We start from the raw sequence: 55,815 nt of genomic DNA on the forward strand, positions 1-55,815 counted from the left end.
GGACCTGCCGCTCGAGACGGCTCTGGCCGCAGCAGTGCACTGCTGGACCACCGGGGGCACCTTGATCGTCGTCGACCCGGGTGTCGAACTGACCGAGAAACTGCTGGCTAGCGAGCGCGTTACTGATCGCGTGGGAGGGTAGGGTCCCCCGACGGGCTGTCCAGCGAATCGACAATCCTGGGTCCCGCCGGAGCGCCGCTTGTCTCGCTCACTTGCCCATCAGTGCTTCTCTCGTCGGGGTGACCGAAGAGTTCACGGTCGTGGCTGAAGGCGGGGTCCTCGTCGAGTTCGACGTTGAACACCCAGAACCGGTAGGCGACGAAGCGCAGGATCGTGGCGAGCACCGTGCCGACGATCCCGGCAAAGAACAGGGTGGGTCGGTCAGTGATGTCGAGCGGATACTTGGCGATCCAGACACAGCCCGCCGCGATTCCCATCCCGATGACGTTGATGAACACGAACATGGTCAGTTCGCGCATCGGGTTGGCCTGCCTGCGGCGCCTGAAGGTCCAGTAACGGTTGGCGATCCAGGAGAAAACGGTAGCGACTGACGCGGAGACGAAACGCGCCTTGACCTCGCTGTCGGCCATGGGGCCGTGGATCAGGTACCAGAACAGTCCGTTGTCGATCACAAACGCCACACCGCCAACAGCACCAAACTTGGCGACCTCTCGCCAGAACAGGGAGGCTAGGCCCCTGATACGCTCTGCCACTCTGGAAAACATGACCCTCCGCGGTCCGGTTGCATGACTGGTTCACCTTGATCGCGGACATGCAATCGTGAATGAAGTACCACCATGCTCCATGCATAACGGCCAGTGAGTTATTTTAGCCGTCAAGCATGGGAGATTCCTAGAAACCCTCCCGGCGCAGGCTTCGCATACCAGCGCACCGCCGAGCAGTGGGTACCCTGAATACGTGACTTTCCCAGTAATAGGCGTAGTTGGCGGCGGCCAGTTAGCCCGAATGATGGCCCCCGCCGCTGTTCAGCTCGGCTTCACCCTCCGTGTCCTTGCCGAAGGCCCTGACGTCTCGGCGGTAGCCGCTGTCGCCTCCTCGACCATTGGTGACTACCGCAACCTCGACGATCTCCGGGACTTTGCCAGCGGTGTGGATGTGCTGACCTTCGACCACGAACACGTCCCCGGCGACCTGCTCAGGGCGCTGCAGTCCGACGGCGTCAACGTGCAACCGCAGCCCGAGGCCCTCGCCCACGCACAGGACAAAATTGTGATGCGCCGCGCCATCGACCGGATGGGGCTCCCGAATCCTGAGTGGGCTGAGGTCTCTTCGGTCGAGGAACTGTGCGCTTTCGGGGACCGGATTGGGTGGCCTGTGGTCCTGAAGACCCCCCGCGGTGGGTACGACGGTAAGGGCGTCATGGTGCTCGACACACCGGCCGACGCCGGCCGCGCCGCCGCGTGGTTCCAGGGCAGCCCGCTGCTCGCCGAAGCCAAGGTCGAGTTCAGCCGTGAGCTGTCGGCCCTGGTGGCCCGCACCCCGTCAGGGGCCTCCCGGGCCTGGCCGGTCGTTCACTCGATCCAGGTGGACGGGGTCTGCGATGAAGTAATCGCGCCCGCTGCCGACCTCCCCGCGGACCTTGCGGCGTCGATCGGTGCGGCCGCGCTCAGAATCGCCGATGAGTTGGGGGTGACCGGAGTAATGGCGGTCGAACTTTTCCAGACCCCGGGCACCGATACCGGCTTTATGGTGAATGAGCTGGCCATGCGCCCGCACAACTCCGGCCACTGGACCATGGACGGCTCAGTCACCGGACAATTCGAGCAGCATCTTCGCGCGGTCCTTGACCTGCCCCTGGGCGACACCCGAACGCTGGGTACCGTGACAGTGATGAAGAACTATCTCGGTGGCGACAACGTTGATCTCTTTAGCGCCTATCCCGCGGCCCTGGCGGCTGAACCAGCTGCGAAGATTCATTCCTACGGCAAGGATGTGAGGCCCGGCCGCAAGATCGGCCACGTCAATGCAGTGGCTCTGGCAGGCGAAAGCCTCGAAACCGTCCGGAACCGGGCGGAGCGAACTGCGGCTATTCTCCGGAATGGGCCCGCCAGTTCAAAGACCCGGAAGGAAAACGCGTGAATAATCCGTTGGTAGGGCTCGTCATGGGGTCGGATTCGGACTGGCCGGTCATGGAGGCGGCGGCGCAGGCCCTGACCGAATTCGGGGTCGCCTTCGAGGCCGACGTCGTCTCAGCCCACCGGATGCCCACCGAAATGATCGCGTACGGGCAACAGGCACAGGAACGGGGCCTGCGGGTCATCATCGCCGGCGCGGGCGGCGCCGCGCACCTGCCCGGAATGCTGGCCTCGGTGACCGTGCTGCCGGTGATTGGCGTGCCGGTACCGCTGAAGTACCTCGACGGAATGGATTCCCTCCTGTCGATCGTTCAGATGCCTGCCGGAGTGCCAGTTGCCGCCGTCTCAATTGGTGGTGCCCGCAACGCTGGGCTGCTCGCCGTGCGGATGCTTGCGGCCGGCGAGGACAGCCTGGCGCAACGCCTCCGGGGCGAGCTCGTCGATTTTGCGGCCGGCTTGCGGGAGACCGCCGTTCAAAAGGGTGCGGCCCTTCGGGCGCGAGCGACCCTGCCCGAGGAGAGCGGCGTATGAGCCAGGCTTCCGACCCGGAGGGGCAATGGTTGCTCACCGACCCGGTTCGCTACCCGGAGTCAGCGACACCCAGGGTCCGCACCAAACGCGCCTTCGTCCTGCTGTTGCTGACCCTGGTTCTTCCTGGCTCGGCGCAGATTGTCGCCGGCGATCGGGGCTTGGGCCGGCGGGCGCTTCTGGTGACCTTCGCGGTCTGGCTGGCGGTGTTGGCCGCTATCGTTATCGCGGTCACCAACCGGACGGCACTGGTGAGCGCGGTGACCCACCAGTGGTGGTCACTCGCCCTGATTATCGTGTTGCTGGTACTTGCCGTGTCCTGGGCCATTCTCTTCCTGAATACCCTGCGGATTATCAGGCCCCCTCTGCTGGAGCGATCCATGCGTCCGGTTGTCGCCGGATCATTGGTGGCACTGATGGTGGTTACCAGCGGATCCCTTGCCTACGGCGCGTATCTGCTCAATGTGAGCCGTGGCACCTTCGGCTCCATCTTTCAGGCCGGGCCCGCATTCGATCCGGTTGATGGGCGGTACAACTTCCTGCTGATGGGCGGCGACGCCGGTGAGGACCGGACCGGACGCCGGCCCGACAGCATTTCGGTGATCAGCGTCGATGCGTCTTCCGGGGCCACAGTGACCTTCAGCATCCCCCGCAACTTCCAGAATGCCCCGTTCACCGAGGATTCCCCCCTGTGGCAGATCTACCCGGACGGGTACAACTGCGGCGATGAATGCATTATTAACAGCCTTTACCCGATAGTCGCCCAGGACCATGCCGACCTCTACCCGGAGTCCGACGATCCGGGAGCGGAAGCGATGATGGATGCCGCCGGCGGCATCCTGGGGATCGAGGTACAGGCCTACATCCTGGTCGACATGGAAGGCTTCTCCCAGGTCATCGACGCCATGGGCGGAATCACCATCGACGCTGGCGGGTGGGTTCCGATCACCGCCGCAGAGATCCCCGGCACCAACCCGATCCGGCACTATCCGCCCTCCGGGTGGATTGCCCCCGGCGTGCAGACCCTCGATGGGTACCACGCGCTCTGGTACGCACGATCCCGGGAGTTCGTCACCGATTATCACCGCATCGCCCGCCAGCAGTGCGTCCAGCAGGCCATGATCGCCCAACTGGATCCGGCGACCGTCCTTACCCGGTTCGAGGATCTGGCCAGTGCCGGCGCTGACATCGTCGAAACCGACATCCCCCTGGACCAGTTGGGGAGCTTCGTCGACCTTGCCCTGAAAGCGAAGAACCACGAAACCCGTCGCCTGACTATCGGCCCACCCGACTTCGGCACGGCCGCAGACAACTTCGTCACCTATCCGGTGTTCGAGGAAATCCATCAGCGGGTGCAGCAGACCCTGGCGGAAACCACCGGGGCCGAACCGGCAGCAGACGCACCCGTCCCAGCTGAACTGCAGGCAGCCACAGCGGTGTCGGTCTTCAAACCGGCGGAACCAACCATCGTCCCCGCGCAGGTTACCGCACCGGAAATCACTGAAGAGTACCTGCAGCAGCTGGCCACCATCGGGGATGTTGCAACCCTCAGCACCCTGTTGGACAACAACGGGGAATGCAGTCCCGCCTAAGGAAACGAGTCAGCCATGTACCTGCTGGAGAACACGCTGCGGCCCTACGCCTGGGGCTCCGAGACGGCTATCGCTGAGCTGCTCGGCCGGGTCCCCTCGGGGGGTCCCGAAGCTGAACTCTGGGTGGGAGCCCACCCAGACTCACCCTCCCAGGTGGTGCTGGAGGACGGTACCCGCCAGCACCTGGACCAGTTGATCGCCTCCGACCCGGAGCGGGCGCTTGGCAACGAAGCCGTGCAGCGTTTCGGTGACCGGCTGCCATTCCTGCTGAAGGTCCTCGCCGCCGCGGCGCCGCTGTCCCTCCAGGTCCACCCGAGCAGCACCCAAGCTGCGGCCGGGTTTGCGGCTGAGAACGCTGCCGGCATACCCGCCGACGCTCCGCACCGCAATTACCGGGATGGGTTCCACAAACCCGAGATGATTTTCGCGCTCACCCCGTTTGAGGCTCTGTGCGGGTTCCGGCCCGTGTCCGAAGCCGCTGACGTGTTCGAGCGGTTGATCTCAGCTGTCGAGGCAACCGGGGCCAGCGCGCCCGCGCTACTCGCCGACGTCGTCAGCGACCTCAGGGGAGCGGATCAGCGGGAGGCCCTCCGTGGCGCCTTCACCCGTCTGCTGAGCGCGGCCGATGCAACCCAGGCCGCCGAGTCAGTCGCGACGGCGCTGGCATCGGTACCCGGCCGGGACGCCGCGACCGTGCGCGAACTCACCGACCATTATCCAGGCGACCCCGGCGTCCTCGTCGCCCTGCTGTTGAACCGGGTGTCGTTGGATCCCGGTCAGGCCATCTACCTTCCGGCGGGGAACGTCCACGCCTACCTCAGCGGCCTGGGGATTGAGGTGATGGCTGCCTCGGATAACGTGCTGCGGGGTGGGCTGACCCCGAAACACGTTGACGTTCCCGAGTTGCTGAAGACGGTGCGCTTCGAATCGGTCAGCGTGCCGGCCGTCGAGGTCCGGCACACGGGGCTTGGCCAGGAACTGTACTGCCCGCCGTTCGATGAATTTGCCCTGCAACGCCTTGAGCTCCGCGCCGGGTCGGATTCAATGGCTTCCGCTGATGTACCCCTGGCCCAGAACGGTCCGGTGTTGGTGCTGGCCGTCTCGGGCAGCATCGTCCTTGACTCCCCTCGCGGCGACCTGCTCGTGCCTCGCGGTTCCAGTGCCTTCGTCCCGGCCAACGAGGCTCCCGTCATGGTCAAGCTCGCCGCCGGTACCGGGCCCGACACCGATCAGGACGACGACGGCGCCCTCGCCTTCGCGGTGACTCTCGCCGGCTGAGCTCCACCACCTGGGACCTTGCACCGGCTCCGGGGCGCAGAAAAGCGGCCTCCCCGCATCTGAGTGGTCGGCCCACCACTTATCTGCAGCCCAGCCACTTATCTGCGGGCCGGAGTGCACCCCAGCCACTTTTCTGGGGTCCGGGGGCGGCCGGGCCTGCTGGGCAGGAGTGCAGCGCAGCCCCTTGCAGCCCGAGTCTCTAAGATAGATGGGTGACTGCTTCCCTCGTGGCGAAGGACCTCTCCGGAGGCCACGCCCACCGCACTCTTTTCTCCGGCCTGAATCTGACGGTGGCACCGGGTGACGTCGTCGGCGTCGTCGGCGCCAATGGTGCGGGCAAGTCGACGCTGCTCCGGCTCCTCGCCGGCGCCGACGACCCGCTCGGCGGCACCGTGACCACCACCCCCACTGATGCGTTTGTCGGATGGTTACCGCAGGAGCAGGAACGACTTCCGGGCGAGACCATCGGGGGCTACCTCGGTCGGCGGACGGGAACGACGGCGGCCACCGCGGCGATGGAAGCCGCCGCCGACGAACTGGCCTCCGGAACCCAGGCAGCCAATGACACTTATGGGGCCGTCCTCGACCATTGGATGGCGTGTGGGGCCACCGATCTCGCCGAGCGCGTCCCCCAGGTACTGGCTGAGCTTGGCCTGACGCTCGGACCTGACACCCCGATGACCGGTCTCTCAGGCGGGCAGGCTGCCCGGGTGGCGCTGGCGGCGCTGCTGCTCAGCCGCTTCGACATCGTGCTCCTCGACGAGCCCACCAATGACCTGGATCTGGCTGGCCTTGCGCGCCTGGAGGAGTTTGTACGGGGCCTGCGGGGCGGCGTTGTCCTGGTCTCGCACGACCGCGAGTTCCTGGCCCGCTGCATCACCACGGTGGTGGAACTTGACCTGGCCCAGGGCAGTGTTGCCGTCTACGACGGCGGGTACGACGCGTATCTTGAGGAACGCGCCGTCGCGAAACGTCATGCGCGGGAAGCCTACGAGGAGTTCGCCGACAAGAAGTCCGACCTTGTCTCCCGCGCCCGCACCCAGCGGGAGTGGAGTTCCCAGGGCGTCCGCAACGCGATGAAGAAGAGCCCGGACAATGACAAGATTCGCCGGCGCGCGAGCATGGAATCCTCGGAGAAGCAGGCGCAAAAGGTCCGGCAGATGGAATCGCGGATTTCCCGCCTCGACGAGGTGGCCGAACCGCGCAAGGAATGGCAGCTGCAGTTCAGCATCGGCTCCGCCCCGCGCTCCAGCTCGGTGGTGGCAACCCTCAACCGCGCGGTCGTCAGCCGCGGCGGGTTCACTCTAGGGCCGGTCACGCTGCAGGTCAATGCCGGGGACCGGATTGGGATTACCGGGCCGAACGGTGCGGGGAAATCCACCCTGCTGGCCCTGCTGCTGGGTCAGTTGGTGCCCGACGACGGCGGCGCCGGGCTGGGCGCGAGCGTCGCAGTGGGAGAGATTGATCAAGCCCGCGGCGTGTTTGCGGAGTCCGAACCGTTGGGTGATGCGTTTGAAGCGCTGGTCCCGAGCCTCAACCGGGCTGAGGTCCGCACCTTGCTGGCCAAGTTCGGGCTCAAGGCCGACCAGGTCAGCGGTACCGTGGGCAGCCTCTCCCCCGGGGAGCGCACCCGTGCTGCGCTGGCCCTCCTGCAGTCCCGCGGAGTGAACCTGCTGGTGCTTGACGAGCCCACCAACCATCTCGACCTGCCGGCCATTGAACAGCTGGAGGGAGCACTCGAGAACTACGATGGTGCGCTGCTCCTGGTCTCCCATGACCGCCGCCTGCTCGAGAATGTCAGGCTGGACTCCCGCTGGGCCGTGGCCGACGGTCAGGTCACCGCCAACTAGCCTAGGAGCGTCCGGGCAGCTTCGCCTTCAGCTTCGCTGCAGTGGCCTGAGCGAGGCGCACTCCGTCCCGGGCCAACGGCATTGCCCGGGAATACAGGGGGTAGAGGGGCGAGAGCGGCTTGTCCCAGGTTCCGGCCAGCTGGTTCTCGTGCTTGGCCCAGCCCATCTTGAACTTGGATACTCCGTCGTTGAGCAGCCCGTTGAAGTCGTAGCGCACCGCGCCGCGCTCCTTCATGGACTGGATTGCCAACCACTTCAGGGCATAGTTGGCGCGCAACTGTTCCCCCTCGGGAGTCATCCCCCCATAGAGTTCGAAGACCGTGTGATCGCTGGCGGACAGCCAGAGGAACGCGACGACGTCGTCGCCCTGGAAGGCGGCGATCACCGGCGACGCGCTGCCAAGGTTGTCGTAGATGTCCAGATAGTAGGGATCCTCGTGGATGCCGAACCCCGCCCGCTCGGCAGTCTGGCGATAGACGGCAAGGCACCGGGGCAACTCCGCGCGGGTCACCTCCCGGTACTCGAGGTCCTCCCGGCCGGACTTCCTGATGTACTGTCGGTGCTTTTTACTCATCCCGGCGAGCAGCTCATCCTCGCTGAGGGTGAGGTCGAGGATGAGGGTACGGCCGATCAGGATGGTGTTCGCGGTGCTGCGCCACCCGGCTGCCGGCAGTGCCATGGCGGGAGCCGCATCGGCATCCCAGTCGGGTTCGATGCTCAACGCCACTGGCCGGTGCGCCTGGCGGACATAGACTTCCAGCGCGCCCAGCACGTCGGCCTCGCGCCCCGGCACTGTCTGTGGCCCGCGCGGGCAGTACGCCAGGGACCTGAACGGCACGGGAAGCTTGCGGAGCAGCACCTGTGCGCAGCCCACCAGTACGCCGTCGTCCTGCATCAGCACCCGGTCAACGGTCCACCCGTGGGCGGCCTTGGTCTTGCCCCAGCCCCAGAGCTGCTGGGGGTGCCCCAGCAGCTCATTCACAGCGGAGTCCCACCGGGACTCGTCGACGCATTGCACAACAGTAAGGGTCATGCCCTCAACCCTAGCGCTGATCGAGAACCCGCCGGGCGTCCTACTTCAGACGCGCGTAGCTTTCCCACTTGTGGGCCTGGTGCTCGCCGTCGACCACGCGGATGGTTCCCGACTTGGACCGCATCACGATGGACTGGGTCAGGACTTTACCCTTGTTGTAACGGACACCGCGCACCAGATCGCCGTCGGTGATGCCGGTGGCAGCGAAGTAGCAGTTGTCACTGGTTACCAGGTCTGAGGTGGACATCACCCGATCAAGGTCGTGACCGGCGTCGATGGCCTTCTGTTTTTCCTCATCGCTGGTGGGCCACAACCGGCCCTGGATCACTCCGCCCAGCGATTTGATGGCGCAGGCAGCGACGATGCCCTCGGGGGTGCCGCCGATACCCATCAGGGCGTCGACGTCGGTGCCCTCACGGGCTGCCGCAATGGCTCCGGCCACGTCGCCGTCCATGATGAACTTGGTGCGCGCACCGGCGGCACGGATTTCGTCGACCAGGGGACGGTGGCGGTCGCGGTCCAGAATCATCACTGTCACCTGGTTGACCGACTTGCCCTTGGCTTTGGCGATCAGGTGCAGGTTCTGCTTGACGGGGAGGCGCAGATCAACCATGTCGGCGGCCTCCGGGCCAGTAACCAGCTTCTCCATGTAGAACACGGCGGAAGGGTCAAACATGGTGCCGCGCTCGGCGACCGCAAGCACCGCAATCGCATTGTTGATGCCGAGCGCGGTGAGGCGGGTGCCATCGATCGGGTCGACAGCGACGTCGCACTCGGGGCCGCTACCGTCCCCGACCCGCTCGCCGTTGAACAACATGGGGGCTTCGTCCTTCTCCCCCTCGCCGATGACCACGACGCCGTTGAAGTGGACCGTTGACAGGAGGGAGCGCATGGCGTCGACTGCTGCACCATCCGCTTTGAGCTTGTCGCCGTACCCAACCCAATGGCCACCGGCGATGGCCGCAGCTTCGGTCACACGGACCAGTTCCAGGGCGAGGTTGCGGTCCGGCTCGTCGTCGCCGACCGCCAGCGAGCGGGAGAGCGTTGAATACTGGGCTGATTTGGCGTTGTTGGACACGTCAATCCTCATCGTCGAAGCGGTGCTGTGCCATTGCTGGCGAAAGCTGCGGGACTTATCCCCTGCCGCAATCATAGTGGCCGCTGGTCTGCCTGCACTATGCGTGACGACGATACGAGACGGCGGGGCCCGAATAGGTGCGCACCCGCAAGTGGTGGAAAATAGATGTGTGAGCACCCCCCAGCCCGGATCGACAGAGCACCCCACCGACGGCGACGCGCGCCCCGACACTGGACCGCCAGTCACGCCGGTATTGACGCCGAAGCAGGCGAAGCGCGCCAACTCGACAGTCGTCGGCATGCTGATCGCAATTGCGGCGACCTTCGGTTTGGTGCTGCCGGTGTTGCTGTTCAATCCCACCCACACGGCCGAGACCTATGCCCGGGATATTGATGTACCGAACGTGTCGTCCGAGGCAGCGGATATTGCCGGCTATGTTCCACTGGCACCCGACCTGCCGGCAGGGTGGACCTCGAACTTCGCCCGCTGGAACACCGGCGGCAGCGACGGCGTCCCCTTCTGGGAGGTGGGCTACCTCACCCCCGAGCGGCAGTTCATCCAGCTCACCCAGACCGACAACGCCAACCCCACCTGGACGGCGCAGCGGCTCGACGGCGCCCAGGTGTCGGGCCAACGCACCATCGACACCCTCGACTGGGAACTGCTGGACAGTTCGTCGGGTGACACCTTCCTCACCGCAGAGACCGGTGAGTACACCCTGATTCTGAACGGTACCGCCGATCTCGCTGAATTCGACGTACTCGGCGCTGCAATCCTCGACGATCTAGCCGCGTCTTAGAGTCCAATCGTGGGCTGGAACCGGCGTAAGGTTGTGCCGTGGATAACGAACTGACCCCCGTTGATGCCTGGTCCCGCCTCCGTGACGGAAACCTGCGTTTTGTTTCGGGCAGCTCCTCGCACCCGAATCAGGACGCGCTGCATCGTGCCTCTTTGGTTGACACCCAGCACCCCTTTGCAGTCATCTTCGGCTGTTCGGATTCCCGGCTGGCCGCCGAGATCATTTTCGACCTCGGTCTCGGCGACATCTTCGTGGTGCGCACCGCGGGGCAGGTCATCGACGACGCGGTGCTGGGATCCCTGGAGTTCAGTGTGAGCGTGCTGAATGTTCCGCTGATCGTGGTCCTTGGGCATGACCGCTGCGGAGCCGTCTCGGCGACCATTGACGCAATCGACTCCGGGGAGATGCCCGCCGGTTTCCTGCGCGAACTGGTGGAACGGATCACTCCCTCCGTCCTCACGTCCCGACGCAACGGGGTTACGGACATCAACGCGACGGTCGTTGAGCACATCAAACAGACCTCCAAACGCATGGTCGATTCCTCGCGGGTCATCGCCGACGCCGTCGAGAACGACACCACAGCCGTGATAGGTGTCACCTACCGGCTTGAGGACGGCAAGGCTGAGATCGTTTCCGGATTTGGTGCCTTGTAGGATTTGGTGCCTTGTAGCCCCACCGGCGAGAATTGGCGCATGACTCAATCGCCTGGATCCGACGCCGAATTCCGTATTGAACACGACACGATGGGCGAGGTCCGGGTTCCGGTCAACGCGCTCTACCGCGCCCAGACCCAACGCGCGGTGGAAAACTTCCCCATCTCCGGCACCCGCCTCGAGCGCGCGCACATCGAAGCGCTGGCCCGCATCAAGAAGGCTGCGGCGACCGCCAACGCCGAGCTGGGAGTGCTCGACGACGAGCGCGCCCGTGCCATCGAGGCCGCAGCTGAAGAGGTGGCTCAGGGACTCTACGACGGCGACTTCCCCGTCGACATTTACCAGACTGGTTCCGGCACGTCGTCGAACATGAACATCAACGAGGTCATTGCCACCCTGGCGAGCCGCGCCCTTGCCGCCGCGGGCAGCGAAACCTCGGTGCACCCCAACGACCACGTCAACGCCTCACAGTCGTCCAACGATGTGTTCCCAACGTCCGTCCATGTGGCCGCGGCGTCGGCACTGACCAAGGACCTGGTCCCGGCACTGGAACACCTCGCAGCATCGCTGGAACGGAAAGCCGACGAGTTCAAGACCGTGGTCAAGTCCGGTCGCACCCACCTGATGGATGCGACGCCGGTAACCCTGGGCCAGGAGTTTGGCGGCTACGCCGCCCAGGTGCGGTACGGCGTCGAGCGCATCCAGGCTTCCCTCCCCCGGGTGGCCGAGGTACCGCTGGGTGGCACGGCCGTCGGCACCGGCATCAACACGCCGGCCGGTTTCCCTGCACGGGTCATCGAACTGCTGGCCAGCGACACCGGCCTCCCCCTCACCGAGGCACGCGATCACTTCGAGGCCCAGGCCAACCGTGACGGGCTCGTTGAGGTCTCGGGGATGCTGCGTACCATCGCCGTGTCACTGACCAAGATCAATAACGACCTGCGCTGGCTGGGATCGGGGCCCAACACCGGCCTCGGCGAGATCGCGCTGCCCGACCTGCAGCCGGGATCGTCAATTATGCCCGGCAAGGTCAACCCGGTGATCTGTGAGGCAGTCATCATGGTGTGCGCCCAGGTGATGGGCAATGACGCAACGGTGGCCATCTCCGGCACCAACGGAGCGTTCGAGCTCAACGTCGGCATCCCGGTCATCGCCCGCAACGTGCTGGAATCGGTGCGGCTGCTGAGCACCTCCACCCGTGTGATGGCCGACAAGATGATCGACGGCATCACCGCCAATGAGGAGCGGGCTCGATTCCTGGCCGAGGCATCGCCGTCGATCGTGACCCCGCTGAACAAATACATCGGCTACGAGAACGCAGCCAAGATCGCCAAGAAGGCCGTCGCCGAGGGCCTCACGGTCCGGGAGGCCGTCGTCGCCCTCGGGTTTGTGGAACGCGGGGAGCTCACCGAGCAGCAGCTCGACGACTCCCTCGACGTGCTCTCCATGACCCGCCCTCCGCAGTAGCCCAGCACCACCCCCGAACGCCAGAAACTGCCCTGAGGGTCAGGTTCGCCGATTGCAGTCGGCGGATCTAACCCTTAGGGCAGTTTCTGTTGCGCCGGTTGGCCGCCCTAGCGTATGAAGTGGGGGACGCCGTCGGCGGTCAGTGCCGCCTCGACGAGCTGACGGTGGCGTTCGTTCAGTTCCGGGAGCTGATCGAGGGGAAACCAGCCGACGTCGGTGGACTCGTCGTCGTTCACCAGGGCCTCTCCCGACACGTACCGGCAGCTGAAATCGGTGGTCAGGAAGGTGCAGATGTCCCCGTTGGGGAAGGTCACGGGCCCCACCACCTCCACCCGGATCAGGTGCTCCACCCGGGCTCGCACGCCGGTCTCTTCGAAGATCTCCCGGACGATGCCGGCCGCCGGTTCCTCACCTGGCTCAAGCATCCCGGTGATGACCGTCCACTGTCCGTTGTCGGAACGCTTCCCGAGCAGCACCCGCCCGTCGTCGTCGAACACCACGCCGCCGACGCCGGGCAGCCAGAGGGGCTCATGCCCGACCTTCTCGCGGAGGGACAGGACATAGTCAGGGGTAGGCATGAGATCAGCCTAGCGAGGGGACGGCCAGGACCAACGCAGCTCCGGCAATCATGAACGGCCCGAACGGGATTGCCGACTTGAGTGTGCCCCGGCGGCTGACGATCAGGACCAGCCCCCAGAGCGCTCCGAGCCCAAACGCTGCGAAGGTCGCCCACAGCAGTTGGCCCCAGCCCACAAAACCCAGGTAGAGCCCCAGCCAACCGGAGAGCTTCACGTCCCCGAATCCCATTCCCGCCGGGTACACCACGCGCAACAGGAAGTACGCCAGCCAGAGCACGGCGGCCCCGCCAACCATGGTGAGCGTCCGCCCTGCGTCGCTGGCCAGCAGGGCCGCGGACCCGAGCAACACACCAGTGAGGGGGTAAGCCGGAAAGACAATCCGGTTTGGCAGCAGATGGCTACGGAAATCGACAACGCTGAGCCGGACTCCGACCACGCCAAAAACAACCAGCCCCAGTCCAAGGAGGAGCCCGGCAACGGGTCGGTCCTGGAAGTACCCGGCAAGGATGTCGGTCATGGGATCCAAGCTACTGGACCCCTGCGAACCGGCCAATGGCGGCGGTTAGACTGTGGACATGTCAGCAACTCACAGTGAAACACCAGCAGCCACCTTCCGGTCGCTCTGCAGGTCATCCCCCTGGAAGTGGGAGACCCTGCGCTTCACTGTGGCGTGGCGACTACCCGAGGGAGAGACCCGGCCACTCAAGGCCTGGCTGCGTCGGCCGGCGGCGCTCCGGGTTGAGGACAACGACGGCGTCCTCCTCCACAGCACCACTGGCACTGCCGGCTCACGGGACGCCCTCTACGTCAGCGCCACCAGGAAATCCTGGCTCCTTGCCCCGCGGCTGATCACCCCCGTCTACAACGACGCCGGCTTCGTGCTGCGCCGCCCGGACGCCGCGTACGGTGAACCCGCCTTCGGCGATCCGCGGTGGGCCGCGATGCTGGACCCGGTCGAATTTGCTGGGGACGCGCCGGTGGCCTTCGAGTCCCCCTTCGCCAACCGGGTGGAGCTGGAGAACATCGTCGAAGAGGAGTTTGAGGGCCGGCCAGTCCTCAGCGCCGTTGCCACCCCCAACCTCACCTACAAACCCCACACTGACGGCTACCCGCTGATCGGTCGTGGTCGAACCAAGGTGAAAGTTGACCTCGGAACAGGAATCTGTGTGTCGACCCTCGCCCTGGACGGGGCGTTCGCTGGGGGTGGGCACTGGCTGCGGATCCTCGGTGTGGACGAGTACATGGTTGATGATCTCTTCGTTGACTCCGATAACCAGCTCACCGATGTCAGCGCCCACATCCCATGGAACGTGTCCTGACCGGCTGCTGCCTGACGCCTGCCCCCAGCGGGAACTGACTAGATTTCGGCGCCCTCAAGCAACTCGGTGACGAGAGCCGCGATCGGCGAGCGCTCGGACCTGGTCAGGGTGATGTGGCCGAACAGCGGGTGACCTTTGAGGGTTTCCACCACTGCTGCGATCCCGTCATGGCGCCCCACCCGCAGATTGTCACGCTGCGCGACGTCGTGAGTCAGGACAATGCGCGAGTTCTGCCCAATCCTGCTCATCACCGTCAGCAGCACGTTCTTTTCCAGCGACTGGGCTTCGTCGACGATGACGAACGAATCGTGAAGACTTCGCCCTCGAATATGGGTTAGCGGAAGCACCTCAAGCATTCCGCGATCCATCACTTCCTCCACCACCTCCTGCGACACCAGCGCGCCCAGCGTATCGAAGACCGCCTGCGCCCACGGGTTCATCTTTTCGCTCTCGCTGCCGGGCAGATAGCCCAGTTCCTGGCCGCCGACGGCGTACAACGGCCTGAACACCACCACCTTGCGGTGTTCGCGGCGTTCCAGGACCGCCTCCAACCCGGCGCACAGGGCCAGAGCCGATTTGCCGGTGCCGGCTCGCCCGCCCATCGAAACAATCCCCACCTCGGGATCCATCAGGAGGTCGATGGCCAACCGTTGTTCGGCGGACCGCCCATGGAGTCCAAACACATCACGATCACCACGCACCAGTCGCACCTGTTTGTCCGCCCCCACCCTGCCCAGCGCCGACCCCCTGACCGAGTGCATGACCAGACCGGTGTTGGCAGGCATTTCAGCGGCTTCGGGAAGGAACACGGGCTGATGGTCGTAGAGCGTGTTGACGTCAGCTTCAGCGACGTCCAGCTCAGCTACCCCGGTCCAGCCCGAGTCCTTCACCAACTCATTGCGGTACTCGTCCGCTTTCAGACCCATCGCCGATGCCTTGACACGCATCGGCAGGTCCTTCGACACCACTGTGACGTTCCTGCCCTCATCGGAGAGGTTCTTCGCCACCGCGAGGATCCGCGAGTCGTTGTCCCCGCTCCTGAATCCTGCTGGTAACACCTCCGGCGAGATGTGGTTCAGCTCCACCCGCAGCGTTCCGCCCTCTTCCCCGAGAGGGATCGCCTGGTTGAGGCCGTGATGCTGGACGCGCAGATCATCAAGCAACCGCAACGCCTTGCGCGCAAAATAGCCAAGCTCGGGGTCGTTACGCTTGGCCTCCAGTTCGCTGATCACCACGATCGGCAGGATCACCTCATGTTCGGCGAACCGCATAATGGCGCGCGGGTCCGAGAGCAGCACCGACGTGTCGACGACGTAGCTTCGGCTACCAAGGCTTTCAACAGACGAAAGGCCCGCCTCAGCAAGGATCAATTCTTCATCCGTGCTACTGCGAGCCTTGGTGGCGTGTGCTGGGGGGAGGGTCTGGCCTGAATCGAATGAACTCTGTGTTGGGTCAGATATGGCCACGTGGACTCCACTCCGGGGCGTGCAATCCCCGACTTGTTAAGGGGTGGGTGAGACAGTGAGGCCGCGAGGCCTGGCACGGCCTCCCCTGACGTCGCGCTGTGCTGGTGAGCACTGTTCGCTGCATCGGTAGCCTCCCGATCAGAAGGCCCTGGTGCCTCCTGATGGTGTCGAGAATACGCCCGGCATCGGGCCCACGAGAGTTTGGCGCGGCGTGTCGAAGAATAATTCGCGGTGAACTTCCGCTTGAATCGTCAGCCGCCGAATCGCCGCTGGCGCCGCCCATAATCCCGGAGCGCACGCAGGAAATCCACCCGGCGGAAGTCGGGCCAGAGCGCTTCGCAGAAGTAGAACTCGCTGTAGGCGCTCTGCCACATCAGAAACCCTGACAACCGCTGCTCTCCCGAGGTCCTAATCACCAGGTCGGGGTCAGGTTGTCCGCGGGTGTACAGGAAAGAGGAAATTTGCTGGTCGGTGAGACCGGTGGCAACGTCTTCCAACGACTGCCCCTGCGCTGCCGAGGCGAGCAGTAGTTCTTTGACGGCGTCGACAATTTCCCGGCGTCCCCCATAGCCCACCGCGACATTCACGTGCAGACCGTCAATTTCCCTGGTCTGTGTGGCCAGCGAGCACAACTTGTCCGAGAGGTTGTCGGGCAGCAGTTCAAGCGCCCCCACGGGTTGCACCCGTACCCGGTTGCCCTCCCCCAGCCGATCGAGGGTATTGGCGATGATGTCCAATAGCTGCGCTATCTCCTCGGGGGAACGGCTCATGTTGTCGGTGGAAAGCATGTAAAGCGTCACCACCTCGACGCCAAGCTCCTCGCACCAGCCCAGAAACTCGTGGATCTTGTCGGCACCGGCCTGATGTCCATCCCGGGTCGGAGCGCCCGCCAACTTGGCCCACCGCCGGTTGCCGTCGACCATTACACCGATGTGATGCGGAATCCTTTCGGGATCCAGCGACCGCTGGAGCTTGCGTTCGTAAAAGTTATAGGCGAATCCTGGAAACTTCACTGGGTGGTTCACCTATCCTTCTTCCGTTGGTCGCCAATCTGATGCTCTACTCCTAAGGTACCGCCACGGACCAGCTCCACCGATAACAGCCTCGGGGTGGTTTACGAGATCCCTCACCGCAGCCTGGTTACCGTCGAGTAACATAGCGAGTCGACAGCTAGGATTATGCAATGACCTCGAGCTTCCCAGGCACCCTCAAACCGAAGTTGCGCGGCTGGCTGCATGCGGGGGCCACCCCCCTGGCACTGGCCGCCGGCATCGTGCTCGTTGCCATCGCCCCGACGGCGGGCGGCAAGATCACGTCAGCCATCTATGCTCTGACCGGGGTGCTGCTCTTCGGCGTCAGCGCCGTCTATCACACCGGCACCTGGACCGACCGAACCAGGGTGGTCCTGAAGCGGCTTGACCACACGAACATCATGCTGGTGATCGCCGGCAGTTACACCCCGCTGGCCTGGGCCTTACTGGAGCCCGACAAGGCCGCTGTCCTGCTGTGGGTGATCTGGTCCGGCGCCATTGCTGGGGTCCTGTTTCGGGTGCTCTGGGTGAACGCACCACGCTGGCTCTATGTGCCCGTCTATGTGGCGCTGGGACTGGGCGCCCTCTTCTACCTGCCGGATTTCCTGGCCGCGAGCGTTCCTGCGACAGTACTCATCATCATTGGCGGCGCCCTATATATTGCCGGCGCGGTCTTTTATGCGCTCAAGCGCCCCAACTTCAGTGTCAGATGGTTTGGTTTTCATGAACTGTTTCATGCCTTCACCATTGCCGCCTTCACCGTTCATTTCATCGCGATCGTCATCGCAGTCCTGAATCCACTCCAGGGGCCTTGACCGGTTTATCCGGCCGGACGACGGCGGGTCGGCTCCCAAGTACCCAGGCCGGCAGGGTCTAGCGGTTTCCCGGCGTCGTCTCTGGTCGCGAGTCGGAGTCATTGGCGCGACGTTCCCCGGGGACACGGTCGTCGTTGGGACCGGTTTCGGGGCTGCCTGAACCGGCGGCTTCGTCCATCATCCCCTGGTACCGAACCCTCCGGATCCGTTTGGACATGTCGCGGATGAGGAAGATGACAGCTATCACCATCAACAGGGTGAAAACGAAGCCCAGCAGACCGGGCGTCACCTGGCTGGGATCCAGCCCCGGCCTGAGCCCATCCTCCTGATCGGGGACAGGGCTCACGGTTGACACCAGGTTAAGCAGGTAATTCACAATGCACCACTTTCGAAAGGAACGGTGGGCCGCAAGGCCCACATCCTTATTCTACGCCAGCGAAGAAGTCAGCTTCGGGCAGTTTGGCTTCCACCCGGGAGTGGATCAATGAGTAGTCTTCCCACGGCCAGACTTCGCGCTGCAGGTCTGCTGACACGGCGAAGAAGAACCCATCCGGATCAACCTGTGTCCGGTGCGAGAGCAACGCCCGATCACGGTGCTCAAAAAAATCTCCACACTCGATCTGGGTAGTGGTCTTGTGCGTGGGTGCCGGGGCCTGATGGCCTTCCGAGTCGGCTTCAAGCCACGCCGCGATCCGGGCGGCATAGGGTGACTGCAGGCCGGCAGCTTCGAGGGCGTTGTGCAGTGCATGGAATCGTTCAGGATTGAACGCGCGGTCGTAATACAGTTTCGACGGCGCCCAGGCGGCCCCCGTGCCGGGATACCGATCGGCGTCGGCGGCTGCATGATAAGCCTCGACGGCCACCTTGTGGGCCATGATGTGGTCCGGGTGTGGGTACCCACCATTCTCGTCGTAGCTCAGGATGACGTGGGGGCGGAAATCACGGATCAGTTTGACCAGTGGTGCCGCCGCACGCTCCAGTGGCTGCACTGCGAAGCACCCGAACGGCAACGGAGGCAAGGGGTCGCCCTCGGGCAGACCGGAGTCCGTGAAGCCCAGCCAGCGCTGGCGGATTCCCAGCGCTCGCGCCGCGTCGGCCATCTCCACCCGCCGCAGGCCAGCCAGGTCCCGCAGCGCTTGGGGATCGCCAGCGACTTTCTCGTTGAGGATGTCCCCGCGTTCCCCTCCGGTGCAGGTGGCAACCAGCACGTCGACGCCGGCGGCGGCGTACCGGGCCATGGTGGCTGCGCCTTTGCTTGACTCATCGTCCGGATGGGCGTGGACTGCCAGTAGCCGGAATCCCTCGCCAGGAGCCGACGCGCTGAATGATGGACGGTTTTCCGGGCTGGGCAACTACTGCTCCTGTGGGTTCGGCTATCGCTTTAGGCAATAGATTCCGGCGGGGATAAAATGGTTTCCGATGAACACCAACCAACCGCCAGTATCAAGAGTAGCCAATCGCTACGGCACCCCCAAGCCGGGATTACCAGGGCGGACGAAGAAGCGGATCATCTGGGGCGCCCTCGCCGTAGCAGTGGTCACCATCGGTGTGTTCACCGTACAGACTTCCGTCCCGGAGGTAACCAGCAAGGACGTCGGGTTCAACATTCAGGACGCCGGGAACGCCAACGTTGACTTCGATGTCACCAAAGCCCCCGACGCAACGGTGCAGTGCGCCGTGCAGGTCTTGAACGAAACCTACGCGGTGGTGGGCTGGGAAATCGTGGAGATCGGTCCCAATAGCGCCGATGAAGGGACCGACGGCGGTCGCACCACAGCGCATCGTGCCCAGATCCGCACCGAATCCGTGGGTGTCTCAGGCGGGGTCAACGCTTGCTGGGTCATCGAGGAAAACGGTTCCGCATAGGCCTGCCGGAGATTCCGAACGTCTCGATTTCACTACATTTCGGCCTTTACCCCCGTGCCCTACCTTGGGATTACCGAGGCAGGGCGTCTACACTGGGGACAATACGTTCGGCTCTCCCCAACCGGTGATCAACTGTGTATGTGGTCACCAAGGGTGGAGCCTTTATTTGTTGCTAAGCCTGCTTACATCTCGTTGTGCAGGCTGTCACCATGCCGAAACCGCTCGATCAACGGGTTTCGGACATAGCTAAGGAGATGCCCGTGTCCACCAACAGTGCACCTGTCGCATGGCTTACCCAGGAGTCCTATGACCGCCTCAAGGCCGAGCTGGAGCATTTGTCCGGTCCCGGCCGGACCGAAGTTGTTGCCCGGATTGAACAGGCACGGTCCGAGGGTGACCTCAAGGAGAACGGTGGCTACCACGCCGCCAAGGAAGAACAGGGCAAGTCAGAGGCCCGGATCCGTCAGCTCACTGCGCTGCTGGAGAACGCCCACGTTGGCGAAGCCCCGGAAGACAACGGAATTGTGGAACCCGGCATGCTGGTTCACGCCAGGATCGCCGGCGACGACGCCACGTTCCTGCTCGGCAGCCGCGAAGTTGCCGGTGACACCGACATTGACGTCTACAGCGAGAAGTCTCCGCTGGGAGCTGCCATCCAGGGTAAGAAGGCCGGTGACAAAGTCACCTACACGGCGCCGAATGGCAAGGAGATTGAGGTTGAGGTCCTGTCGGCCAAGCCGTACGTAGGGTAAGACCTTTCTGACGCCCTTAACGGGCTTTTGACTGCCGACGGCGGTCCGTCCCACCAGGGGCGGGNGCCGTTTCAGTATCACGGCAGCAAGCACCCCGCCGAGCGCCCCGAACAGGTGAGCCTGCCAGGAGATGTTGGAGCCCGCGCTGGGCAGGATTCCCCACAGGATCGAGCCATACATCAGGAAGACCACGAGCGCGAGCAGGATCTGTCGCAGGCTGCGGTTATAGAAGCCCCTGACCATCAGGTAGGCAAACAGGCCGAAAACCACGCCGGAGGCGCCGATGGTAAGTCCGCCGCCGAAAATCCACACCCCGATCCCGGATCCCAACCAGCTAGCCGCCACGGCAATGGCGAACCGACGTGTTCCCTCAAGGAATGTGAGGAAACCGAGCACCAGCAGCGGCAGCGTGTTGCTCAGGAGGTGTCCCACCCCGGCGTGCAGCAGCGGCGCGAACAGGACGCCGTCGAGGCCCGACACCTCCCGCGGGTCAATCCCCAGCCAGCCAACCAGTCGGGTGCCCGTGAGCACATTGACCAGGTGGATGGCCCAGAGCAGCGCCGCGAACACACCGACCGTGAGTAGTCCTTTGCGGGCGCGTTCGGCGAGCATTGCTCAGCCTTCGATAACCATGGGCTGGAATCCTTCGGCCCGCAGGTTACCGAGGATGAGATCGCAGTGTTCATCACCCTTGGTCTCCATATTGATGGTGATCGCAACATCTCCCATGCTGATGGATCCGCCCACCCGGGTGTGATCGACACCGGTCACGTTGGCGTCGGATTCGGCGATGATCCGGGAAATCGTGGCCAGTGAGCCTGGCCGGTCATCGAGGAGCATCCGCACCACCAGGTACCTGCCCGCGGCGGCGAGTCCTCGCTGAATGACCTTGAGCATCAGCATCGGGTCGATGTTCCCGCCCGACAGGATGACCGCCGTATTTCCCGGGGAAGCGCCGTTCTCGGTGAGCTTGCCGTCGAGCAGGGCCGCCACCCCCACCGCGCCCGCGGGCTCCACCACCATCTTTGACCGTTCGAGCAAGAAGATCAGCGCCCGTGCCAGTGAATCCTCGGTGACCGTGACGACGTCGTCGACCAGTTCCTTGATGATCGAGAAAGGCAGCTGACCGGGGCGGCCCACGGCAATGCCATCGGCGATGGTCGATACCTTGGTTAGCGGTACCAGCGCATCAGCCGCCAACGACGGCGGGTAGGCCGCAGCGTTTTCGGCCTGCACCCCGATGATCCGGATCTCCCGGCCCAGCTCCCTCGCCCTGGCCTTGACAGCGACGGCGACCCCAGCCAGCAGACCACCGCCGCCCACCCCCATCAGGATGGTGTCGACGTCGGGCACTTGTTCGAGGATTTCCAGCCCGATGGTCCCCTGACCGGCGACCACATCGACGTTGTCGAAGGGGTGGACGAATACGGTGTCGGTCTCCTCGGCGTACCGTTTGGCTTCCGCGAGCGCTTCATCGACGTTGTGCCCGTGAAGGACCACTTCGGCGCCGTGGCCGCGGGTGGCAGCGAGCTTGGGGAGCGCGACACCCAATGGCATGTAGATGCGCGCCTTGATGCCGAGCCGGGCGGCAGCAACCGCCACCCCCTGGGCGTGGTTGCCTGCCGACGCGGCCACCACTCCCCTGGCCTTCTCGGCGTCGGAGAGCCGTGCCATCCGCACGTAAGCGCCGCGGATCTTGAAGGATCCCGCCCGCTGCAGATTCTCGCACTTCAGCGACACATTGGCGCCAATCAGGCGCCCCAGCGCCCTGGACTCCTCAATCGGGGTGCGGGCGATGACTCCGTCAAGGAGTTTCTGCGCGGCTTGGACGTCATCCAGCGTCACGGCGAGATCCAAAAGATCAGTCACTGGTTGGCCTTTCGTGTGTCATCTGGGGTGGTGGTGTGGGTCGGGTGGTTGTTGGTGTCGTCGTCGCTGAGGGGAGGGTCCTCCGGAGGCTCCGGAAGGCCGTCGGGTGGTGGCGGGATCCCGCCGACAACCGGGTCTGTCTCCCAGGAGCGCGCGGCAATATATCGCACCACTGTGTTCACCACCGCGAGGAGGGGCACCGAAAAGAGCGCTCCGGGGATTCCAGCGATCAGTGTTCCGCCAGCGACGGCGAGGACCACCGCCAGGGGGTGGAGGGACACTGCGGGTCCCATGATCAGCGGTTGCAGGACGTGACCTTCCAGTTGCTGCACGACCAGCACAATGGCGAGCATGATCAACGCGTTGACCCAGCCGTTGGCTACCAGTGCAAGCAGGACCGCTACCAAACCGGTGAACAGTGCTCCCACGATGGGGATGAAGGATCCCAGGAAGACCAGGACACTGAGCGGCAGCGCCAGCGGCACCCCGATCAGGGCGGCACCGACTCCGATACCCACAGCATCAACGAACGCTACGAGCATCTGCACCCGCACGTAGTTGGCCATTGAGGACCAGCCACGGCGTCCGGCGCCGTCGACAGCTGTTCGGGCGTCACGCGGCATCAGCCCAACCACGAAGCGCCAGATCCGCTCCCCCTCCAGGAGGAAGAAGATCAGGGCGAAGACCGCCAGCAGCGCCCCGGCCGCGAAGCTGCCGGCGCTACTCCCAAGAGAGATCACGCCTGTCACGATCGATCCGCTGTTGTTCTGGACGGCGCTGGCACCCTCACTGATGAACTGGTCTATTTGGAAGTCGGTGAGACCCAGCGGCCCATCGTGGAGCCAGGTCTGGACCTGCCGGATCCCCTCCACCACCTCATCCCAGAGATCGGTAAATCCGAGAGCCAGTTGCCGGCCCGCCAGCGTTGCCATCGAGCCCACCACTCCCAGGAACCCTACGACGGTGAGGGCGACGGCGAGACCGTTCGGGACCCGTGCCTTCCGCAGCAAACCCATCACGGGTAACAGGAGGCTGGCCAATAACCCTGCGAGCAGGAGCGGGATAATGAGTAGCGAGATGTGTCCGAGGAGCCAGATCAGCATCCCGGCCACGACGATGATCAAGCCGACCCGCCATGCCCACGCAGCCGAGAGGCTCAGCGCGTACGGTACATCCCTGACGAGGGCCCGCCCCATGACCTGTTCGCGGGCGCCCTGAATACCCGACGGGGTCTGCCGCTGAGGGGGGCGAATCATGGTGCAATCTTTCCACACGTCACTGATCGTTCAGCACTGGGTCCAGCCTGCTGGACCCGTGTGACTAAAGGTCAGCCCACTGCCAATCGAACGGCACTGGGCGGACTGTCCAGGGGGCTGTTAAACACTTGTGCCCGCAACAATCGCTGCGGGCACAAGTCGAAGGGTTACGAAATTCCGTCGAGTTACTCGCTGCCGCGCATAATCGCGATGAGGCGAATGAACTCCACGTAGAGCCAGATCAGCGTGACGGTCAGGCCGAAGGCCGCGGTCCACGAGTATTTCTGGGGTGCACCGTTTCGCACTCCGTCGCTAATCGACGTGAAGTCGATAACGAGGGAAAAGGCGGCGAGCCCGATCGCGAAGATTCCGATCACTAGTCCGAAGGGAATGTCAGTTCCGGGGATAGAAGCACCGCGCATACCCCAAGGGTCTTCGCTAACACCAAAGAGCATCAGACCGAGGTTGATCAGGCTGAACGCTGCGTAGCCGAGGATGGCGATCATGAAGATCTTCATTCCCTTAGGCGACGCGCGCACCTTGCCGCTCTTGAACAGGGCCAAAGTGATGGCGAAGACGGTGAGCGTCCCCACGAGGGCCTGCAGCGCGATGTTGGGGAACTGAGCCTCCAACACCATAGTCAGCCCGCCAACGAACAGACCCTGCAGGAATGCGTAGGCCAGGATCAGCGCTGGGACGGGTTCCCGTTTGAAAGCGTTGACCAGTCCAAGTACCAGCCCGCCGACCATACCGACGATCATCAGCGGCATCACGAGCCCTGGGAGCAGGAAGGCAGGCACAGCAGCACCGACCAGTACAACGCCGATCGAGAGGACTGTCTTGACGATCACGTCGTCGAAGGTCATCCGTCCGGTCTGCGAGGGCCCCGCTGATGGCTGGTTGTACAGGTCTTCCATCTGGGTGGTGCTCATTGCGCTCTGGCCGGCGAGCGCAGTTGCGCCTTGCCCTGCCGGAGTGTTGCCGCGTGCAGCGGTACGGAAGTTCTTTCCGTTGAATACCGGGTTACCGCCAAGTGCCATGTGAACTTGTCCTCCAATGGGGGATGAATGTGATTTTAACCTTATCAATGTCAACGCTTTTTCCGACATTTTGTTCCCTGCGGCGCCCGCGACGCCAGCAGTCGTTACCCAATCGCTACCCGCCGGTAGCCGTTTGGGTATCCGTCGAAACATGGCACGGGTAACATGAACTCACACTCGGTGACATGTGTCACAAGACATGTGGCACCAGACGTATGCCACAAGCCGTCCTTACTCCACCGGATCGCCGGTGGGGCACCCCATAGTGAGGTTCATAACTTGATAACCCGACCGACGCCTGCGTGGATCAGGAGGCTGCTGGTTTTCGCGACCGGCCTCATCGCCGTCCTCATGCTCAGCGCCCCCGCAGCCCAGGGCTACCACCCAGGGGCCCCCGCGACAGCTCCCAGCACACTGGCCGCATCGCATCTCCCCGGGCAGATCGTTGCCCAGGAGTTCACTGACCGGATCAGTGGTGTTCTCCGGAACGCCGACGGCCCTCTCGCGGACGTCACCATCTCGGTATCGGGCAACGGGTTCGATGGTGAGACTACTTCGGCAGCCAACGGGTCCTGGTCCGTCGGGGTACCCGAGCAGGGTGCCTACGAGGTAACCCTCGAAGTTGACACCCTCCCCGAGGGTGCGGCCCTGGCTGAAGGCCAGGCCAATCCGCGCACAGTCACCTTTGCTGGCACATCCAACGTCACCACGCTGTTTCTGTTCGGCGAGGGGATCGTCACAACCACCACCAGCTTCTGGGACACCCTCGCGGAACGCTCCCTCGCCGGCCTCAGCTTCGGCCTGCTGCTCGCGCTGAGCGCCGTCGGGCTGTCGTTGATTTTCGGTACAACCGGGCTCACCAACTTCGCCCACGGCGAGATGGTTACCTTTGGCGCGGTAGTTGCCTTCGGATTCGCCGCATTGGGGTTGCCCATCTTCGTGGCAATACCGTTGGCGGTGGTCGCTGGTGCTCTCCTCGGGTGGGTCCAGGATGCTGGTTTGTGGAAGCCCCTGCGCCGTCGCGGAACCGGGCTGGTTCCCATGATGATCGTCAGCATTGGGCTCGCCCTGGCGCTCCGGTACATCATTCAGTTCAATTTCGGTGGTGCCACGCAGCAGTTGCCTGGCGCCCAGAGCGCTCGGCTGGACTTCGGACCGGTCTCCATTTCACAGAACAACCTCAATTCGTTGCTGATTTCCCTGGTGATCATCCTGTTGGTTGGGTTCCTCCTCCTGCGCACCCGCCTCGGCAAAGCCACCCGCGCGGTGTCGGACAACCCAGCCCTCGCTGCCGCTTCAGGTATCGATGTGGACCGGGTCATCCGGATTGTCTGGATGGTCGGCGGGGCGCTGGCAGCCCTCGGCGGAATCCTCTGGGCGTACTACCGTCCGGGCGTGTCCTTCAACATGGGTCAGCAGATCCTGCTGCTCATCTTCGCTGGCGTCGTCCTCGGTGGACTGGGCACCGTGTTCGGTGCCCTCATCGGGTCGATCATCGTAGGACTGTTCGTGGAAATCTCGACCATCTGGCTGGAAGCCGACCTTAAGTATGTGGGAGCGCTTCTGATCATGATTCTGGTTCTTCTGTTCCGGCCGCAGGGTATCCTCGGCCGCAAAGAGCGCGTCGGTTAGGGGCTCACATCATGGATTTCGGAAATATTCTTGCACTCGCCTTCGGCGAAATGATCAGCCCCACCACCGCCGCTTATGCTCTGGCCGCCCTCGGTCTCGCCGTGCACTTTGGCTATTCAGGACTGCTGAACTTCGGCCAGGCCGGTTTCATGGCCGTGGGTGCCTACGGCTACGCAATTTCAACCCTGACTTTCGACGCTCCCCTGCCAGTCGCCGTCCTGGTGGCGTTGACGGCCTCCGTGCTTTTCGCTCTCATCCTGGGCATTCCGACCCTGCGCCTACGAGCCGACTATCTCGCGATCGTCACTATCGCCGCAGCGGAAATCGTCAGGTACATCGTGACCACCAACGGGCTGACCGAGGTGACGGGCTCAGCCAACGGTCTCGCCAACTTCGAGAATGGCTTTTTCGCGCTAAATCCGTTGGCCCCGGGATCCTACAATGTGGGTCCCATCGCAATGAATGAGCGGGACCTGTGGATCAGAATCGTGGGCTGGACCATTGTGGCCCTCGCCTGCCTGACCGTCTGGTTGCTCATGCGCAGCCCCTGGGGCCGTGTGCTCAAGGGGATCAGGGAGGACGAGAACGCTGTTCGTGCCCTGGGCAAGAACGTGTACGCGTACAAGATGCAGGCGCTGGTTATCGGTGGCCTCCTCGGTTCCCTGGCGGGCATGATCTTCACCCTCCCCCGCGGCGCGGTACAGCCTGCCAACTATGCCACGGAGCTAACGTTCTTCCTGTACACCTGTCTCCTGCTCGGTGGCATGGCCACCGTTCTTGGACCGGTGATCGGGGCCATGATCTTCTGGGTGGTGCTGTCCCTGACCCAGGGGCTGCTCTACGGTGCAATTGAAATCGGTGCCATCACCTTCCTGTCCAACGTGCAGGCAGGTCAATTGCGCTACATCCTCGTTGGCGTCGCGTTGATGCTGCTAATGGTGTTCAGACCCCAGGGCGTCCTGGGTAACAAGAAGGAGCTGGCGTTCGCATGACCGAACCACTAGAGACGCAGCCGACCACCGGGGACGGGCGTCCACCCAAACACAGTGCGGCCACCCCCGGAGCCGTGGAGTCAGCGCCTGCCGGCTCAACCCCGGTGGACTACATGACCGATTCCCGCGACATCACCACCGGGCAGACCGGTCCAGGCTGCAAAAAACGGGACCCCATCCTGGTCGCGGAGAAGGTGACCCGCCAATTCGGTGGGATGAACGCCGTCGACGTCGATTATCTCGAGGTCCCCCGCAACAAAATCACTGCGCTGATCGGGCCCAATGGTGCTGGCAAGACCACACTCTTCAACCTGTTGACTGGGTTTGATACCCCTAACAGCGGGCAGTGGCGTTTCGACGACCGTGACATCGCCGGGGTGCCGTCCTACAAGGTGGCCCGGATGGGGATGGTGCGTACCTTCCAGCTCACCAAGGTGATGGGCAAGCTGACCGTCATGGAGAACATGCGTCTGGGCGCCACTGCACAACCCGGTGAGAGCCTCGCCCGGGCCCTGTTCAAGGGGCTATGGGGTAAGCGGGAGAAGGAAATCACCGAGCAGGCAGACGTGCTCCTCGCCAAGTTCAAACTGGATGCGAAGAAGGACGACTACGCGGCGTCACTGTCGGGAGGCCAGCGTAAGCTGCTCGAAATGGCGCGGGCCCTGATGGTCAAACCGGTTCTCGTCATGCTCGATGAGCCGATGGCTGGAGTTAACCCAGCACTCACTCAGTCCCTGCTGGACCACATCAAGAACCTCAAGGCCGAGGGAATGACGGTGCTGTTCGTCGAGCACGACATGCACATGGTCCGTCACATCGCGGATTGGGTGGTGGTGATGGCCGAGGGCAGGATCGTCGCCGAAGGGCCACCCGAGATAGTGATGAAGGATAAGGCCGTGATCGATGCCTACCTTGGCGCGCATCACGACGTCGACCTCGGCGACTCGAAGGGCGTCGAGATGCTTGAAGTTGAGCTCGCCCAGGACGAGGAGTCCGTCGTCGGCACCGCCGACGCCGGCATCCTGGCCCACCCCGGAGGCACCCAACTGGACGGCACGCCAGTCGAAACCACTCCCACAGGCCAGACTGGTCCCGCCACAACGGCGGATACCGCACCGGACAGCAAGGAGACCCGACCATGAGCGAGGACAACAGCACATCGGTGGTCAAGGTCACCAACCTGGTGGCTGGCTACCTGCCGGGCGTCAACATCCTCAACGGCTGCAGTATTGAGGCACGGTCGGGTGAGCTGATCGGCATCATCGGCCCCAACGGCGCTGGCAAGTCCACGCTACTCAAGGCCATGTTTGGGCTGGTGAAGGTACATTCCGGCACTGTGGTGGTCAGGGACAAAGACATCACCGGGCTCAAGGCCAACAAGCTGGTTAGCCAGGGGGTCGGGTTCGTCCCACAGAACAACAACGTGTTCGCCTCGCTGACCATCGAGGAAAACCTCGAAATGGGTATGTACCAGCGGCCGAAGGACTTCAAGAAGCGGTTCGACTTCGTCGCTGACTTGTTCCCCGAACTGGGGAAGCGTCGGGCACAGCGGGCCGGGTCGCTCTCGGGCGGCGAACGCCAGATGGTGGCGATGGGACGGGCGCTCATGATGGACCCGGCAGTACTCCTACTCGATGAGCCCTCAGCCGGTCTCTCACCAGTGAAACAGGATGAGACGTTCCTACGGGTACATGAGATCAACCGGGCGGGAGTTTCGGTGATCATGGTCGAGCAGAACGCCCGCCGGTGCCTCCAGATCTGTGACCGGGCGTACGTGCTCGATCAGGGGAAGGACGCGTACACGGGTACGGGCCGCGAGCTGATGAAGGATCCGAAGGTGATCCAGTTGTACCTGGGCACCCTCGCCGACACGGCCTAGCAGGCTCCTCAGGACCATAAACGCCCGGCTGGGAATCCAGCCGGGCGTTTTGCGTTGGGCGCGTCCTCGCCTGTTGAAGGAGTTCTGGGCCATAGCCAAGGCCAAGGGGCTCCGGGTGGATTTCATGACCGTGCATTGTCACGGCTGGGCGAACGTGGACAGCTGTCTCGGCAAGGTGAGGGCCCTGCACGAGTGCGCAGACCGAGGACTTCATGCGGGGCACCGTCGCCGGCATGCGGGCCATGCCCTATGTGGAGCCATTCGCCTGGAAAACCCGGGCGATCACAGACCCGAAGATGGGTAACTCGGCCCTCTTGACGGTCGAGGCTGGCGAACCTCCACCGGGAAGCTCTACGCCTCCCTGTAGGGCACTGGCCGCCTCCCTGTAGAGCACTGGCGGTCGTTCAGGCGGTCGCCGCACGGTCGGCCGCAGGCCGCAGGCTGACTGCTGACCGCTGACGGCGGTCCGGTGGGCAGCGAGAAAACATGCCCCGCTGTCCGGGTTGCTCACCAAAACGGCCGTTGCAACTCCCAGGTTCTGGGAGTCGCAACGACCGTTGGTGGTGCGAGTGAATCAGATGAACAGACTAGACCGCTTAGAGCTGCCCGGTTTCGGAACGGCTCGGCTGCGGGACGTTGTCGCCGTCGAATGCGTAGATCCCGATGAAGGCTTCGGTTGGGTCACCGTTTTCGTCAAAGGTGATCGGGCCGGAGATACCGTCATAGTCGATGTCTTCGCCGTCGCGCAGGAGGGTCACGCAAGCCGCGAAGTCGTAGCACTTCTCGCCTTCGCCGGTGACACCCTGAAGTTCGGCTGCAATTGCTGCACCATCGGTTGAACCTGCTGCTTCAGCTGCCAACGCGACAACATTCGCAGCGTCGTAGCTTTCACCTGCATAGCTCCAGCTGGTGAGGGCGGGATCGATTTCCAGCAAGGCCTCCTGGAAGGCATCACCGGTGAAGGGGCCAGGAATGGTTCCCTGAGCACCTTCCATGGTTCCTGGATCCAGATCCGCACTGTAGTCGGCCGTGTTGCCGTCCACCAGGAACAGGGTGCTTGGATCAATGCCCTGAGCCGTCAAGAGCGGCACAATGCTGGTTGCCTGGTCGAAGCTGATGACTACGATGGCGTCCGGCTCGGTAGCTACCACTGCATCAACCTGGCTGCTGAACTGTGAGTCACCCTCGTTGAACATCTCGTTGGCGACCACCTGGCCACCAGCCCCTTCAACTGCCTCGCTGATGAAGCCCTGAAGCCCGGTGCCGTAGGCATCGTTCAAGGTGACCATGCCGACCGTCTGGGCGCCACATTCCATGATGTAGTTGCCGAGCACGCGGCCCTGCAGCACATCTGAAGGTGCGGTGCGCCAGTACAGTCCGTTGTCATCCCAGTCGGTGAAGTCGGGAGCAGTGTTCGCAGGCGAAATCTGGATCACGCCAGCTCCGGTGATCTGGTTGATCACGGTTCGTGAAACACCTGAGGATGCGGCGCCGATGATGGCGCTGACGTCCTGAGACAGCAGATCCGTCACAGACTGGGTGGCAATGTCGGTGGTCGTGTCACCCGAGTCGCGGTGGATGATCTCGACGTCCTGGCCGAGCACACCGCCAGCCTCGTTGATCTCCTGAACGGCGAGGTTGGTGCCAGCAATTTCGGGCGGACCGAGGAACGCTAGAGCACCTGTGGTTGGAAGGAGCGTTCCCAGGACCAGTGGTGTGTCGGAGGTGGTAGTCGCCTCGGGAACAGCGGACGGGTCCCCCTTCGGGTTGGCCTCGGGCGCTTCGCCACCCTGACTCTCCGGGCAGCTGAGCCCGGTTGCAGCGGCAGGGGCGGCTGAGGTTTCGCCGCCGTCTCCTTCAGGAGTGGATCCGCCGCAGGCAGATGCAAAGAGCGCGATGCCCAGCCCCAAGGCAGCGACCTTTGCCGCGCGAGGTGCATTGTCTCCAATGCCGAACCGCACGGAGTTGCGTGTTGCAGTCATGTATGTTTTCTCCTCGACCGAAAGGCATTCTGTGCCTTTGATGCGATCACCAGGTGTTCCTGGTATGTAGAAAAGCTAATGCAAAAATGTGTCAAAAATAAGCAAAAACGGTCACATCCTTGTAACGCTCGCCACAGAGGGGTACAACCACCCGGAGTTTCGCGTTCGTACACGCGGCTTCGTGGTGCCCCAGGTCAGACTCGAACTGACACTGAACAGATTTTAAGTCTGGTGCCTCTGCCATTGGGCTACTGGGGCGTGACGGGCTGAATCGTCGTCTCTAGCCTACGTGATCGTTGCACCACACGTGGTCCGAGCGGAGCCAATCCATCCCGGCGACTGGTCACGTCACTGCGGGTCGGTCCGCCACGCGTTCCCCGTTAAAAGGTGATGGCGGCACCCGCTCCAGGAGCCGGTGCCGCCGTTAGTTCCAGTCAGTCAGCTGAACCTATTTCCTGGCTGGCTCACTATAGGAATCACTTTTCGCTGCACCGGCGCTGGAGGGAGCTTCAGCCTTCTTCGGCGGCGGCGTCGCGGCCTCACGGAACTGACGCTTGGGCGTCTGCAAATCCATCAGCTGGGTGGTGTCCCGTCCGAAGACGAAGCTCAGAATCCAGTTGAAGACCACTCGGAACTTACGCTCGAACATCGGCATCGCCATCCCGTGATAGCCACGGTGAGCCAACCACGCGGGGAGTCCTCGCATGCCGAAGCCCATGATGTTGGCAACACCCTTGTACTGCCCGAAGCCAGCCACAGCACCGAGGTTTTTGTGCTTGTATTCCTTGACCCTGCCGACGCCGTTGTTCTGCGCGTAGATGTTCTTCGCGAGGAGTTTGGCCTGGCGCACAGCGTGTTGGGCGTTGGGAACGCAGAATCCGCCGACGCCGCCGCCGGTGAGGTCTGGAACTGCGGCGACATCGCCTGCGGTCCACGCACCCTCAAGGGGGCCGTCGTCACCGGTGATCCGCAGTTCGGCGTTGGCGCGAATACGGCCACGCTCGTCGATCGGGAAGTCGGAGGACCTGACCATCGGGTTGGCCTGAACCCCAGCGGTCCAGATCAGGGTGTCAGTCTCGAACTCGTCCGCTGGAGTCTTGTCCGGCATATTGATCAGCTTCAGCCGGCCATCCACCGCGCTAGCCAACGAGGTATTCAACTTGACCTGAATTCCTCGGGACCTTAGGTGGGCGACCACCCACACCGCCTGGGATTCAGTTACCTCGGGCATGATCCGTCCCATGGCTTCCACCAGGACGAACCTCAGGTCCGAGTGCTCAAGCCGGTCGTTTTTCTTGACCGCCGCCCGGGCCATGTCCTCGATTTCGGTGATGGTTTCAATACCGGCGAATCCGCCGCCAACCACAACGAAGGTCAGGGCACGGTCGCGCTCCGGTCCGGCCGCCATCAGCGAGCCGGTCTCGATCCGCTCCAGCATCTGGTTGCGCAGTGCGACAGCTTCCTCGATGGTTTTCAGGCCGATCCCCTGGTCCTTCAACCCTTCAATCGGGAAGGTCCGGGTGATGGAACCGGCGGCGACGACGACATCGCGGTAGGTCAGCTCGAACGGTTCGCTACCGTCAGCCGGGGCGACCGTTGCAGTACGGCGGGCGTGGTCGATGCCGGTGACCTTGCCGGTGATCAACTCGGTCTGCTTGAGGTGGGTGCGGTGCGAAACCACTGCGTGGCGGGCTTCAATGTTGCCACCGGCCACCTCGGGGAGGAACGGCTGGTAGGTCATGTAGGGCAGCGGGTCCACCAGGGTGACAATGCCACCGTGGGACTTGATCTTCTTCTGTAGCTTGTGGGCCACATAGAGACCTACGTAGCCGCCACCGACTACAAGAATGCGCGGACGATCGGAGAACTGTTGATTCAGTGCCATGCCTCGATGGTACCGGACTTTGTGAAAAAGTTCACTAAGTTTACGTTGAGCCTTGAGCCCGGCCAACAGGATCAGTGTCTAGGGCCGAGGTTCGGCGGCCGCTTCCAGAGAATCCGTGTCGGTATTCTCGTCCATCGGGTTGGACAAAGCGGCCCTCCGCGCACGGACGACTGCGAAGGTCCCAGCGGCAAGGACCACCACTATCAGGCCGCCAAAACCCAGCACGATCGACGCGGGAAGCCCGCCGGAGGTGCCAGTGCCATCTTCGGCCACCGGCACCTCCGGCTCGGGGATATCAGCCGCCGTGGGTTTGCTGGCTGGAGCATCGGCCTCGGGTGGGGGTGCTGGAGCTCCTCTGCGGTAGATCTCGATATATTCGGCCATCGAACCCAGGAGGTTTTCCTCGGGGACGGCAATCTCGGCATTAACCGCCGCTGCCACGTCGAGGATCCCGTAGCCGTAGATAGTGTCGCGTTCCTCGCCCTCGGCGCCGGCCTCCTGGGCCGTCAACAAAATCCGGTTGACGACCTGGGCCGCGGAGAGGTCAGGGTACTTCGAACGGATCAGCGCGGCGGTTCCAGCGACCAGAGGCGCAGCTCCCGAGCTGCCCGACCAGTCGGCGTACACCCCACCCGGCAGGGCTCCCACCAGGTTCTCAGCAGGAGCAGCGACCCCGATACTGATTCCCTCGGATGAGGATTCGCGGCTCGCTTGGCCCTCCCGGTCCAGACCAGCGACGGCAAGAACGCCCGGCATGGTCGCCGGAGCACCCACCTGCAGGGAGCCTCCCGCACGGTTACCCGCGGCGGCGACGATGACGACGTCGTTTTGCTCGGCGTAAAGGAAGGCCTCGTCCCAGCTCTCCGGCCAGGTCGGTGAGGTGCTTCCAAGCGACATGTTGATCACCTGGGCTCCGTTGTCCACCGCCCAGCGCACAGCGTTCGGGATCTGGGCGTCGATACTGATGCCCGCTGGATTGGGTCCCTTGGTTTCGCCTTCAATCCAGACGGACACGGCCAACAGCTCTGACTCAGGTGCCACTCCGACAATCCCGTCCGATCCCCGACCGTAGGTATCGGGGCCGGACGTAGCGACCGGTTCGGGCGACGGCGACTCGTCAGCGGCATCTTCGTCATCGGATGGTGAGGGGCTGGGCGGAGGATCGGGCAGGTGCCCGCGGCCGGCCAGCAGGCTGGCGACGAGAGTGCCGTGCTCAGCAACCTCGCCGATGCCGAGCTGACCGTCGGGTTGCCCCGACCCCGAAACGTCGCTGCCGCCTACCACCACTCCCTCAAGATCGGGATGTGAACCGTCCACGCCACTGTCGATGACAGCGACCCGGACTCCCTCGCCCTTGGTGGTTTCCCAGGCTTCGACGATCCCGTAGTCTTCCAGCCAGTATTCGCGTTCCCGCAGGTCATCTGCCTGAGCCGGGAGGGCAGGAAGCAGTGCTGCTGCGACAGCCACACCGAGCAGGCAAGCCGTGGCTCGCAACCGGGAGCCGAAAGCTCCGCTGGGGTTGGTCACTGGGTGGTTTTCCTGTTCTGGCTGAGGGCAATTCCGTCAAGAATATCGTGCTCGCTGGCGACAGAGGTTTTCACCCTGCCCCCGGTGGCATCGGCAAGGTGGGCGGTGATGGTGCGCCAAATCAATGCGCCGGCACCGATCACATCCACCCGGCCCGGGTGCATGTACGGCAGGGCGGCGCGGGATTCCCTGCTCATTGCCAGCAGCTCGGTGGAGGCCCGCCAGACCCGCTCCTGGTCCAGTTCTGCGCCATGAATGTCCGCCGAGCTGTACCCCGGCAGGTCCAACGCATGAGCGGTGATGGTGGTGATGGTTCCTGCCACCCCTATCAGCCGGCTGACCCGGTCAAATGGCACGTCCTGTGAAGCCTCGGCGATCAGGCGTCGGACCTCGGTTTCCATGGTCGCGATCTCCTGAGCAGTGGGCGGGTCTGCGGCCAGGTAGCGCTCAGTGAATCGCACGCACCCCATATCCATGCTGCGTGAGGCCGTCACCCCTGCTGAAGTGCCGACGACGAATTCGGTGCTTCCACCGCCCAGATCGACGACGAGCGCCAGCGACTCATCGGCCGGGGAGGCCGCCGCGGGAAGCACGCTCAGCGCACCATCGAATGACAGTGCGGCTTCTTCAGCCCCGCTGACCACTTCCGGCGCTACCCCCAGCAGCGCGCTGATGCCCGAGGTGAATTCTTCACGGTTCTCGGCATCCCTGGTCGCCGAGGTGGCGACGAACCGAATCCGGTCGGCTCCGTGCAGACCGATAAGTTCAGCGTATTCGCGGACCGCGGTGAAGGTGCGTTCGAGCGCGGCCGCGGACAACCGCCCGGTGGTATCCACTCCCTCCCCGAGCCTGACCACGCGCATGAGACGCACGACGTCGGTGAGGGACCTGCCGTCGTCGTCCACGTCAGCGATCAGCAGTCGGATGGAATTGGTGCCGCAATCGATGGCGGCTGTGCGGATCATGGTTTCTCCGGCGTGTTTGCGTCGGTGCCGGTGGGTGCTGTGCCGGTGCTGGCCGTCGTCGCTTCAGCCGCGTCGGCAGCCGCACGACGCGAGGCGCGTTTCGCGTCGATTTCCTCTGGGCTGAGGTTCTGGGTGCGGGTGTGCCGGCTGAGTTCGCGGTCCGGCGCCGAGCCGGCCGTGTCCCAGGCACCGGAGCAGTAGCAGGTGTCCCGGGTCCACCACTGGGCAATACCTTCAACCGCTTCGTCGCCGAGCGGGTTGACACCCGGGCCGGCCGCCAGTGAGTGTCCCACCAGGACGTGGAGGCATTTGACCCGGGTGGGCATTCCGCCGGCTGACACGCCGTCGATCTCCGGAACAGGACCCGTCCCTGACCGGTCGCCGATGGCTTTACGGACACGAAGGTACTGCTCGTGCGCCGACTGGTACTTCTCGGCGAGCCCCGGGTCGTGTTCAAGCCGTGCCGTCATCTCGGCCATCAAGCCCGACGCTTCAAGGCGGGAGACCGCAGCAGTGATCACCGGATGCGTCAGGTAGTAGGTGGTGGGAAAGGGGATGCCGTTGGATAGCCGGGGGGCGGTGGTCGCCACCAGCGGGTTGCCGCAGACACAGCGAGCACCAATTTCGACGACGTCGCGCACGGGACGGCCAAGTTGGCGGCTGAGGGTTTCCAGATCGGATGTGGTCAGCTCGGTGCCGGGTGCAGCGTCCATATCGGGGCCCAACCTTTCGTGGTTGAAGTTCGTGGAGGGAGATGAGGTGCGGTGTTCCGGGACCTGCACCGGGAATGATGAGCGCGGGTGCGGGCGCTAGGAGTCTGTTGCAGACCGCTCAATGGAGTCCCAGAGCGCATCGACCCAGGGGAGATCCTGCGGGGCGTCGCCGGAGGAGCCGACTGCTTCTTCGCCTGGTTCGGTGTCGCCGACCACCACATAGCGGGTCTCACCGGGCATTACCAGGAAAATTCGTTCGCGGGCCTGGGCCTTGATATAGGCGGGGTCCTCCCAGCGGGCGAGCTGCCGCTGGGATTCCAGTTGGGTTTCCTCCAGGGCGGCAATCTCGTCCCGCAGAGTGTTGAGCTCGCCCTGCTGGAGCAGGTAGGTTCGCACCGATGGCGCCAGGAGCACCGTGATGGTCACCAGCACTACCGCCAGCGCCAAGAGCCGACCGGAGAAGGATTTGGCCGGAATGGGCTTGGCATCCTCGGCCGGCACAATTGCTGGCGCTTCACGCCGGAACGGTTGGCGTGCCCGCCGGATGGTGCCAGCGAGTTGCAGCCGCTGCTTCGCCCGTTCCTCTGACGGGGTCAGAGGTGTTGGCGCCGGACGCGGTGCGGGTCCTGCCGGTTTCCCGNCCGCGTGTAGCCGGTTTGGCTGCGGTGGACTTGCCTGCACCCGCGACAGGCTTCTTGGGTGTTCGCCGCGCCGTAGGCGTGGCGTGTGTCCCATGCCGGTTGATGGGTGCTGGTGCCGGCGGCGCCTGAGGACCAGCGCTGCGCGGCACCTTGGGGCGGCGGGTAGACATCAAAACTCCTCAAAATCCTCTGTATCGGGACTGGTGGCCTGTGAGCCGTCCCTATTACGAGGGTAGCCGCCGCTGCTGCTAACTAGGCTTTGAAACGCGGGAAGGCGCCTCGCCCTGCGTACCGGGCGGCGTCGTCGAGCTCTTCTTCGATCCGTAGGAGCTGGTTGTACTTGGCCACCCGCTCGGATCGTGCCGGAGCGCCGGTCTTGATCTGGCCGGCGTTGGTTGCGACGCAGATGTCAGCAATCGTCGTGTCCTCGGTTTCACCTGACCGGTGCGAGGTAATGGTGGTGTAGCCAGCACGCTGCGCCATGGAGATCGCATCGAGGGTCTCGGTCAGTGTTCCAATCTGGTTGACCTTGACCAGCAGCGAGTTGGCGGTGTCTGCTTCGATGCCGCGGGCGAGACGCACTGGGTTGGTGACGAAGAGATCGTCGCCAACCAGCTGAACCTTTGAGCCGACCTGTTCGGTGAGGGCTTTCCACCCGTCCCAGTCTTCTTCATCCAGGGGGTCCTCGATGGAAACCAACGGGTAGTCGCGCACCAGTTCACCGTAGTAGGTGTTCATGTCGGCGGAGGACAACGTCTTCCCCTCGAAGTGGTAAGCGCCGTCCGTGTAGAACTCCGAAGCCGCTACATCCAGTGCGAGGGCAATGTCCTGACCCGGCGTGTAGCCGGCACGCTCGATGGCTGTGGTGATCAGGTCGAGCGCATCGCGGTTGGACGGCAGGTTTGGCGCAAATCCGCCTTCGTCGCCCAACCCGGTGGCAAGGCCCTTTTCCTTGAGCACGGACTTCAGTTCGTGGTAGACCTCAACGCCCCAGCGCAGACCCTCGGAGAAGGATTCGGCGCCCAGGGGAACGATCATGAACTCCTGGATGTCGACGTCGGAGTCGGCGTGGGAGCCGCCGTTCAGGATGTTCATCAGCGGAACGGGCAGTACATGGGCGTTGGGGCCGCCGAGGTAACGGTAGAGCGGCAGCTTGGAGGACTCCGCGGCGGCGCGGGCGATGGCCAGGGAAACGCCGAGCATCGAGTTGGCGCCAAGGCTTGACTTGTTCTCCGTGCCGTCGAGGTCAATCATGGCCTGGTCGATGGCCCGCTGGTCGGTGGCATCGAAGCCGAGGAGCGCCGGCTGGATCTGCTCGATCACTGCTTCGACGGCCTGCAGAACGCCCTTGCCGAGGTAGCGGGCCTTATCGCCATCACGACGTTCGTTGGCTTCGAAAGCACCGGTGGAAGCACCGGAGGGCACAGCCGCACGGCCGAAGGTGTCGTCGTCGAGCAGTACTTCCACCTCGACGGTGGGGTTGCCGCGGGAATCGAGGATTTCACGCGCGTGGATGGCGTCGATGATGGCCATGTATTGCTCCTTTGGTTCTAGGGTGAATAATCTCAAGGCGTCCGGTCAGGGCTAACCTGACCGGTTGATGGGTTCGATCCCAGCCTAGTGGAAACGTCTGTCGCAGCGCCTTTCATGTCCTCCGGAAGACTGGTGCGTGAGCGCTCCTGAAATCGGAGTGCCGCTGAGCGTAGCGCCCGCTCCGGGTCGAGCCCGCTCGCGATGGCTCGCTGCACCACCTCGAGCAACTGCTCCCCCAGTTCGGCTTCGGTTTGCGGTTCGGCGCCCGCCAACGCTGCGGCTGGCTCAGGCAGCGGATCAGCGGCCCGACGCAGGGTTTTGGCCGCCAGAGCCAGAGCGGGAAGGTGCGTGGGTATTCCGTGGAACGGATCAACCCGACCGGGCTCCTCCGCACGCTTGACCTGATGCCAGGTCTCAACGATCGATTCGATCGAGGAGGGAAAGCTCTGCCGCAGCGTTCCGTCGGGCGCGAAGACGTGGGGGTTGCGACGGACCATCTTGCGTGTCAGACCGTCGATCACGTCGGTGAGGTCGAAACGACCGTGCTCCCGCTGCAGTTGGGCGTGGAGTACCACCTGCAGCAACACATCACCCAGTTCCCCGCGCAGGTTGGCCGCTGAGTCAAGACTGGCAGCGTTGTTTGAGGCGTCGTCGAGCGCATCGACCAGCTCGTAGCACTCCTCCACCAGATACTCGACGAGTGAAGCGTGCGTGAGTTCAGCCATCCAGGGGCAGTGTTTCCGGAGCTGGGCTACCACCTCGACCAGCCGGTCCAGCGGATGCTGGCCTCCTGGCGAGGCGGAGCCCGGCGGCGACTCAGGCATCGGCGCGAAGAAAACCTTCGGTGACGTAGTCGGCAAGCGCCTCACGGTCTTCGAGTGGCAGGAACGCTGCGTTGACCGCGTTGAGGGTCAGCTCCAGCAGATCGTCCAGGTCATAGTCGAAGGTTTCGGAAAGTAGCTCGAACTCGTCGGTCAGGGTGACACCGCTCATCAGGCGGTTGTCGGTGTTGACGGTCACCTTGAATCCCAGCTGGAACAGCAGGTCGATGGGGTGGCTGGCGATGTCCCCGCCGAACGCTGCGATGGCTCCGGTCTGGAGGTTCGAGGAGGGGCACACCTCAAGGACGATGCCGCGGTCGCGTACCCAGGCGGCCACCTGGCCGAGGGTGACGACGCCGAGTTCGGGCTCTTCGCTGTCCTCGTCATATTCAATCTCGATGTCTTCGGCGATCCGAACCCCATGCCCGAGGCGTAGCGCGTGCCCGTGAACCAGGGCGTCAACGATGCTGTCCAGACCAGCGGCCTCGCCAGCGTGGACGGTCACCGGGAACTGGTGTTCTGCCAGGTAGGTGAACGCGTCCTTGAACCGGGACGGCAGGAATCCATCCTCGGCGCCGGCAATATCGAACCCGACGGCGCCCTTGTCGCGGTGGCGAACGGCCAGTTCAGCGATTTCCTGGCCGCGGTCTGCGTGCCGCATGGCGGTGATCAGCTGACCCACCTGGATGGCCCGGCCGCCGGCAACGATTGCGTCGACGCCCTCGTCGAGGCCCTGCTGGACAGCTTCAACGGCTTCGTCAAGGCTGAGGCCCTTGGCGGTGTGCTGTTCCGGGGCCCAGCGCACCTCACCGTAGACGACGCCGTCGTCGGCCAGGTCCTCAACGAACTCGCGGGCTACGCGGATCAGGCCTTCGCGGGTCTGCATGACAGCGATGGTGTGGTCAAAGGTCTCGAGGTAGCGGACCAGGGAACCGGAGTTGGCTGATTCCCTGAACCATTCGCCCAATGCCACCGGATCGGTGGACGGCAGTTGGTGGCCAACCGCTTCGGCTAGTTCGATGATGGTGGACGGGCGCAGGCCGCCGTCCAGGTGGTCATGCAGGGACACCTTGGGCAGGCTCCGCAGGTCGAAGGAGAGGTCGGTCGCTGGGGAGATTATTGGCTCAGTCACTTCACTTACCTTACGCGAGGTGCTTTGTGGGGACTAGCGCTGAGGCGCCCGTTCAGGCACGGCACCGTTACTTGCTGTCCGAGTGAACCCTGGCCGGCTCGGGACGCATCGGCGTTGAGCCGCGGACCGCTGCAATGATGCGGTCCACAACGATCCCGAGAATGACGGCGATCCCGATGGCTACCATGACGCCGAGCAGATGATTGTGCTCGAACCAGGAGCCTGCGAGGACGCCAATGCCGACCGAGTAGGTCGACCACACCACCGCCGAGAGTGCGGTGAGCCCAACAAAGCTTCGGCGTGAATACCCGGTGGCCCCTGCCGTGAGGTTCACCGCCACCCGCCCGATGGGGATGAACCGTGCCACAAGGATCAGTGAGGCAGCGCGCTTTTGCAGCTCATATCCGGCCCAGGCAAAGGAGCGTTGCATGCGGGCCGAGCGCATCCAACGGAACCGTCGGGTGCCGATCGCTTTTCCCATCGCGTACGCAATGTTGTCGCCGATGAACGCCCCGAGACCCGCCGAAATTATCAGGAACCAGGGGTTGGGAACACCTTGGGTGAGCACTAGTGAGGCGAGCCCGACAACCACCGATTCGCTGGGGAAGGGCGGGAAGAACCCGTCGACGGTGCAGCAGATGAACACCAGGAGGTAGACCCAGGGTTGCTCGGCGGTGCTGAGGATGAAGGTGCTGACCGCGTTCAGGGCTGTGATGACAGCGTCCATGTTCGATCTACCCCCTTTTCCGCCCTTGCTGACTGTCCGACAGTTATCACGATGCCATCCGCCGAGGGTCGCCGCCATGGGTGGACCCCCTGACACAACCCCTGTTTCCCTCAGGGCTGGGCCCGGTTGTGTCAATGCCAGGTTGGTCGGGCCAAGTTGTTCGGGCCAGGTTGTTCGGTCGCCGTGATACCTCAACGTTAGGGCGAGGAGGTCCCGGACCGCGTCGCCCGTTCGGCTGATCTTTGGGCTGCCCGCATCCACCCACAGGGGGACATCACCGCCAGGACAGTCCGGCGGCGGCGCGCTCGGCGCGGCTGTTACGCCTCGGCGATACGGTCCAGGATCAGCTGATAATTGGGCCTGGATCCTTCGGGCGCAATGACGACGGCGCCGTCGAGCGCCTCGCGTGCCCGATCGAACTTCTCGGGGGTATCGGTCAGCAGGGTCATCAGCGGCTCGCCAGCCCGCACCAGAGCACCGGGCTTGGCGTGCATCCGGATTCCGGCCCCTGCCTGCACTGCATCTTCCTTACGGGCTCGTCCCGCGCCGAGGCGCCAGGCGGCAACCCCAACGGACAGCGCATCCAGTTCCACCAGAACCCCGTCAGCGGGAGCAAAGATAGTCTCGGATTCCTTGGCTACCGGCAGGGTTGCGCGGGGATCGCCGCCCTGGGCTTCGATCATTTTGTTCCACACGTCCATGGCGCGCCCGTCCTGCAGCGCGGCGGCCGGATCCGCGTCCTTCACCCCGGCGCAGGCAAGCATTTCCTCCGCAAGTCTGACGGTCAGTTCGACGACGTCCTGCGGGCCGCCGCCGGCCAGCACCTCAACCGATTCCTCAACCTCGATGGCGTTGCCTGCGGTGAGGCCCAGTGGGGTCGCCATGTTCGTGAGCAACGCAACGGTGTTGACGCCCGCGTCCTGGCCCAGGGCGACCATGGTGCGCGCCAGCTCGCGGGCCTGCTCCAGATTCTTCATGAACGCGCCGCTACCGACCTTGACGTCGAGCACCAGCGACCCTGTGCCTTCGGCGATTTTCTTGCTCATGATTGAGGAGGCAATAAGCGGGATCGCTTCGACCGTACCCGTCACGTCACGCAGCGCGTAGAGCTTCTTGTCGGCGGGCGCCAGACCGGCTCCCGCAGCGCAGATCACGGCCCCGACGTCGGCCAGTTGGCGCATCATTTCGTCGTTTGTCAGGTCGGCGCGCCAGCCGGGGATGGACTCCAGCTTGTCCAGGGTACCCCCGGTGTGGCCCAGTCCACGCCCCGAGAGCTGCGGGACTGCTACCCCGAAGACCGCGACCAGGGGTGCCAGTGGGAGCGTGATCTTGTCGCCGACGCCGCCCGTCGAGTGTTTGTCGCTGGTGGCTTTGCCGAGCGACGAGAAGTCCATCCGCTCACCGGAGGCTATCATCGCCGTCGTCCACTGGCTGATTTCCTCACGGTTCATGCCGTTAAGGAGGACCGCCATGTTGAGAGCGGCCATTTGCTCATCGGCGATGGCACCGCGGGTGTACGCGTCGATGGTCCAGTCGATCTGCGCCGGGCTGAGGGTGCCTTTGTCCCGCTTGATCCGGATGATGTCGACGGCGTCGAACTGCTCAGACATGAGTGGGGGTGTCCTTTACTTCATAAGTCTTGGTGGGCATGGGATCCGCTTGCTGAGTTTCAGGCGAGGTGCTCGGGGCCGAACGCGTCGGGGAGCACCTCATCCATGGTCTTGATGCCGCTGACCGTCAGGAGCAACATTCCGGGCGCCCGGAACTCGTACAGGAGCTGCCGGCAGCGCCCGCAGGGCATCAGGGTGTTGCCGTCGCCGTCAACACAGCTGAATGCGACGAGCTTGCCGCCGCCGGTCATTTGCAGTTGGCTCACCAGTGAGCACTCAGCGCAGAGGGTCAACCCGTAGGAGGCGTTCTCTACATTGCACCCGGAGACGATACGCCCGTCATCGGTCAGGGCTGCTGCACCGACCGGGAACTTGGAGTACGGCACATAGGCGCGGCGCATCGCTTCGGTTGCGGCCTGGGTGAGCTGGTCCCAGGGAATCCGGTCCGGTTCAGGGGCCGTCGAGGTCACGATCACTCCTTCATGTACGGGGTGCCGCTGGCTGCCGGGGGCCGGGAACGTCCGACGAGTCCAGCGACGGCGAGAATGGTGACAATGTACGGGAGCATGGCCATGAACTGGCTCGGCACTGACGTGCCGACGATGGATAGCACGTACTGCAGGTTGGTGAAGAAGCCGAAGAGGAGTGCTGCGAAGAACGCTCCGATTGGGTTCCACCGCCCGAAGATCAGTGCGGCCAGGGCAATATAGCCGGCGCCCGCCGTCATATCCCTGGAGAAAGCACTCACGGAGACGAGGGTGAAGAAGGCTCCACCGAACCCGGCCACTGCTCCGCCGAGCAACACGTTCCAGAATCGGGTCGAGTTGACCTTGATGCCCATGGTGTCCGCTGCCTGCGGGTGCTCGCCGACGGCCCTCACGCGCAGACCCCACTTGGTGTGGAAGAGACCGATGTAGATCACAATCACTGCCACATACATGAGGTAGCCGACGATGCTCTGCTTGAACAGGATCGCACCGATGATCGGAAGTTCGGAGAGTAGCGGGATGCTGATATCGGGCAAGCTGGGCGGCGAGTTGAACGCGCCGGGGTCGCGGCTCAGGAGAGTCGAGGCGAGGAACCCGGTGAGGCCCGAAACCAGCACGTTCAAAACCACGCCGACAATGATCTGGTTGACGAAATACTTGATGCTGAACACCGCGAGGACCAGGGAAACCATGGTTCCGGCGAAAGCAGCGGCGATCAGCCCCACGTAGGCGTTGCCGGAGATCGAGGCTGCTACTGCCGCCGCAAACGCGCCGGACAGCAGTTGACCCTCGATCGCAATGTTCACTACCCCCACGCGTTCACACAGGACACCCGAGAGGGAGCCGAAGATCAGCGGAATGGCGAGGGTGACCGACCCCGCGATCAGGCCGGACAGCGAGATGCTGGGAGTGTTGGCGCTTCCCACCACCCAGGTGAGGAAACCGATCATGAACAGCACACCGTAGATGATCGGGATCCATTTGTTGAGCTTTCGGCCGTTCCTGACCTGCAGGAACGCGTAGACCGCGAGCAGGGTCAGTGCGACGGCGGTGAACCAACCCACCGCTGTTGCGGGCAACGCGACATCGGCCAGCCGGAACCGGTCCGAATCGTCGGAGATACGGAAGACCGCCGTCTGGGCGGGGCTACCCGCGGCAAACACCAGCAGGGCGACCAGGGCGCCGATACCGAACCCGATGGGCGCTTTCCAGTTCCTCACTGTTGCGCCTGGCGCCTGCCTCTTGGGCCGCGCTTCTGTTGCGGTGCTCACGCCAGGCCTCCAGCTGCAGTTGGGGTGGTGATGTCCTCGGACCGGTCAGGCTTGTTGGACTTCTTTTTCTTCTTTTTCTGGTCGATCCTGAAGATGGCTTTGATCAGGGGTGGCGCCGCAATGAAGAGAACGATCAGTGACTGCACCACCAAGACAATGTCGATGGGGGTACCGGTCTGGGTCTGCATCTGGACCCCGCCGGCGCGGAACGCGCCGAACAACAACCCGGCGAAGAAGACACCCCAGGGGTGGGACCGGCCCAGCAGCGCGACGGTGATCGCGTCGAAGCCGAAGCTGGCGGCGATACCGCCCGTGAGGACCTTCTCGGTGCCAGCGACCTGGGCGACGCCAGCAAGTCCCGCAAGCCCGCCGGCGAGCATCATGACCACGACGTACCCTTTGGTCACACTGATACCGGCGGTACGGGCGGCGTGCGGGTTGGCGCCGACCGCACGGAGTTCGAACCCGGTGGTTGAGCGGTTCAGCAGCCACCACACGCCGTAGGTCGCGGCAATTGCGACGAGGAAACCGAGATGCAATCGGTAGCCGGATCCCAGGATCAGCGGGAACATTGCCGAGTCATCGAGTCGGGGGCTGATGGGGTTGGACGACCCGGGGTTCTGGAAGGCCGGTGTGAATAGCAGGTAGGCCACCAGGTACACGGCAACATAGTTGAGCATGATGGTGACAATCACCTCGTGGGCACCGGTGCGGGCCTTGAGAATGCCCGGGATGAAACCCCACAGGGCGCCACCAATGAACCCGGCGAGCACTGCTATCAACAGGTGAATACCTGGCGGCAGTTCGAGGGTGAAACCTACCCAGGCCGCGAAGGTCGCGCCGATGATGATCTGGCCCTGGGCACCGATGTTGAACAGTCCGGTGCGGAACGCGATGGCCACGCCGAGGCCGGCGAGGATCAGCGGGGTCGCGACGGTGAGTGTTTCGGTGAATGGCCGGATCGATGCGGCCAAGGTATCGGCACGAGGGTTGAACACGGCGCCCTGGAACAGGGCAATGTAGGCACCGCTGGCCGCTTCCCAGGCCGCCGAAAGCATGTCGCCGGGGCGGCTGAAGAAGTACGACGACGTCTCGGCGACCCGCTCGTCAGTCACTGCGATGAGTAGCCCACCGAGCACGATCGACAGCACTACCGACAGCAGTGCCACCAGTGTGCTTCCGCCCATGAGCCGGTGCAGGACGCTGCGTGAGGCATCGCCGGATTGCGACTGTGAACTCATTTTTTCTCCTTTGCGGACTGGCCAAACGCCTCGTCCGCCGTCATTCCGGCCATCATCAATCCGAGGATGTCACGAGTGGTGTCTCCGGGGACCACACCCATCAGCTTTCCGCGATGCAGCACGGCGATCCGGTCAGCAAGTTCACTGATTTCGTCGAGCTCGGTGGACACGATCATCACCGGGGTGCCGCCGTCGCGCTCCTGGACAATGCGCTTATGCAGGAACTCGATGGAACCGACGTCGACGCCCCGGGTGGGCTGGGAAGCGATGAACAGGTGCAGTGGCCGTGAAAGTTCGCGTGCCAGCACCACCTTTTGCTGGTTTCCGCCGGACAGCGTGCCCACAGCAGAGTCGGCTGACTGGGTACGCACGTCATATTCTTCGATCTTCGCTGTGGCGTTGGCCTGCACCACCGCGGGTTTCATGGCCAGGCCCTTGGCAAAGGGGGGTTCGTTGTACCAGTTGAGGATCAGGTTCTCGGCGACGGAGAAACTCCCGACCAGCCCGTCGACCGTGCGGTCCTCGGGAACGAAGCCGACGCCCTGCCGGATCACCTGGCTGGCTTTCATCCCGATCAGCTCGGTGCCCTTGAGCGTGATTGAGCCGCTGGTATGGGACTGCAGGCCCATGATCGCTTCGGTCAGTTCGGTCTGCCCATTGCCCTGGACGCCCGCGACGGCAAGGATCTCTCCTTCGGCGATGTCGAACGTGACGTCGTCGACCAGGCGCTGCCCGGTGGCGGACAGGACCGTGAGGTTCCGGACCTGGAAGGTGCGTTCTCCCGGGGTCGCTGGTGCCTTGTTAAGGCTCAGGCTGACCTGGCGGCCGACCATCATGTTCGCGAGGTCGGTGGTGCTGGTGCTCGGTGCAACGCTGCTCACCACCGCGCCGCGGCGGATCACGGTGATCACGTCGGAGACGGCGCGGACCTCCCGCAGCTTGTGCGAGATGAACACAATGGCTGTGCCTGCTGCTTTGAGCTGCCCGATGATTTCAATGAGTTCGTCGGTTTCCTGGGGGGTCAGGACTGCTGTGGGTTCATCGAGGATCAGGATGCTCGCGTTGCGAACGAGGGCCTTGATGATCTCGACCCGCTGCTGGACGCCTACGGGGAGGTCCTCGATCAGGGCGTCGGGGTCGACGTCGAACCCGTACCGTTCGGAGATGTCCCGGATCTTGGCACGGGTTTTCTCCAGATCGAGGATCCCACCGGCGCGGGTGAACTCGTCCCCGAGCGCCACATTCTCGGCGACGGTGAAGACCGGGACCAGCATGAAGTGCTGGTGCACCATGCCGATTCCCGCGGCCATCGCATCACCCGGACCATTAAAGGTCACTTCCTTTCCGTCGAGCAGAATGCTGCCCTCGGTAGGCTCGTAAAGTCCATAGAGGACATTCATCAGGGTGGACTTGCCTGCGCCATTTTCGCCCAGCAGGCAGTGCACTTCGCCCGGTTTGACGATCAGATCGATGGAGTCGTTGGCCACCAGGGTGCCAAACCTCTTTGTTATTCCCTGCAGTTCGAGCAGCAACGGACTCCAACCACCTGTTCTGGGTCAGGACCAGATAACAGCGGAGGGAGCCGCTGAACTGGTCGATAAGATTTCGCTGGTCACCAGCCTAAACGCAAAACGCGCCGCCGGTCCGTNCCGTGTGCGGTATATCCTCACGCGGAGCGGCGGCGCGTTATGCCAGAGCTGTTACTGCTGTGGGCTGGCTTCAGATTCCACAACGATGTCCCCTGAAATGATGCCGGCCTCGATCTCTTCCAGTTCGGCCATCAGTTCTTCGGACACGGCGTCCTCCTGGTCGTGGAATGGTGCAAGGGCCACGCCACCGTTTTCGAGGGTGCCAACGTACGGGGTGTTATCGAAGCTGTCATCAACGTCGGTGCTGATAACTTCTTCAACTGCCTCGCCCATGAGCTTCATGACCGAGGTCAGGATGTACTCGTTACCGGCGTTGACGGTCAGGAATCCGTCGGAGTCAACCCAGATCACCTTGGCGTCGGCGCCGTCGGCGTTGGCTTCCTCGACGGCCTCAATGGTGCCTGCACCAACCGGACCGGCAACCGGCATGATGATGTCGGCGCCTTCGTTGATGAAGTTTTCGGTGTTGGTCTTACCGTTGGCGAGTGACTCGAAGTCGCCGGTGAAGGTACCGGTCTGAGCTTCCTTGTCCCAACCGAGCAGCTGGACGTCGGCGTCCTTCTGCTCGTTGTAGTAGGCAACGCCATCGGCGAAACCGTCCATGAAGATGGTGACGGTCGGAATCTGGATGCCGCCGTAGGTGGCAACAGTTCCGGTCTCGGTGGTGCCCGCTGCGGTGTAGCCAGCGAGGAAGGCGGCCTGGGCCGTGTCGTAGATGATCGGCTTGACGTTCGGCAGCTCGATCTGGTTGTCATCGACGATGGCGAAGTTGGTGTCAGGGTTTGCCTCGGCTGCCTCTGCAGTGGTCGCCGAAAGCAGGAAACCGACGGTGACGATCATGTCGCAACCCTCGGTGACCATCGAGTTGACGTTCGGTCCGAAGTCAGTCTCGGCCTGCGACTCGGCCTGGCGGACCTCAATGCCGAGGTTTTCCTGGGCAGCGGTGATGCCCTCATAGCTGGACTGGTTGAACGACTCGTCGTCGAAACCGCCCTGGTCAGAGACGATGCAACCGGTGTAGTCAATCGAGGCTGCAGTTGCTTCGGCACTCTCATCCGAGCCTGCGGTGTCTTCAGGTGCCGCGCCGCAACCTGCGATCAGCAGTGCCGAAACACCAAGCATCGCGGCTGAGAGGGCCGTCTTGTTGTTGAGGCGCGTAGTGGTGCGCTGTGAGTTCTTCAAAATTCCTCCAGAAAGAAATGGGCCCCACGGCTGAAGACCTCAATGAGTGACCGCCCGTTACCACGCGAACGTGTGCAGAGCTCTGTTTTCACTGATTTTTCGTAGGCACTGGGCCGTGCCGGGGCCGGCACGATATGAGCATACTCTAGCGGCGTGCCGGCCTCGCACCTACCAAATCAGGCGACGGAAATCACATTGTTCAGGATTTGTTACCAACGGGTATTGCGTTGGAAACACTCTCGGACCACGCCGCGCTCAGCGCCTCCAACGAGGAGATCCGGGAGGCGACGTCGTACGTGGTTCCGGTGACCATCAGCTCGTTCACCCCAGTGCGCTGGACCAGGTCATCGAGGCGTTGGACCACCTGTGCCGGTGTGCCCACTGCCTTGATGGCCGGGAGATGATCGAGCACCATAAGTTCCTGGTCCGTGAGAACGCGGGCCGCGGCGGCTTCAGGGGAGACGATCGGGCCCAGCTGCCCGGAACGGAGAGCCAACGCCATGATCCGGGCGGGGCCGGCCAGGTATTGCGCTTCCTCCTCGGTGTCGGCGGTGAGCGCCGACGTGGCCAGCATGGAGTGCGGCTCATCGAGGACCGGGGAGGGCTGGAAGTTGGACCGGTAGAGGTTCATGATGGCTGCCGGGTCCTCGTTGCCGAAGTGATGGGCGTAGCTGTACCGGACGCCGAGCATGCCGGCGAGCTGCGCGGAATATCCGCTGGAGCCCAGCAGCCAGACCTCGGGGGAACTGGTTGCCGACGGCGTTGCAACCAGATTCAGCGCCTGATCCGGCGATCGGTGGTCGCCGAGCAGGCTCATTACCTGGAGGACGTGCTGGGGGAACTCTTCCACGCCAAGACCACCGGCTTGCCGCCGCAGCGCCATCGCCGTGGCCTGATCCGTGCCGGGGGCCCTGCCGATGCCCAGGTCAATCCGGTTCGGGTAGAGCGCTTCGAGCAGCGCGAACTGCTCGGCGACCACAAATGGCGCATGGTTGGGGAGCATCACTCCCCCGGAGCCAAGCCGGATCCGCTCGGTCCTTGACGCCAGATGCGCCATCAGGACGGGCGGGGAGGTGGACGCAACGGCGGGCATGTTGTGGTGTTCGGCAACCCAGAAGCGCCTGAACCCCAACCGGTCGGCTGCCTGCGCAAGGGTGGTGCTGTCGGCTAGTGCCTGCCCGGAGGACTTTCCGACGCCCACTGTAGCGAGATCGAGGACTGACAGGGGCGGACGGGTATTCACTGATGTACTCACATGGGGGTAACCCGCCCCGTACCGGCTCTATTCCGTCCAGCCCCACCACCCGGGATCTATCCCGGGTGGTGGCCCGATCCCAGGGGGCCTAGTACCTCACGCCGCGGATGGCCCGGAGGGCCGCGTTGGCCATCACCCGGACCCCGCAGCTGATGGCGTGTTCATCAGGGTTGTAATCGCCACGGTGCAGGTCGTAGGTCTCGCCGCCGTGGGTGCGTGTGCCAAGACGCATCATGGCGCCGGGCACTGCCTGGGTCATCCAGGCGAAGTCTTCGCCGCCCATCGACTGCGGGGTGAGCACGACGGCGTCCGGCCCCAGTTCCGCCCGGGCCGCCGCTTCGAGCAGGCCGGTCTCCCCCTCGGTGTTGATGACCGGCGGCACTCCGCGGGTGTGTTCCAGGTGGACGTCGACGCCGAAGGGCGCGGCGATCTGGCGAACGGTACTGTCCAACAGATCACCGGCAGCCTCCCAGGCCTCCCCGTCCAGGCACCTCATGGTGCCGGACATGAAACCGTGGCCGGGGATCGCGTTTGGTGCGCTGCCAGCGTGGATCTGCCCCCAAACCACCGAGACGGCGCTGCGGACGTCGATTCGGCGGGACAGTACGGCTGGAACGTTCACGGCAATGTTCGCCAGCGCGAACACCAGGTCCTCGGTCAGATGGGGGCGTGAGGTGTGCCCGCCCCTCCCGGTGAGCTCCACCCGGACGGTGTCCGACGCGGAGGTGATCGCGCCGATCCGGGTACCCACGAGGCCGACGTCGATGTGGGGATCACAGTGCAACGCAACAATGCGGGGCACATCGGCGAGCACTCCCTGCTCAATGACTTCCAGCGCTCCACCGGGCATCATCTCTTCAGCAGGCTGGAAGATGACTCGGATGCGGCCGCCCAGCGGTTCGTCGTCGTGCATTTTCGCCAGGACCAGCGCAACGCCGAGCATCACCGTCGCATGGATGTCGTGCCCGCAGGCGTGGGCGATGCCGGTCGACGCCGAGGCATACGGCAGCCCTGTCTCTTCAAGTACCGGCAGCGCGTCAATGTCGGCGCGCAGCCCCAAGCGGATGGGGCCTTCACCAATGTCGACGTAGAGGCCCGTATATTCGAGCCGCTGCGGCGCCAACCCTGCCGCCGCCAGGCGTTCGACCAGCTGGTCTGTGGTGCGGTATTCCTTGTGCGAAAGTTCGGGGTGCATGTGCAGATCGCGTCGGAACCGGGTCAGCTCCTCGAGCATGGGGGCAAGCCACACGCCGATGGGAGGGGCTGCTGACGGAACGGGTGGCGCACTGCGGTTGGTTTGCACCACTCCAGCCTAGCCACAGCCGGTCCACACCATAGAACTGTGTGGCAGCATGAAGCGTCCGGATGCACCCCAGTGGAGCTACAGGACGTCGGTTTCGCCGCTGGCGCGCAGGTGCTCGACGGCCTTTTTCACTTCCTGGGCGTGCTCCTTGGTGGTCACGAGCAGGGCATCGGGGGTGTCGACAATAACGACGTCGTCGATTCCGATCAACGCGATCACCCGTTTGGTATCCGAGACGACGATGCCCGAGGCGTTGTCGGAGAACACCCTGGCCCCTTCGCCCATCACGGTCAGCTTGCTGTTTTCGATGGCCGGGTTCAGGCGACCGATGGCGGCGAAGTCCCCGACGTCGTCCCAGCTGAAGTTTCCGGGAATCATTGCGACGTCGCCGGCAGCGGCGGCCGGTTCAGCGACAGCGTAGTCAATGGCGATCTTCGGGAGGGTAGGCCAGACCCGCCGGGCAACCTCGACCCGTGATGGGGTATCCCAGGCCCGGGCAATCTCGGTCAGGCCGGTGTAGAGCTCGGGCTCGTTCGCTTCCAGGTGGCGGAGCATCAGTGCCACCGGGGCGACGAACATCCCGGCGTTCCAGCTGTAATCTCCGGTCTCAAGGTAGCCGCGCGCCACCTCTTCGGAAGGTTTCTCGACGAACTCAATGACGGCGTGGGCGCTGGGCGCACCCTCGATGTGGAGGTTCCTGCCGGCCCTGATGTACCCAAATCCGGTGGCGGGGAGGGTGGGCTTGATTCCAATGGTGACGATATACCCCTGCGCTGCGGTGTGGATCGCCTCGCGGACTGCCTCCTGGAACACCTCGACCGGGGTGATGACCTGATCGGCTGCGAAGGAGCCCATGATGATCTCGGGGTCGCGTTGGTACAGGATCGCTGCAGCAAGGCCGATCGCCGCCGCGGAGTCCTTGGGCTCACTCTCCAGGACCAGATTGGCGTCCTGGATTTCCGGGATTTGCTTCAGGACTGCACGACGGTGCACCTTCCCGGTGACCACCATGATGCGGTCCCCGGTCAGGGGCCCGAGCCGATCGTAGGTGGCACGGATCAGGGTACTGCCGGATCCGGTCAGGTCGTGCAGAAATTTGGGAGCAGCGGCCCGCGACAGCGGCCAGAGACGCGTCCCGACCCCTCCGGCGGGTATTACGCCGTAGAAACGTCGGAGCGCCTCGTCTGGATTTTGGGCACCAGCCCTTTGCGTAGTCATCGTTTCCACGGTAGTGCACTCCACAAAATTCTCGCGGCTCAACGCGTTCGCGGCGTGCGTTGACCCGGTCGGCGCCTGTCAAGAGGCCCGCCACCATAGCCCCTGTTAAGAATGTCACAGCGTAGGGAAGCCTAAATTGTCTGCGCAGGTGACGGAGCCTACATTAGGATCAAGTGAAGAGTGCTTTCGCATCGGCGTCTTACCTGCGTGGCAGACACGCAAACGCCGGGCGTTGCAGGGGAGGTTATTTCAGTGTCGAAGACACCAGCAGGCACCCTTTATCGCGGCCGTGAAGGCATGTGGTCCTGGGTAGCCCATCGTATTACCGGAGTAGTGATCTTCTTCTTCCTCCTGGTCCATGTGCTTGACACCTCGTTGGTGCGCGTGTCCCCCGAGGCTTATGACGCAGTGATCGAGTCCTATAAGAACCCCATCATGGGCCTGGGCGAACTTGGGTTGGTAGCAGCGATCGTGTTCCACGCGTTCAATGGTCTGCGCGTCATCCTGATCGACTTCTGGAAAAAAGGCCCCAAGTATCAGCGTCAGCTGCTCTGGGGCGTCGTCGGGCTGTGGGCAGTCACCATGGTCGCGTTCTCCATCCGTCATCTCGCGGTTGTCTTCGGAGGTTAAGCCATGACTAACCCAGTAATTGAAAGTCCCCGCTCGGGACGCGTTGCGCCCGAGTACACGCGCACTGGTGCCAGCAAGGGCAACTTTGAAATGGTGGCCTGGCTGTTTATGCGGGTCTCCGGCGTCATCCTGGTGGTGCTGATCTTCGTCCACCTGTGGACCTCGCTGATCGACGGCGACGGCATCAAGGGTGTCGACTTCGGCTTCGTCGCAGGCAAGTGGGCAAGTCCCATCTGGCAGATCTGGGACCTGGTGATGCTGTGGCTGGCCATGCTGCACGGCACCAACGGTGTTCGCACCATCATCAACGACTACGCCGAGAAGGACTCCACCCGGTTCTGGCTCAAGAGCGTTCTTTACGCCTCCACCGTCGTTATCATCGTGCTCGGCACCCTGGTGATCTTCACCTTCGATCCGTGCCCCGTGATCGACGGCGTGGCGCATGTAGCGCCATACTGCCCGGCCCCGTAGGGCTCTCGACGCTTCCGGCCGCCGGCGCGGCCGTTCGGTAACAACAGAAAGAACAACACGTATGCAGGTCCACAAGTACGACGTCGTAATCGTGGGTGCCGGCGGCGCCGGTATGCGCGCCGCCATCGAATCCGGTCAGCGCGCGAAGACGGCAGTACTGACCAAGCTGTACCCGACCCGCTCCCACACTGGCGCGGCGCAGGGTGGCATGTGCGCGGCCCTGGCGAACGTTGAGGAAGACAACTGGGAATGGCACACCTTCGACACCGTCAAGGGTGGCGATTATCTGGTTGACCAGGACGCTGCGGAGGTAATGGCGAAAGAAGCCATTGACGCCGTGCTCGACCTTGAGAAGATGGGCCTGCCGTTCAACCGCACACCCGAAGGCCGGATCGACCAGCGTCGCTTCGGCGGTCACACCCGTGACCACGGCAAGGCCCCCGTCCGCCGGTCCTGCTACGCGGCTGACCGCACCGGTCACATGATCCTCCAGACGCTTTACCAAAACTGTGTCAAGCACAACGTCGAGTTCTACAACGAGTACTACGTCCTCGACCTCCTGACCGTTCAGGAGGAAGTGACTGTCGACGGCGTGACCAAGCTGCAGACCAGGGTTGCCGGAGTTGTCTCCTACGATCTGGCCACGGGCGAGCTGCACGTGTTCCAGGCCAAGTCGATCATCTTCGCCTCCGGCGGCGTCGGCAAGGTCTACAAGACCACCTCCAACGCGCACACCCTGACCGGTGACGGCATGGGCATCGCCTTCCGCCGTGGCATCCCCCTGGAAGACATGGAGTTCTTCCAGTTCCACCCGACCGGCCTGGCCGGTCTGGGCATCCTGCTCTCGGAGGCTGCCCGCGGCGAGGGCGCGATCCTGCGTAACTCGGAGGGTGAGCGCTTCATGGAGCGCTACGCCCCCACCATCAAGGACCTGGCACCCCGCGACATTGTGGCCCGTTCCATGGCCAACGAGGTGCGGGAAGGCCGCGGTTGCGGCCCCAACAAGGATTACGTCCTGTTGGACCTCACCCACCTGGAACCCGCTCACATTGATGCCAAGCTTCCGGACATCACCGAGTTCGCGCGGACCTATTTGGGTGTGGAACCGTACACCGAGCCGGTCCCCGTGTTCCCCACGGCCCACTACGCGATGGGTGGCATCCCCACCAACATCAAGGCGGAGGTGCTGCAGGACAACGACACCGTGGTGCCGGGCCTGTACGCCGCCGGTGAAGTGGCGTGTGTGTCGGTGCACGGCTCGAACCGCCTGGGCACCAACTCGCTGCTGGACATCAACGTGTTCGGTAAGCGTGCCGGGATCTACGCGGCCGAATACGCGCTGACCGCCGACTTCATCGAAATCCCCGAGAACCCCCTCACGGAAACGCAGTCGCTGCTGGACACGATGCGCAGCTCCGAGGGTGGCGAACGGGTGGCGCAGATCCGCAAGGAACTGCAGGACATCATGGACGCCAATGTCCAGGTATTCCGCACCGAGGAGACCCTGCTGGAGGCGCTCAGCGTCATCGATGGTCTCGAAGAGCGGTACAAGCACGTCACCGTCCAGGACAAGGGCAAGCGTTTCAACCTTGACCTGCTGGAAGCCGTCGAGCTGGGTTTCCTGCTCGACATGGCCAAGGTCATGACCGCCGCTGCCTTGCACCGGAAGGAATCCCGCGGGGGCCACTTCCGCGAAGATTTCCCCGAGCGGGACGACGAGAACTACATGACCCACTCGATGGCATACAAAGATCCAACGGCCACCGAAACATCCGGCGTGCGTCTGAAGACCAAGCCGGTTGTCTTTACCCGTTACCAGCCCATGGAGCGTAAGTACTAATGAGCACCGAAACAGTCGAAAGAGAACCAGCCTCCAAAATCGAGCTCGCGCCGGGAATCGGCGGCGGCGGAGAAATCCCGACGTTCGACATCACGCTCAAGGTCCGCCGGTACAACCCCGAGGTCTCGGACGAGGCCCACTGGGACGAGTGGAACCTCACCATGTACGGCACGGACCGCGTGCTCGATGCCCTTCACAAGGTCAAGTGGGAGCATGACGGCACGGTAACCTTCCGGCGCTCCTGCGCCCACGGGGTGTGCGGCTCCGACGCCATGCGGATCAACGGCCGTAACCGGTTGGCCTGCAAGACCCTGCTGAAGGATCTCGACACGTCGAAGCCCATCCTGGTGGAACCCATCAAGGGCCTCCCCGTGGAGAAGGATCTGATTGTCGACATGGAACCGTTCTTCCAGTCATTCCGTGAGGTCATGCCGTTCCTGGTCAACCGCGGCCACGAGCCCACCAAGGAGCGTCTGCAGTCCTCCGAGGAGCGCGAACGCTTCGACGACACCACCAAGTGCATCCTGTGCGCCGCGTGCACCTCGTCCTGCCCGGTCTTCTGGACCGATGGCCAGTACTTTGGCCCAGCAGCGATCGTGAACGCCCACCGGTTCATCTTCGACTCGCGCGACGATGCCGGCGACATGCGCCTCGAGATCCTGAATGACAAGGAAGGTGTGTGGCGGTGCCGCACCACGTTCAACTGCACCGAAGCCTGCCCCCGTGGCATTCAGGTCACCAAGGCCATTGCTGAGGTCAAGCAGGCCATTCTGAGCCGCAAGATCTAGTTGGTCACCACCCGCATTATGCGGTGCTTGCGCTGTCGCCGGACTGCCGCCGACAATTGGGCTGGGCTCATCAG

Annotated in this window: 52 protein-coding genes, 1 tRNA gene and 1 pseudogene; 21 read left to right on the forward strand and 33 right to left on the reverse strand. The window is 63.7% G+C overall.

Annotated elements, in window-relative coordinates; genetic code table 11:
• Positions 1-119: 119 nt before the first annotated feature.
• Positions 120-725, reverse strand: coding sequence for a GtrA family protein (locus B384_RS18955; protein WP_019483643.1), 606 nt, complete (start codon positions 723-725; stop codon positions 120-122).
• A gap of 193 nt (positions 726-918) precedes the next feature.
• On the opposite strand from B384_RS18955, the gene B384_RS18960 reads away from it, so the two are divergent.
• The 5 genes from B384_RS18960 to B384_RS0113585 all read left to right on the forward strand — a co-directional run bounded on the left by B384_RS18960 (position 919) and on the right by B384_RS0113585 (position 7,344).
• Positions 919-2,100 (forward strand): 5-(carboxyamino)imidazole ribonucleotide synthase, encoded by a 1,182-nt coding sequence (locus B384_RS18960; RefSeq protein ID WP_083850947.1) that lies wholly within the window; start codon positions 919-921, stop codon positions 2,098-2,100.
• 23 nt (positions 2,101-2,123) lie between these two features.
• On the forward strand, positions 2,124-2,627 hold the full coding sequence (gene purE, locus B384_RS0113570; RefSeq protein ID WP_019483645.1) for a 5-(carboxyamino)imidazole ribonucleotide mutase: 504 nt from the start codon (positions 2,124-2,126) through the stop codon (positions 2,625-2,627).
• Positions 2,624-4,216, forward strand: a complete 1,593-nt coding sequence (locus B384_RS0113575; RefSeq protein ID WP_019483646.1) for an LCP family protein — start codon at positions 2,624-2,626, stop codon at positions 4,214-4,216. The genes purE and B384_RS0113575 overlap by 4 nt, the downstream gene beginning before the upstream one ends.
• A 15-nt stretch (positions 4,217-4,231) precedes the next feature.
• Positions 4,232-5,494 (forward strand): mannose-6-phosphate isomerase, class I, encoded by a 1,263-nt coding sequence (gene manA, locus B384_RS0113580; protein ID WP_019483647.1) that lies wholly within the window; start codon positions 4,232-4,234, stop codon positions 5,492-5,494.
• A gap of 212 nt (positions 5,495-5,706) precedes the next feature.
• Entirely contained in the window at positions 5,707-7,344 is a 1,638-nt protein-coding gene (locus B384_RS0113585; RefSeq protein ID WP_019483648.1) for an ABC-F family ATP-binding cassette domain-containing protein, read from the forward strand.
• A gap of 1 nt (position 7,345) precedes the next feature.
• Here B384_RS0113585 and B384_RS0113590 read toward each other — a convergent pair whose 3' ends face one another.
• Both B384_RS0113590 and glpX read right to left on the reverse strand, forming a co-directional pair.
• Positions 7,346-8,377 carry a lipid II:glycine glycyltransferase FemX gene (locus tag B384_RS0113590; RefSeq protein WP_019483649.1) on the reverse strand — a complete coding sequence of 344 codons (1,032 nt, stop codon included), beginning with the start codon at positions 8,375-8,377 and terminating at the stop codon, positions 7,346-7,348.
• A 40-nt stretch (positions 8,378-8,417) separates the two neighbouring features.
• On the reverse strand, positions 8,418-9,467 hold the full coding sequence (gene glpX, locus B384_RS0113595; protein WP_035747578.1) for a class II fructose-bisphosphatase: 1,050 nt from the start codon (positions 9,465-9,467) through the stop codon (positions 8,418-8,420).
• Positions 9,468-9,624: 157 nt separating this feature from the next.
• Here glpX and B384_RS20660 point away from each other — a divergent pair, with 157 nt between their 5' ends.
• Genes B384_RS20660 through B384_RS0113610 form a run of 3 tightly spaced genes read left to right on the forward strand, consistent with a single transcriptional unit; the run spans position 9,625 to position 12,374 of the window.
• On the forward strand, positions 9,625-10,254 hold the full coding sequence (locus tag B384_RS20660) for a DUF4245 domain-containing protein (protein WP_019483651.1): 630 nt from the start codon (positions 9,625-9,627) through the stop codon (positions 10,252-10,254).
• A gap of 38 nt (positions 10,255-10,292) precedes the next feature.
• The gene (locus B384_RS0113605) at positions 10,293-10,907 is read left to right on the forward strand and encodes a carbonic anhydrase (RefSeq protein WP_019483652.1); all 615 of its coding nucleotides are present in this window, start codon (positions 10,293-10,295) and stop codon (positions 10,905-10,907) included.
• Positions 10,908-10,946: 39 nt separating this feature from the next.
• Positions 10,947-12,374 (forward strand): class II fumarate hydratase, encoded by a 1,428-nt coding sequence (locus B384_RS0113610; RefSeq protein WP_019483653.1) that lies wholly within the window; start codon positions 10,947-10,949, stop codon positions 12,372-12,374.
• A 107-nt stretch (positions 12,375-12,481) separates the two neighbouring features.
• On the opposite strand, the gene B384_RS0113615 is transcribed toward B384_RS0113610, so the two are convergent.
• Together B384_RS0113615 and B384_RS0113620 are read right to left on the reverse strand one after the other, a co-directional pair.
• Entirely contained in the window at positions 12,482-12,952 is a 471-nt protein-coding gene (locus B384_RS0113615) for an NUDIX hydrolase (protein ID WP_019483654.1), read from the reverse strand.
• 4 nt (positions 12,953-12,956) lie between these two features.
• Positions 12,957-13,469: a prepilin peptidase gene (locus tag B384_RS0113620; protein ID WP_019483655.1), complete on the reverse strand. Its 513-nt coding sequence runs from the start codon at positions 13,467-13,469 to the stop codon at positions 12,957-12,959.
• A 58-nt stretch (positions 13,470-13,527) separates the two neighbouring features.
• Here B384_RS0113620 and B384_RS0113625 point away from each other — a divergent pair, with 58 nt between their 5' ends.
• Complete coding sequence (locus tag B384_RS0113625; protein ID WP_019483656.1) at positions 13,528-14,271, forward strand: hypothetical protein; 744 nt, start codon at positions 13,528-13,530, stop codon at positions 14,269-14,271.
• A gap of 38 nt (positions 14,272-14,309) precedes the next feature.
• Here B384_RS0113625 and B384_RS0113630 read toward each other — a convergent pair whose 3' ends face one another.
• Positions 14,310-15,641: a PhoH family protein gene (locus B384_RS0113630; RefSeq protein ID WP_019483657.1), complete on the reverse strand. Its 1,332-nt coding sequence runs from the start codon at positions 15,639-15,641 to the stop codon at positions 14,310-14,312.
• Positions 15,642-15,988: 347 nt separating this feature from the next.
• Positions 15,989-16,750 carry an isoprenyl transferase gene (locus B384_RS0113635; RefSeq protein ID WP_156809108.1) on the reverse strand — a complete coding sequence of 254 codons (762 nt, stop codon included), beginning with the start codon at positions 16,748-16,750 and terminating at the stop codon, positions 15,989-15,991.
• Between the two features lie 170 nt (positions 16,751-16,920).
• On the opposite strand from B384_RS0113635, the gene trhA reads away from it, so the two are divergent.
• Positions 16,921-17,583: a PAQR family membrane homeostasis protein TrhA gene (gene trhA, locus B384_RS0113640; protein ID WP_019483659.1), complete on the forward strand. Its 663-nt coding sequence runs from the start codon at positions 16,921-16,923 to the stop codon at positions 17,581-17,583.
• A gap of 58 nt (positions 17,584-17,641) precedes the next feature.
• Here the strand turns inward: trhA and B384_RS0113645 are convergent, their stop codons facing one another.
• Both B384_RS0113645 and mca read right to left on the reverse strand, forming a co-directional pair.
• Complete coding sequence (locus B384_RS0113645) at positions 17,642-17,929, reverse strand: hypothetical protein (RefSeq protein ID WP_192813096.1); 288 nt, start codon at positions 17,927-17,929, stop codon at positions 17,642-17,644.
• Between the two features lie 76 nt (positions 17,930-18,005).
• Positions 18,006-18,935, reverse strand: coding sequence for a mycothiol conjugate amidase Mca (gene mca, locus B384_RS0113650; protein ID WP_019483661.1), 930 nt, complete (start codon positions 18,933-18,935; stop codon positions 18,006-18,008).
• Positions 18,936-19,002: 67 nt separating this feature from the next.
• On the opposite strand from mca, the gene B384_RS0113655 reads away from it, so the two are divergent.
• Both B384_RS0113655 and greA read left to right on the forward strand, forming a co-directional pair.
• Entirely contained in the window at positions 19,003-19,449 is a 447-nt protein-coding gene (locus B384_RS0113655; protein WP_026041192.1) for a DUF4307 domain-containing protein, read from the forward strand.
• A 254-nt stretch (positions 19,450-19,703) separates the two neighbouring features.
• Positions 19,704-20,201 carry a transcription elongation factor GreA gene (gene greA, locus B384_RS20250; protein ID WP_035747584.1) on the forward strand — a complete coding sequence of 166 codons (498 nt, stop codon included), beginning with the start codon at positions 19,704-19,706 and terminating at the stop codon, positions 20,199-20,201.
• Positions 20,202-20,282: 81 nt separating this feature from the next.
• Here greA and B384_RS18970 read toward each other — a convergent pair.
• The 4 genes and pseudogenes from B384_RS18970 to B384_RS0113680 all read right to left on the reverse strand — a co-directional run.
• Positions 20,283-20,813: pseudogene (locus tag B384_RS18970) on the reverse strand (rhomboid family intramembrane serine protease); the annotation flags it as partial.
• 3 nt (positions 20,814-20,816) lie between these two features.
• The gene (ilvA, locus tag B384_RS0113670) at positions 20,817-22,070 is read right to left on the reverse strand and encodes a threonine ammonia-lyase (protein WP_019483665.1); all 1,254 of its coding nucleotides are present in this window, start codon (positions 22,068-22,070) and stop codon (positions 20,817-20,819) included.
• Positions 22,067-23,266, reverse strand: coding sequence for an AI-2E family transporter (locus tag B384_RS0113675; RefSeq protein WP_156809111.1), 1,200 nt, complete (start codon positions 23,264-23,266; stop codon positions 22,067-22,069). Before B384_RS0113675 ends, ilvA begins: the two co-directional genes overlap by 4 nt.
• 245 nt (positions 23,267-23,511) lie before the next feature.
• Positions 23,512-24,366 (reverse strand): Bax inhibitor-1/YccA family protein, encoded by an 855-nt coding sequence (locus B384_RS0113680; protein ID WP_019483667.1) that lies wholly within the window; start codon positions 24,364-24,366, stop codon positions 23,512-23,514.
• Between the two features lie 279 nt (positions 24,367-24,645).
• On the opposite strand from B384_RS0113680, the gene B384_RS0113685 reads away from it, so the two are divergent.
• The 5 genes from B384_RS0113685 (at position 24,646) to B384_RS21155 (ending at position 29,258) form a co-directional block, all read left to right on the forward strand.
• Positions 24,646-25,998 (forward strand): ABC transporter permease subunit, encoded by a 1,353-nt coding sequence (locus tag B384_RS0113685; protein ID WP_019483668.1) that lies wholly within the window; start codon positions 24,646-24,648, stop codon positions 25,996-25,998.
• Positions 25,999-26,009: 11 nt separating this feature from the next.
• The gene (locus B384_RS0113690; RefSeq protein WP_019483669.1) at positions 26,010-26,990 is read left to right on the forward strand and encodes a branched-chain amino acid ABC transporter permease; all 981 of its coding nucleotides are present in this window, start codon (positions 26,010-26,012) and stop codon (positions 26,988-26,990) included.
• A gap of 113 nt (positions 26,991-27,103) precedes the next feature.
• Positions 27,104-28,132 (forward strand): ABC transporter ATP-binding protein, encoded by a 1,029-nt coding sequence (locus B384_RS18975; RefSeq protein WP_202802722.1) that lies wholly within the window; start codon positions 27,104-27,106, stop codon positions 28,130-28,132.
• A complete protein-coding gene (locus B384_RS0113700; protein ID WP_019483671.1) occupies positions 28,129-28,869 on the forward strand; it encodes an ABC transporter ATP-binding protein in 741 nt (246 codons plus the stop codon). Before B384_RS18975 ends, B384_RS0113700 begins: the two co-directional genes overlap by 4 nt.
• Positions 28,870-29,081: 212 nt before the next feature.
• Positions 29,082-29,258 carry a hypothetical protein gene (locus B384_RS21155; protein WP_237715317.1) on the forward strand — a complete coding sequence of 59 codons (177 nt, stop codon included), beginning with the start codon at positions 29,082-29,084 and terminating at the stop codon, positions 29,256-29,258.
• Between the two features lie 207 nt (positions 29,259-29,465).
• Here B384_RS21155 and B384_RS0113705 read toward each other — a convergent pair whose 3' ends face one another.
• From B384_RS0113705 to B384_RS0113800, 20 genes are all read right to left on the reverse strand, one after another.
• Positions 29,466-30,851 carry an ABC transporter substrate-binding protein gene (locus B384_RS0113705; protein ID WP_019483672.1) on the reverse strand — a complete coding sequence of 462 codons (1,386 nt, stop codon included), beginning with the start codon at positions 30,849-30,851 and terminating at the stop codon, positions 29,466-29,468.
• A 182-nt stretch (positions 30,852-31,033) separates the two neighbouring features.
• Positions 31,034-31,109, reverse strand: a tRNA-Leu gene (locus tag B384_RS0113710).
• Positions 31,110-31,299: 190 nt separating this feature from the next.
• The gene (locus B384_RS0113715; RefSeq protein WP_019483673.1) at positions 31,300-32,736 is read right to left on the reverse strand and encodes an NAD(P)/FAD-dependent oxidoreductase; all 1,437 of its coding nucleotides are present in this window, start codon (positions 32,734-32,736) and stop codon (positions 31,300-31,302) included.
• A gap of 78 nt (positions 32,737-32,814) precedes the next feature.
• The gene (locus B384_RS0113720; protein ID WP_019483674.1) at positions 32,815-34,263 is read right to left on the reverse strand and encodes a S8 family serine peptidase; all 1,449 of its coding nucleotides are present in this window, start codon (positions 34,261-34,263) and stop codon (positions 32,815-32,817) included.
• Positions 34,260-35,228: a Ppx/GppA phosphatase family protein gene (locus tag B384_RS0113725; RefSeq protein WP_019483675.1), complete on the reverse strand. Its 969-nt coding sequence runs from the start codon at positions 35,226-35,228 to the stop codon at positions 34,260-34,262. Before B384_RS0113725 ends, B384_RS0113720 begins: the two co-directional genes overlap by 4 nt.
• On the reverse strand, positions 35,225-35,941 hold the full coding sequence (locus B384_RS0113730; protein WP_019483676.1) for a DUF501 domain-containing protein: 717 nt from the start codon (positions 35,939-35,941) through the stop codon (positions 35,225-35,227). Before B384_RS0113730 ends, B384_RS0113725 begins: the two co-directional genes overlap by 4 nt.
• Before the next feature lie 96 nt (positions 35,942-36,037).
• Complete coding sequence (locus B384_RS20665; protein ID WP_156809109.1) at positions 36,038-36,676, reverse strand: septum formation initiator family protein; 639 nt, start codon at positions 36,674-36,676, stop codon at positions 36,038-36,040.
• A gap of 158 nt (positions 36,677-36,834) precedes the next feature.
• On the reverse strand, positions 36,835-38,115 hold the full coding sequence (eno, locus tag B384_RS0113740; protein WP_019483678.1) for a phosphopyruvate hydratase: 1,281 nt from the start codon (positions 38,113-38,115) through the stop codon (positions 36,835-36,837).
• Positions 38,116-38,147: 32 nt separating this feature from the next.
• Positions 38,148-38,939 carry a MazG nucleotide pyrophosphohydrolase domain-containing protein gene (locus tag B384_RS0113745; protein WP_019483679.1) on the reverse strand — a complete coding sequence of 264 codons (792 nt, stop codon included), beginning with the start codon at positions 38,937-38,939 and terminating at the stop codon, positions 38,148-38,150.
• The gene (locus tag B384_RS0113750) at positions 38,932-40,068 is read right to left on the reverse strand and encodes an adenosine deaminase (RefSeq protein WP_019483680.1); all 1,137 of its coding nucleotides are present in this window, start codon (positions 40,066-40,068) and stop codon (positions 38,932-38,934) included. Before B384_RS0113750 ends, B384_RS0113745 begins: the two co-directional genes overlap by 8 nt.
• Before the next feature lie 67 nt (positions 40,069-40,135).
• Positions 40,136-40,774 carry a DedA family protein gene (locus B384_RS0113755; protein WP_024476548.1) on the reverse strand — a complete coding sequence of 213 codons (639 nt, stop codon included), beginning with the start codon at positions 40,772-40,774 and terminating at the stop codon, positions 40,136-40,138.
• A gap of 338 nt (positions 40,775-41,112) precedes the next feature.
• A complete protein-coding gene (locus B384_RS0113760; RefSeq protein ID WP_019483682.1) occupies positions 41,113-42,405 on the reverse strand; it encodes a thymidine phosphorylase in 1,293 nt (430 codons plus the stop codon).
• A 59-nt stretch (positions 42,406-42,464) separates the two neighbouring features.
• Positions 42,465-42,881 (reverse strand): cytidine deaminase, encoded by a 417-nt coding sequence (locus tag B384_RS0113765; protein ID WP_019483683.1) that lies wholly within the window; start codon positions 42,879-42,881, stop codon positions 42,465-42,467.
• Positions 42,878-44,164, reverse strand: coding sequence for an ABC transporter permease (locus tag B384_RS0113770; protein ID WP_019483684.1), 1,287 nt, complete (start codon positions 44,162-44,164; stop codon positions 42,878-42,880). Before B384_RS0113770 ends, B384_RS0113765 begins: the two co-directional genes overlap by 4 nt.
• Positions 44,161-45,405 (reverse strand): ABC transporter permease, encoded by a 1,245-nt coding sequence (locus B384_RS0113775; protein ID WP_019483685.1) that lies wholly within the window; start codon positions 45,403-45,405, stop codon positions 44,161-44,163. The genes B384_RS0113770 and B384_RS0113775 overlap by 4 nt, the downstream gene beginning before the upstream one ends.
• On the reverse strand, positions 45,402-46,937 hold the full coding sequence (locus B384_RS0113780) for an ABC transporter ATP-binding protein (protein WP_019483686.1): 1,536 nt from the start codon (positions 46,935-46,937) through the stop codon (positions 45,402-45,404). Before B384_RS0113780 ends, B384_RS0113775 begins: the two co-directional genes overlap by 4 nt.
• 168 nt (positions 46,938-47,105) lie before the next feature.
• A complete protein-coding gene (locus B384_RS0113785) occupies positions 47,106-48,236 on the reverse strand; it encodes a BMP family ABC transporter substrate-binding protein (RefSeq protein WP_019483687.1) in 1,131 nt (376 codons plus the stop codon).
• Positions 48,237-48,435: 199 nt separating this feature from the next.
• The gene (locus B384_RS0113790) at positions 48,436-49,479 is read right to left on the reverse strand and encodes an LLM class flavin-dependent oxidoreductase (protein ID WP_019483688.1); all 1,044 of its coding nucleotides are present in this window, start codon (positions 49,477-49,479) and stop codon (positions 48,436-48,438) included.
• Between the two features lie 100 nt (positions 49,480-49,579).
• Positions 49,580-50,725 (reverse strand): amidohydrolase, encoded by a 1,146-nt coding sequence (locus B384_RS0113795; protein WP_083850952.1) that lies wholly within the window; start codon positions 50,723-50,725, stop codon positions 49,580-49,582.
• A 147-nt stretch (positions 50,726-50,872) separates the two neighbouring features.
• Positions 50,873-52,012, reverse strand: a complete 1,140-nt coding sequence (locus tag B384_RS0113800; protein ID WP_019483690.1) for a mannose-1-phosphate guanylyltransferase — start codon at positions 52,010-52,012, stop codon at positions 50,873-50,875.
• A gap of 252 nt (positions 52,013-52,264) precedes the next feature.
• Between B384_RS0113800 and sdhC the strand changes: the two genes are divergently transcribed.
• The 4 genes from sdhC (at position 52,265) to B384_RS0113820 (ending at position 55,741) form a co-directional block, all read left to right on the forward strand.
• Positions 52,265-52,642 (forward strand): succinate dehydrogenase, cytochrome b556 subunit, encoded by a 378-nt coding sequence (gene sdhC / locus B384_RS0113805; RefSeq protein ID WP_083850950.1) that lies wholly within the window; start codon positions 52,265-52,267, stop codon positions 52,640-52,642.
• Between the two features lie 3 nt (positions 52,643-52,645).
• A complete protein-coding gene (locus B384_RS0113810) occupies positions 52,646-53,113 on the forward strand; it encodes a succinate dehydrogenase hydrophobic membrane anchor subunit (protein WP_019483692.1) in 468 nt (155 codons plus the stop codon).
• Positions 53,114-53,174: 61 nt separating this feature from the next.
• Positions 53,175-54,953 (forward strand): succinate dehydrogenase flavoprotein subunit, encoded by a 1,779-nt coding sequence (sdhA, locus tag B384_RS0113815; RefSeq protein WP_019483693.1) that lies wholly within the window; start codon positions 53,175-53,177, stop codon positions 54,951-54,953.
• A complete protein-coding gene (locus B384_RS0113820) occupies positions 54,953-55,741 on the forward strand; it encodes a succinate dehydrogenase iron-sulfur subunit (protein WP_019483694.1) in 789 nt (262 codons plus the stop codon). Before sdhA ends, B384_RS0113820 begins: the two co-directional genes overlap by 1 nt.
• Positions 55,742-55,815: the final 74 nt, after the last annotated feature.

Origin of the sequence: Arthrobacter sp. TB 23 (assembly GCF_000294595.1) — a bacterium.
GTDB lineage: Bacteria > Actinomycetota > Actinomycetes > Actinomycetales > Micrococcaceae > Arthrobacter_D.

What these genes read in the sequence shown, in the direction of transcription:
- B384_RS0113690 (WP_019483669.1), top strand. Translation starts at nt 26,010, where the DNA reads ATGGATTTCGGAAATATTCTTGCACTCGCCTTCGGCGAAATGATCAGC.
- B384_RS0113800 (WP_019483690.1), bottom strand. Translation starts at nt 52,012, where the DNA reads ATGACTACGCAAAGGGCTGGTGCCCAAAATCCAGACGAGGCGCTCCGA.
- B384_RS0113620 (WP_019483655.1), bottom strand. Translation starts at nt 13,469, where the DNA reads ATGACCGACATCCTTGCCGGGTACTTCCAGGACCGACCCGTTGCCGGG.
- B384_RS18955 (WP_019483643.1), bottom strand. Translation starts at nt 725, where the DNA reads ATGTTTTCCAGAGTGGCAGAGCGTATCAGGGGCCTAGCCTCCCTGTTC.
- B384_RS0113745 (WP_019483679.1), bottom strand. Translation starts at nt 38,939, where the DNA reads ATGCCTGAGTCGCCGCCGGGCTCCGCCTCGCCAGGAGGCCAGCATCCG.
- B384_RS0113705 (WP_019483672.1), bottom strand. Translation starts at nt 30,851, where the DNA reads ATGACTGCAACACGCAACTCCGTGCGGTTCGGCATTGGAGACAATGCA.
- B384_RS0113810 (WP_019483692.1), top strand. Translation starts at nt 52,646, where the DNA reads ATGACTAACCCAGTAATTGAAAGTCCCCGCTCGGGACGCGTTGCGCCC.
- B384_RS0113625 (WP_019483656.1), top strand. Translation starts at nt 13,528, where the DNA reads ATGTCAGCAACTCACAGTGAAACACCAGCAGCCACCTTCCGGTCGCTC.
- B384_RS0113700 (WP_019483671.1), top strand. Translation starts at nt 28,129, where the DNA reads ATGAGCGAGGACAACAGCACATCGGTGGTCAAGGTCACCAACCTGGTG.
- B384_RS0113610 (WP_019483653.1), top strand. Translation starts at nt 10,947, where the DNA reads ATGACTCAATCGCCTGGATCCGACGCCGAATTCCGTATTGAACACGAC.
- B384_RS0113575 (WP_019483646.1), top strand. Translation starts at nt 2,624, where the DNA reads ATGAGCCAGGCTTCCGACCCGGAGGGGCAATGGTTGCTCACCGACCCG.
- B384_RS0113760 (WP_019483682.1), bottom strand. Translation starts at nt 42,405, where the DNA reads ATGTCTGAGCAGTTCGACGCCGTCGACATCATCCGGATCAAGCGGGAC.
- B384_RS0113730 (WP_019483676.1), bottom strand. Translation starts at nt 35,941, where the DNA reads ATGGACGCTGCACCCGGCACCGAGCTGACCACATCCGATCTGGAAACC.
- B384_RS0113795 (WP_083850952.1), bottom strand. Translation starts at nt 50,725, where the DNA reads ATGCTCGAGGAGCTGACCCGGTTCCGACGCGATCTGCACATGCACCCC.
- B384_RS0113590 (WP_019483649.1), bottom strand. Translation starts at nt 8,377, where the DNA reads ATGACCCTTACTGTTGTGCAATGCGTCGACGAGTCCCGGTGGGACTCC.
- purE (WP_019483645.1), top strand. Translation starts at nt 2,124, where the DNA reads ATGGGGTCGGATTCGGACTGGCCGGTCATGGAGGCGGCGGCGCAGGCC.
- sdhA (WP_019483693.1), top strand. Translation starts at nt 53,175, where the DNA reads ATGCAGGTCCACAAGTACGACGTCGTAATCGTGGGTGCCGGCGGCGCC.
- B384_RS0113615 (WP_019483654.1), bottom strand. Translation starts at nt 12,952, where the DNA reads ATGCCTACCCCTGACTATGTCCTGTCCCTCCGCGAGAAGGTCGGGCAT.
- B384_RS0113655 (WP_026041192.1), top strand. Translation starts at nt 19,003, where the DNA reads ATGAACACCAACCAACCGCCAGTATCAAGAGTAGCCAATCGCTACGGC.
- greA (WP_035747584.1), top strand. Translation starts at nt 19,704, where the DNA reads ATGCCCGTGTCCACCAACAGTGCACCTGTCGCATGGCTTACCCAGGAG.
- B384_RS18975 (WP_202802722.1), top strand. Translation starts at nt 27,104, where the DNA reads ATGACCGATTCCCGCGACATCACCACCGGGCAGACCGGTCCAGGCTGC.
- B384_RS0113715 (WP_019483673.1), bottom strand. Translation starts at nt 32,736, where the DNA reads ATGGCACTGAATCAACAGTTCTCCGATCGTCCGCGCATTCTTGTAGTC.
- manA (WP_019483647.1), top strand. Translation starts at nt 4,232, where the DNA reads ATGTACCTGCTGGAGAACACGCTGCGGCCCTACGCCTGGGGCTCCGAG.
- B384_RS0113725 (WP_019483675.1), bottom strand. Translation starts at nt 35,228, where the DNA reads ATGATCCGCACAGCCGCCATCGATTGCGGCACCAATTCCATCCGACTG.
- eno (WP_019483678.1), bottom strand. Translation starts at nt 38,115, where the DNA reads ATGGCCATCATCGACGCCATCCACGCGCGTGAAATCCTCGATTCCCGC.
- trhA (WP_019483659.1), top strand. Translation starts at nt 16,921, where the DNA reads ATGACCTCGAGCTTCCCAGGCACCCTCAAACCGAAGTTGCGCGGCTGG.
- B384_RS0113775 (WP_019483685.1), bottom strand. Translation starts at nt 45,405, where the DNA reads ATGAGTTCACAGTCGCAATCCGGCGATGCCTCACGCAGCGTCCTGCAC.
- B384_RS0113680 (WP_019483667.1), bottom strand. Translation starts at nt 24,366, where the DNA reads ATGGCACTTGGCGGTAACCCGGTATTCAACGGAAAGAACTTCCGTACC.
- B384_RS21155 (WP_237715317.1), top strand. Translation starts at nt 29,082, where the DNA reads ATGCGGGGCACCGTCGCCGGCATGCGGGCCATGCCCTATGTGGAGCCA.
- glpX (WP_035747578.1), bottom strand. Translation starts at nt 9,467, where the DNA reads ATGAGGATTGACGTGTCCAACAACGCCAAATCAGCCCAGTATTCAACG.
- B384_RS0113820 (WP_019483694.1), top strand. Translation starts at nt 54,953, where the DNA reads ATGAGCACCGAAACAGTCGAAAGAGAACCAGCCTCCAAAATCGAGCTC.
- B384_RS0113675 (WP_156809111.1), bottom strand. Translation starts at nt 23,266, where the DNA reads ATGGGGCGGGCCCTCGTCAGGGATGTACCGTACGCGCTGAGCCTCTCG.